We start from the raw sequence: 45,303 nt of genomic DNA on the forward strand, positions 1-45,303 counted from the left end.
TCGACGTCATCGGAGCCGCTCGATGGATTCGCGGTCACGGTCAGCCGCAGATTCCGGACCGTGCCGGCCGGCAGATTGGGTACTTGACCGGGTCGTTCTCGGCGGTCAGCCGTGCGTGGTGGCTCCCGAGGTGGTGAGCACGACGACGCCGACGACGATCAGCACGATCCCGCCGATCGCGGTGAGGTTGAGGTGTTCGCCGTAGACGAGGGCGGCGATGACGGCGACTCCGGCGGTGCCGACGCCGGACCAGACCGCGTACACGACGCCGACGTTGAGGGTGCGCAGCGCGTACGCCATCAGCGTGAACGAGGCGACGTAGCCGACGACGACCGCCGCGATGTTCAGGGGGCGGATCCCACCGGCGGTACCCCGTAACGCGAGCGTCGCGGCGACCTCCGAGACGATCGCCACGGCGACCAGGAGCCAGGCCATCAGCGAACCTCCTCGATCAGGGCGGTCAGGGTCGCGTACACCCGTTCGTGGAGTCCGGGTGGTGGCGGTGCCAGGTCGACCAACTGGGCGAGCCACCAGCCGTCGACCGCCAGCCGCACGACGGTGGCCACGGCGGGATCGATGCCGTCGTCTTCCAGCCGCCGCTGCCATCTCTGGTAGGCCGTCCGGAGCGGGACGAGGGCGGCGGGGTCGACGAGGGCGGCGGCGAACAGCGCGACCGTGGTCCGGTCGGCGGCGCTGTTGGCGGCCGTGGAGGTCGCCTGGTTGACGGTGGCCGCCAGGTACGCGCGGGTGGCCGCCCCGGGTTCGTCGCCGGCGGCGTCGAGGGCGGCGTCGTACTGGCCGACCAACCGGTCGACCAGGCCGGCGATCAGCGCCTGCTTACTGGCGAAGTGGTAGAAGAGGGCACCCTTGCTGACCTGGGCCTGCTTGGCTATCGCTTCGAGGGTGAGCGCCTGCGCGCCGTCGCGCAGCAGCACCAGCGCCGCAGCGTCCAGCAGCTTGTCCCGGGTGTCCGTCACCCGATCACTGTACCGGCTGGCCGGTACAGTAATCCCCACGGGACGACCTTCGGCCGCCTGCGCGGCCGGGCCTGATCACCATGTCCACCTTGTGCCTGCTGGCACTAGCGTGGGGCCATGTCGGAGAGGGTGATCCTGGTCGTGGGTTACGACGGCGCGGAACTGCTCGACATCGCCTGCGTCACCTCCAGCCTGGACATCGCGAACCGAATCGGCGCCGACCCGCCGTACCGGAGCGTGCTCGCCACCCCCGGTGGGCACAGCATCACGTGCGACTCGGGGTTGCGGTTGCATGCCCAGGCGGCCCTGGAGCGGTTCAACGGCCCGCTCGACACGCTGCTGGTCTCCGGTGGTCTGGGGCACGCCCAGGCCGCGGCGGGCCAGGTCCTGGTCGCGCACGTCCGACGGCTGGCCACGCTGGCTCGCCGGGTCGCGTCGGTCTGCACCGGGGCGACCGTGCTGGCCGAGGCCGGCCTGCTGGAGAACCGCCGCGCCACCACGCACTGGATGTACGCCGACCAGCTCGCCCGCAGCTATCCCGCCGTGCAGGTCGATCCGGATCCGATCTACATCCGCGATGGCAAGCTCGCGACGTCCGGCGGCGTCACCAGTGCGCTCGACCTGACCCTCTCCTTCATCGAGGAGGACCACGGGATGGCCCTGGCCCGTGGTGTCGCGCTGGGCACGGTCGCGTACCTGCAACGCCCCGGGGCGCAGGCACAACTGAGCATGTTCCTGACCCGCTGCTCCACGGACGATCTCGTCGTCCGCCGGACCAGCAACCACATCGTGAGCCATCTCGGCGAAGACCTGAGCACCGCGACCCTGGCCCGGCTCGCCGGGGTCAGCGAGCGGCACCTGTCACGGCTGTTCCTGACCTACGTACACGAGACGCCCGCGCAGTACGTGCGGCGGGCCCGGACCGAGGCTGCGGCGTACCTGTTGATGTCGACAGCGTTGCCCGTGGCCGCGGTGGCGCGGCGGTGTGGCTTCGGCACGACCGAGTCACTGCGGCAGGCGTTCCTCGCCCACTATTCCGTTCCACCGTCGCGCTACCGGCTCGAGCATCAGCTGTCCGAGACTCGTTGATCCCAGGATTCCGGCGCCGTTGCGCAAAAATCCAGACGTGAACGATCACGGATCGGGGTCGGGTCGCGGGTGCCGGGCACGATCGGTGCCATGACGGATACGGCATTGCCACGGCGGACGAAGCTTGCCGACCGTTGGCCGACAGCCCTGGCGATCGTGGCCACGGCGGGCGCGGTCGCGGTGATGGTCCTGCTCGATCGCGAGGTGGAGCTGTTCGGCCCGAGCATCGCCGTGATGGCCGGCATCTACCTGATGGCGTATGCGCTCGGCCGTCCGTCGACGGCCTGGCTGGCCTTTGTCGTGCTGAGCGCCGTGGTGTCGGTGCTCCACGTGCTCGACAACCGGCAGGTGCTGGGGATCGACCCGGCGGTCGGCATGACGGTCGTGCTGGTCCTGCTGTGGTTGTGGACGGTGGCGCGGCGTCGCTTCACCGAGGGCCGGACGTTCTCCATCCAGACCGCCGGCATGGTGGGCTTCGGCGCACTCACGCTGCTGTGCGCGACGGTCCAGCCCCGGCTGGGCATCGCGTTGGCCGGTGTCGGGTTTCTCGCGCACGGCGTCTGGGACGCGTACCACTTCAAGGTGAACCAGGTGGTGAACCGGCCGTGGTCGGAGTTCTGTGCGGTCGTCGACCTCGGGGTCGGCGTGGCCCTGCTCGTGGTGGCGGCGACGTAGCCGCGCCGCCCAGGGATCTGGCGGTACGGTGCGGCGCGGGGCGGGACGGCGACTAGATGGCCGTGCTGACCGGTGTCGGCCGGCCCGTGGCGGCTGCGGTCAGGCGCCAGGCGGCTGAGATCAACCCGATGTGCGAGAACGCCTGTGGCAGGTTCCCCAAATGCTCACCCGTGTCCAGGTCGATCTGCTCGGCGAAGAGGCCCAGGTCGTTGGAGCGTTTCGTGAGGCTTTCGAAGAGTGCGGTTGCCCGGTCCCGCTCGCCAGCCAGCGCCAGGCACCCCACCAACCAGAAGGAGCAGATGACGAAGCCGGCCGAGTCGCCGGGCCATCGCCGGACGAGCCCATCGGTGGTCAACTCCTGATCGATCCGGCCGATGGTGGCGCGCATCCGTGGATCGGCCGCGTCGATGAAACCGACGAGGGGGAGGATGAGTACCGACGCGTCGAGCCGGTCGGATCCGAAGGCATCGGTGATGGCACCGACCCGGGGATTCCAGCCCTGCTCCAGGACCGCGGCGCGAATCTCGTCGCGCACCGCCGCCCAGCGCTTCAGGTCCCCCGCACTGCCGAGGACACCGCCGAACCGTACGGCCCGGTCCAAGGCCATCCAACACCCCACCTTGGACGTGACATGGTGCCGCTCCTCGCCCCGCAGCTCCCAGATCCCCGAATCCGGCAGCCGCCAGGTGTCGGCCGCCTGCTCGGTCAGGGACCGCAGCAGCCGTCGTACGTCGTCGGGCATGGGTTCGAGGCGCTCACGCAGCAGCCACGCGGCGTCGAGGACCTGACCGAGAGCGTCCTGTTGCCGCTGGCGCCAGGCGTCGTTGCCGAGCAGCACGGGACCGATGGCGACGTGGCCGGTCAGCACGCCGAGTTCCCGTTCGGACAGGTCGCGTTCGCCCTCGACGCCAAGCACGATCGGGATGGGCTCGATGCCCACGTCGCCGATCGCCTCGGCGATCCAGCGGAACAGCCGCTCCGCCTCCACCGGACAGGCCGCGACCGACAGGACCCGCAGGGTCAGGCTGAAGTCGCGCAGCCACACATAGCGGTAGTCGTAGTTGTCGTGGCCCTCCGGCCGAACCGGCAGCGAGGTGGTCGCGGCGGCGACCACCGCGCCGCTGCGCTGGTACGTCAACCCCTCGAGGATCAACGCACTCCGCCGCACCAGGTCCGGATAGAGGCCTGTGTAGGGGTGCGTCGCCAGCCAGGAGCGCCACCCCTCGACCGTGTCGGCAAGGACCGCCGGCACGTCGACCGGCATCGGCTCGCGCTCGTGATAGGTCGACGAGTGGGACAGGGAGAAGGTCTCCCGCTGGCCCGGACCGACCGTGAACGACGCTGTCGCTTCGGTTTCCCAGTGCTGCACCGGCACGGTCGCGGTCATCCCGAGCGTGCTGCCGGTGGCTCTCGCGATGGAGGTCTCGCCGTGCGGTTCGAGGTAGGCGCGTACCCGGCCGTATTCGAAGCGGGGTGCGTAGGACATCACCATCGGAACGTGCCCGGAGAGTCCTTCCACGAGCCGGAGGAAAAGACCGGGCGGGCTCCGGCCGATGTCGTGTCCGCGGGCCTCCGCATCCAGGGCCAGGGCGTCGGTGACCGCCACGGACCCTTCCTCGGTGCTGAAGACCGTACGCAGCACGAGCGTGTCGTCGAGGTAGCTCCGTTCGACCTGGTATTCACCGGCAGGCCGGATCCACCAGTGTCCGCCGTCGTCGCCGAGCAGGCGGCCGAACACCGACGGCGCGTCGAACCGGGACGGGCACCACCAGTCCACGGAACCGTCGCGGCCGACCAGGGCCCCGGACCGGCCGTCGGCGAGATAACCGTATTCGTCAATCCGACCGGCACACACGGCACGCCACCCCGGGCTGGTCGGTTCTACGCAGCATGGGCGGTCGCTTACCCCGGCCCGATCGACTTAACCGGACGACATGGGGATGACGTCAGGCGTACCGGCCGGGCACGATGCCGACGTCGTAGGCGTGGATGATGGCGCCGGCCCGGTCGCGGACGCCGAGCTTGAGAAAGATGGCCGAGATGTGCCCCTTGACGGTCCGTTCGCTGAGATGGAGCGACTGGGCGATCTCGGTGTTGTTCGCCCCCGAGGCGACGAGGCGGAGCACGTCCAGTTCACGGTCGGTCAACGCGCTGACGGACGGGGCGGGCGTGGCCGCGCGCCGCTGCCGGACCAACCCGAGGACCCGCTGCGCAACCTGAGGATCGAGCCAGGTTCCACCCCGCGCGGTGACCCGGATGGCACCGACGAGATCGACCGCGGGCGCGTCCTTCAGTACGAAGCCGGCCGCGCCCGCCTCGATGACTCCCCACAGCACCTCGTCGTCGTCGAACGTGGTGAGGGCCAGCACGCGCTGCGGCGTGCCCCCGTCGGCGGTGGCCTGGACCAGCCGGCGCGTCGCTTCGATCCCGTCGAGGACCGGCATCCGGATGTCCATGAGGACGACATCCGGGCTCAGCAGCCGGGCGGCGTCGACCCCGGCCTGCCCGTTGGCGGCCTCGGCGACGATGGCGAGGTCGTCATGGGCGGACAGGATCAGTCGCAGTCCCGCGCGGACGAGTTCCTGGTCGTCGACCAGCACGATGCGGATCATCGGCCGACCGCCGCGCTGGTGGGCCGCAGGGGGAGCGACGCCTCGATCAGCCAGCCGTCGCCGTCGGGACCGGCCGACATCGTTCCGCCGAGGGCGGTGACCCGCTGGCGCATGCCGTCGAGGCCGGTGCCGCCACCCCGACCGCGTTGCGGTACGGGCGCCCGGCGTGCGGCGCCGTTGCGTACCGAGACGACGAGGTGTCCGGGGTCCTGGACGACGCGTACGACGATCTCGGCTCCCGGTGCGTGGTGCTCCACGTTGCTGACGGCCTCCTGCACGACCCGGAAGGCGGCAAGCCCGGTGTACGTGTCGACGGCATCGAGATCGCCGATGACCTCGCTGTGCACCGGAAGGCCCGCCGTGGCCACGGACTCCAGCAGGCCGACGATGTCCGGGGCGCCGGGTAGCGGTGGCTGCGCCCCGGTCTCGCCGGGATCCCTCAGCAGTCCGACGATCGCCCGTACGGATTGCAGACTCTCCCGTCCCACCTGCTCGGCGCGGTCGAGCGCCTCGGCCGCCGCCGCGGGATCGCGGTCGAGGACCTGCCGGGCACCGACCAGGTTGAGCAGGACGACGCTGAGACCGTGCCCGACCGCGTCATGGACGTCGTGGGCGATCCGTCGCCGCTCGGCCGCGGCGGCGGCGACGTCGAGCCGGTCGTGTGCCTCGGTCAGCGCCGCGATCAGTTGGCGCTCCCGACGGAGGATGCGGCCGATCAGCCAGCTCAACAGTGCGCCCGTTCCGAAGAAGACGACGCCGGGGTAGTCCTCCCGCCACTGCCCGTACCGGAGGATGTCCGCCGCCGGGCTGACGATCGCGCCGACCAGCGCCGCCGTCTCCGCCGGCCACGACGTTCCCATGGCTGCCAGCCACGCCACCGCGAGCAGTGCCAGGAAGATGGCGCCCGGCGCTCGGTAGGAGAAGCTGACGACCGCCGGGATACCGACGCCCGCGACGGCCATCACCCACGGCCCGACCCGGACCTGGCCCGCCAGCAGCGCCCAGGGGACGAGCGCGAGTACGAGCGTTCCGACCAGACCGAAGGTGATGTCGGTCGTCACGAACACGAGCAGGGCCGCCGCCAGGGCCGCGATCGGGAAGGCCAGGCCGGTGGTGAACGAGCCGCCCCATGCACGTAGCCCGGTCGCTTCCATGATCGGAGAATACCGCCGCTCGCGACCGGGGGACCCGTACCCAGGTACCTGCCGACCCCGGCCTCCGGTACGGCCCCGGACCCGGCCCTGGACCTGGTCTGTTGCGGTCGGCGGTCCGATGTGCGCGGTAGGGCCCGGAACAGACGATGCAGTCACCCCTTTCTCGCGGACATCGGAGCCTCTCGTGTTCAATAAAATCGGTTGTTTCACCGTCCGGTGGCGCCGCCTGGTGCTGGCCCTGACCGTCCTCTTCGTCGTCGCCGCCGGTGCGGCCGGCGCCGGCGTGTTCGGCAAGCTCGGCGGCGGTGGTTTCGAGGATCCGGATGCCGAGTCGACCCGGGCCAGCGCCTTCCTGACCGAGATCGGCGCTCCCAACCCCGAGATGGTCCTGCTGGTCGAGGCGAACGACGGCAACGGCGTCGACGACCAGGTCGTACGCGCGGCCGGCGACGAGCTGACCAGGGCCGTCTCGGGTGTGCCCGCGGTGGACACCGTGACCTCCTACTGGTCGACGGGTGGAGAGCGGGCACTGCGGTCGACCGACGGACGGTCGGCGCTGGTGGTGATCGACCTCGCCGGCACCGAGGAGCAGGTCGACGAGGCGGCCGCCGCCATCGAGGACGGCTACGTCGGCACCCGAGGCCCCGTCACCGTCCGGGCGGGCGGCGGGTACGCGATCGACAACGCCATCGGCGAACAGCTCAGCACCGACCTGGTCAGCGCCGAACTGCTGGCGGTCCCGGCGACGCTGGTCCTGCTGCTCCTCGTGTTCGGCGGACTCGTCGCGGCGGGACTGCCGCTGGTCATCGCGCTGGTCGCGGTCGTCGGCGCACTCCTGGGCCTGCTCGGCATCGCACAGCTCACCGACGTCTCGGTCTACTCGATCAACCTCATGACCGGGCTCGGGTTCGGGCTGGCGATCGACTATTCGCTCTTCATCCTCAGCCGGTTCCGTGAGGAGTTGGCCGCCGGCCGTACGACGGAGGCGGCGGTGGTCCGCGCCGTCGAGACCGCCGGCCGTACCGTCGCGTTCTCGGCTCTCACCGTGGCGGTCTCGCTGTCGGCGCTCCTGGTCTTTCCCCTGTCCTTCCTGCGGTCCTTCGCCTACGCGGGTGTCGCGGTGGTCATCTGTGCCGCAGCGGCCTCGCTGCTGACCCTGCCGGCCCTGCTGGCGACCCTCGGGCCCCGGGTGAACACCTGGTCGATCCGGCTTCCCCGGCGTACCGCTCGTCGGGCCGGGACCGGTTTCTGGCACCGGCTCGCCAACGCCGTGATGCGCCGGCCAGTGCTGGTCGCGACCGGTGTCGTCGTCTTCCTCCTGGCGTTGGGCAGCCCGTTCCTCGGAGTCAACCCGGGACTGCCGTCGTACCAGGCGCTGCCTCCGGGCAACGAGGCGCGGCAGGTCGCCGAGTCGATCAGCGCCGGGTTCGCCGGGAACCGGACCGCGCAGTTCGGTGTCGTCCTGCCCGGCGTCGAGGCCCAGGGCGCGGACGCCGACGCGGTGACGGCCTTCGCCCGCCAGATCGGCGCGGTCGACGGCGTCACCGACGTGGTGGTGCACTCGGCGGCGGCGGGCTCGTGGCTGACCGTCGTGCCGTCCGTGGTGCTGCGGTCCGCCGAGGGCGAGAAGCTCGTCAAGGAGATCCGGGCGCTGGACCCGCCGTTCGAGTTCGGCGTCGAAGGCGACGCGGCGGAACTCGTCGACGCGAAGGCCGCCATCCACAGTCGACTGTTGCTGGCGTTGGCCATCATCGCGGTGACCACCTCGGTACTGCTGTTCCTCGTGTTCGGCAGCATTCTCGTACCCGTCAAGGCGATCGTGCTGAACCTGCTCTCGCTCACGGCCACGTTCGGCGCGATGGTCTGGATCTTCCAGGACGGCCACCTGTCCGGGCTCCTGGGCTTCACGGCCACCGGGCAACTCGACGTGTCGATGCCCATTCTGATGTTCTGCGTCGCCTTCGGCCTGTCGATGGACTACGAGGTGTTCCTGCTGTCCCGCATCAAGGAGGAGTACGACCGCACCGGCGACAACACCCGGTCGATCGCCGCCGGACTGGAGAAGACCGGCGGCCTCATCACCGCCGCCGCCCTGGTGTTGGCGATCTCGTTCGTCGCCTTCGGCACGAGCGGCATGAGCTTTCTCAAACTGATGGGGATCGGCCTCGCGTTGGCGATCATCATGGACGCCACCGTCATCCGGGGGCTGCTCGTCCCGGCCGTGATGCGCCTCGCCGGGAACGCCAACTGGTGGGCACCCGCCCCGCTCCGGCGGCTCCACCAGCGCTGGAACCTCCAGGAGCGCTGAGTGACCCCCGCGTCTCGCCCCGGAAAGCGGCATCTCCCGGGGCGGGACGCGGGCGGCAACCGGGTGTTGCTCAGCTGCCGGGGCGGGGGAACGCCACCGGACTGCGGTGCCCGGTCGTGTCGACGGCCCGTACCCCGAAGAAGACGTTGTCCTTGGACAGGTCGATGGTGGCCGTGGTGACGTCACCGACTCCGATCACGTGGGTCCACTCGGGCGCGGTCGTCTCCCGCCAGACGATCTCGTAGCCGGCCAGGTCTGGTTCGGTACCCCGGGTCCACCGCAGTTCGGTGTCGTTGGTCAGGTTGGTCGTGACGATGATGGCGCCCTTCGGCGTGCCCGGGGCCTGGGCGAGGGACCACAGCGCCGCGCCGTTCACCTTGGCCACCCGGGTGATGTACTCGAAGTCGCAGAACTCCGGCAGGTCGCCGTACTGCTTGCCGTCGACCACCCGGACGTCCTGGTGCTGGTGCGCGAAGTCCTCGTTCGGCTCGGTGAACCGGCCCGCCGGATAGCCCTGCTCCAGGAACGAGATGTGGTCGCTGCCGCGCAGGTAGCGGTCCCGGCGGTAGATCACCCGGACCTCCATCCCGGTGCTGTCGTTGTCCGCGACGTCGCCGACGAACCGGGCCAACTGGCGGCTCGGCGAGTCGTTCTCCCCGCCGACGGACCGCCGCGTGTTCCCCTCCGCCGGTGTCTCGGCCGTCGGCACCCCCTCGGCGAAGAGCCGGACGGTGCGCCGGTCCCGGGTGCCGTCGTCCGCCGTGCTGCTGCCGACGATGTCGTCGCTGAACATTCCCTGCACGTCCGCCCCGGCCGCCTTGTACTGCCGGGCCATGTACCCCGACCCGTACAGGCCCTGTTCCTCGCCGGCCACGGCGGCGAAGACGATGGTCGCCTCGCTGCGCCGGGTCGCCATCACCCGGGCCAGTTCCATCAGCACCGCCACTCCGGACGCGTCGTCGTCCGCGCCGGGCGCGTCGCTGGTCGCGTCCATCACGTCGGTGCACCGGGAGTCGTAGTGTCCGGTCACCACGTAGATCCGGTCCGGCGACGACTCTCCGCGCAACGTCGCCACCACGTTCGTGATCCGGGTCGGCACCGGGATCCGGGACGCCGGCTCCTGGATGTACGACTGGAGTTCCACCGTCATCCGCCCGCCGGACCGTGCGGCGTAGCCCTGCATCTGCTGGTGGATCCAGTCCCGGGCGGCGCCGATCCCGCGCTCCGGGTCGTCCTGGGTCGACAGGGTGTGCCGGGTACCGAACGCGGCGAGCCGCCGCACTATCGCCTCGATCCGGCGCTGGTCGATCTCGCGGAGCAGTTCCCGCAGTTCGCGATCCGGGGACTGCGGCCGGACCGGGCGGCCCGGACCCGAGCCGCCGCTGTGGGCGGGCGCCGCGGCGGCGGAACCGGCGACGGCCACCGGCGCGGCGACCGTGGCGGCTGCGGTGACGGTGGCGGCGGACAGGAACGTACGGCGGCTGGACTTCGTGGGCCCGTCGCCTCGGAGCTCATCGGCTGTCATGTCAGGCATCGTCATCAATACGCACTCTGGATGTCAACGGACAGGATCATTCTCGCCGTCCGGTTTGCGATTCTCGGGCCCGTCCTGCCGGTCCCCGCCGGTTCACGCCCGTCCCACCGGGTAACGGTCGGACCGGGGTTTGCCGGGCCGATGTCCGGGAACGGCGGGGCCATGACGAAACCGCGCGTTGTGATCGTCGGGGCCGGGTTCGCCGGCTACCACGCGGCGAAGAGCCTGTCCCGGATCGCCCGTGGTCAGGCCGAGATCGTGCTACTGAACCCCACCGACTACTTCCTGTACCTCCCGCTCCTGCCCGAGGTGGCGGCCGGGATCCTGGAACCGAGCCGGGTCTCGGTCTCCCTGGCCGGCACGCTGGACGGGGTACGGATCGTCATCGGCGAGGCGAGCCACATCGACCTGAACGCCAAGCGGGTCGACTACACCGGTGCCGAGGGCGAGCCCGGCAATATCGGTTACGACCGACTGATCATCGCGGTGGGCAGCGTCAACAAGCTGTTGCCGATCCCGGGGGTCACCGAGCACGCGCACGGGTTCCGGGGTCTTCCGGAGGCGCTGTACCTGCACGACCACGTGGTCAGCCAGGTCGAGTTGGCCGAGGCGACCGACGACCCGGCCGAGCGGGACGCGCGTACGACGTTCGTGGTCGTCGGGGCCGGCTACACCGGTACGGAGGTGGCGGCGCACGGTCAGTTGTTCACGGACGCGCTCGCCGCCCAGCATCCCCGGCTGGGTGTACGGCCCAGGTGGCTGCTGCTCGATCTCGCCGAGCGGGTGCTGCCCGAGCTGGACCTTCGGATGTCGGAGACGGCCAAGCGGGTGCTCGACGGCCGAGGTGTCGACGTCCGGATGGGCACCACGGTCAAGGAGGCGATGGCCGACGGCGTACGGCTCAGCGACGGCGAGTACATCGCGACCCGGTCATTGATCTGGTGCGTCGGGGTACGCCCCGATCCACTGGTGGCCGACCTCGGCCTGCGCACCGAGCGGGGGCGGCTCGTGGTCGACGAGTTCCTCGGAGTGCCCGGGTTCCCGGACGTCTTCGCCTGTGGGGACGCCGCCGCCGTACCCGACCTGACCCGGCCGGGACAGGTGACCGCGATGACGGCGCAGCACGCCCAGCGGCAGGGGAAACTGGCCGCGCACAACGTCGCCGCGTCGTACGGGCAGGGCCGGCGCCGGCCGTACCGGCACCACGACCTCGGGTTCGTGGTGGATCTCGGCGGCACCGACGCGGCCGCGAACCCGCTGCACGTGCCGCTGGCGGGACTGCCGGCGAAGGCGGTGACCCGGGGCTACCACCTGCTGGCGTTGCCGGCCAACCGGGCCCGGGTCAGCGCCGACTGGCTGCTCGACGCGGCGCTGACCCGGCAGTCCGTACAGCTCGGTCTGGTGCCGGCGAACGCCGTACCGCTGGAGAGCGCGTCGCCGGAGCTGCCGGCCCGACGATAGCGGCGGACGACAGCGGCCCTACCTGGTGCCTTACGGGCCCGGGCGCGGCGGGCGCGGCTGTCCCGGGCCGGCGGCCATCCCGCCGCCGACCTCGTCGATCGCGTCGTCGATCTGGTGGGCGAGCGCCACGTCGAGCGCGGTGACCGCGTCCAGGGCCCGGGTCCGGACGGTGAGTACCGCCGTCTCCGGCGTCTCCCGGCCCACCATCGGGCCCCGGCCGGTGTCCGGGCGCAGCCGGGCCAGCCGGCCCAGCACCCGGTCCAGGTTCTCCGCCGGCAGTTCGATGGTGCGGGTCAGCCGGCGTCGGTCGCCGGACCAGTACGGCAGCGTGGACAGCGCGTCGCGCAGTTCCTCGTCGGTCAGGGCGGCGGTGGCACCGGCCGGATCGACGAGACCTCCGCCGGCCGGTGGCGGCCCGAGCAGGTCACGCAGGTACTCCGGCAGGTCGAGCGACTCGACCAGCCGATGGTCCTGCTCGGCGAGCGCGCTCAGGGTCGCCTGGGCCTGGTAACGGGCCTGCTCCGGGCTGCGGTGGCTGAGCCGGGCGACCTCGTCGAGGAATCCCGCCAGGTCGCGGCGCCGGTCTCCGGAGGCCAGCGACCGTTCGTCGCACAGCTGACCGGGTACGGCGTCCAGCAGACGCTGTCGGTCCGCCTCGTCCAGTGCCCGGGCCAGCGCGGTCACCGTGGCCCCGGCGGCGGCACGGGCCTGTTCGAAGTCCACGCCGGCCCGCCGTCCGACGTCGGAGACGAGATCCCGGTACGCGATGACGGCGACGTCCGTGCCGACGGCGCTGCCGGAATCGTCGGGCAGCGGCATGGGACGTTCGGCCGGTGCGGGTGGCGGGGTGACCGGGCCGCCCCGCTCGGCGTTCGGCTTGCGGCCGCCGGCCGGCGGCGGCCCGTTCCGGCGGCCCCGGTCCAGGCTCTCGAGCTGCTTGTCGGCCCCGAGGGTGGCCCCGACCTCGCTCGGCCGGCGGCCCTGCTCGCGGGCCTGCCGGGCCAACGTACGACGTCGTTGGTTGTCACCCTCCATCTGCTTCCCCATGCCGCCTCCTCGGTGCGCCCGTCATCGTCATGAGTTGGAGCCAGATCAACCGCCTTCCCGTGCCGCGATCCCCGAAACTCGCGGGCGTACCGGCCCAGGTCGACCCGATCGTCGACCGGGCTGGGCCCCGGACCGCCTCGTGGCTCATCTCGGTGGGGTGAGGGGCGCTCACCCCACCGGCGTCCAGGATCAGGTCGACCGGTGAGACTTCCGTGCTACCGGAAGGAACGTCGCCATGAAGAGGATCGTCGAGATCGTCCCCGCCCGACCCGGCTGGTACGCCCGCTGGCGTCTCGACCCGGACACCACCCGCTCGTACCCGGTTTCGGTGTGGGCGCTGCTGGAGGAGATGGACGAAGGCGGCCGAGAGGTCATCGGGGTCGATTCCGTCGGCCAGTGGCCGGGGTCGGAGGAGAACGAGGCGGGCGGGGACTTCGTCCGGTACCTCTTCCAGCCGCCGGACAGCGGGGCTCCGGAGGACGCGGCCCGGCCGGAGGAACTGGGCGCCGAGCCGACGAACCGGCCGGCGCGGCTCGAACCGGCCTGATCCGGGGCGCGGTGGGCGGGGCGGACTCGGGCGCGACGAGGCACCGGACTGCGACGAGGCATCGGACTTCGGGACGCGACGGATCAGAGCAGTTCCAGCGGTCGCGGGCCGCTCGGCGGCGGGAACGCCCAGTCGAGTTCAGCGAGATCGTCGTCGGTCAGGGTCAGTTCGACCGCTGCCCGGTTCTCCAGTACCCGGGACGGGGAACTCGCCTTGGTCACCGTGCAGACCCCCGGCTGAGCCAGCAGCCAGGCGAGCCCCACCTGACCGGGTGTGGCGCCGTGCCGCTCCGCCACGGCGGCCAGGGCCGGGTGGTCGAGCATCCGGCCACGTTCGAGCGGCGAGTACGCCATCACGGGCAGGCCCGCCGCGCGGCACCGGGGGAGCAGATCCCACTCGATTCCCCGCCGGGTCAGGTTGTACGGGATCTGGTCGGTCTCGAACGCCGTACCGCCGGGGATGCCGGTCAGTTCGACCACCTCGGGGACGTCGAAGTTGCTCACTCCCCAGTGCCGGATCAGCCCCTGGGTCATCAGGTTGGTGAACGCCTCGACCGTCTCCGGCAGGGGCGCGGAGCCCCGTTGGTGCAGGAGGTACAGGTCGATCCGGTCGGTGCCGAGCCGGTCCAGGCTTCGCTCGCAGGCGGCGGCGGTGCCGTCCCCGGTCGCGTGCTCCGAGGAGATCTTGCTGATCAGGAAGATCTCCTCGCGTCGGTCGCCGAGCGCCTCGCGGACCAGTTCCTCGGCTCCGCCGTCGGCGTACACCTCTGCGGTGTCGATGACGGTCAGGCCGACGTCCACTCCGGCGCGAAGCGCCGCGATTTCGTCGTCCCGCCGCCGAGGATCCTCCGCCATTCCCCAGGTGCCCTGGCCGAGTGCCGGGATCGCCTCGCCGGACGGCAGCGTGACCGTCGGGACCTGCTGTTTCGCCATGGCTAACCTCTTCCTGAGCGGTCCGTGTTGGGCACCTTCCCCCGGCCATGTCCGACAAACCGCACCCGGGTGCCGGCCTCTCGATGTCGATCTAGGGGTTGCGTATACTTGCCTGACTGCAAGTATCGGCCGGTCAGGGGTGCGGAGGGGGCGGGACGTGGCGTTCTCCGTCAATTGCACGCAGCATGCCGACGTCGTACGGATACATCTGGCTGGTGAGTTGGACATCGTCACGGTGCCCGAGTTCAACGCAGCCCTCGACCGGTTGCTCGACGAGGGCCAACGGCGTTTACTTGTAGACCTGACAGAGCTGACCTTCTGTGACTCGAGCGGACTGGCCGCGTTCGTACGGGGGGACGACCAGGCCGTCTCGCGAGGCGGCTGGCTGCGGCTGACCGGAGCCACGGGTCGGGTCGACCGGGTGCTGCGGATCAGCGGACTGGCCGAGTTGTTCCGGTACGACCGGGAACATGACCAACATGACCCGGCGCCCCTTAGTGACCGCTGATCGGCTACAGTTCCCTCGCCCGTCGACGGTCGACCGAGCCCGAACCAGCTTGCCCTCGCCTGCTGACGCCGGTGGCGGCCATCCCATCCCAACCGACCCGAGGCAGGTCTCCGATGGACGCAGCCGAGTCGAACCCCGTGCGGATCCTGGTCGTCGACGACGATCCGGGCGACGTGCTGATGATCGAGGAAGCGTTGGCCCATTCCGGCGTCCCCAAGGCGATCGACGTCGTCGGCGACGGCCAGGAGGCGATGGAGTTCCTGTACCAGGAGGGTCGGCACGAGACCGCGCCCCGGCCGGACATGATCCTGTTGGACCTCAACATGCCCCGGATGGACGGTCGGCAGGTGTTGACCAAGGTCAAGAGTGACGACAACCTGCGTACGATCCCGATCGTCGTGCTGACCACCTCGAACGCGGACACCGACATCCTCGGCAGCTACAACCTGCGCGCCAACGCGTACGTCACCAAGCCCATCGGTCTCGACGACTTCAACGACGTCATCCGGCGGATCGACGAGTTCTTCGGTCAGATCGTGGTGCTGCCCCGGCAAAGCTGAGCGGCTCCGGACGCCCGGCCGAACAAGACGCCCGCATGCTGAACAATTTTCCCGATTCACCCCTTGGTAGGTCTACCGACTGACGAGGATTTCAGGTGGCAAGAGACAACGGCTGCCTGGGGGCGAAGCATGGAATTCTCCGTCGTGGAAATCGGCTATGACCAGAACCAGGTCGACCGCTGCCTGGAGGATCTGGGCGAGCGACTGAGTCGGTTGGCGGTGCGGACGGACGCCGTCACGAAGAACCATCCCGAACTGGCCCAGCTCCGGGCGGAGATCGACCGGTTGAGCGGTCTGTTGGCCGTCCCGCCACCGCCCGGTGACGCGTCCGACCGGGCCCGGCAGTTGCTGCTGACCGCCGAGCGTGAGGCGGCCGAGATCCTGGCCGGGGCCCGAGCCGACCTGGCGGCGGCGCGGGAGGAGGCCCGGCAGGTACGCGACCAGGTCTACGCCGAGGCGGTACAGGCCCGCCGTGAATTCGAGGCGTCGTTGCAGGCACGCCGGATCCGGGCCGAGCGGGTCGACGAGATCCTCCGGGACGTCGTGATCAGCCGGAGGTCGCGTCCGGACACGCACCGGCAGGACAATGCCGATTCGGTCGACGAGATCGTCCCGGCCCCAGCCTCCTGACGCGTTCGCCGCGTTCGCCGTTTCCGACGTTCAACGTCCGCCGCTGATCATCCGGCGGCGACGGATGACCAACCGGAGCTGATCATCCGGCTCGCCGGTTCCACTTTCGATCACGCGCTACCGGCGGCGTGCACGTGCTTGTTACCGTCGGCGCCCGACGGGATCGAGAGGGCGCGAGCGTTGGGCGGGTCGACGGCGTACCTGGTGACGGTGGTGGGTTGCCTGGTCGTGGTGGCAGGTGTGGTGGTGGCGGTGCTGGCCGTCCGGGCGGCGCGGAAACGGGCTGCTGCCCGAACCGTCGACGACGTGGTCCGGGACCCGTTCCGGAGCGTGGACGACGACGCCGACGCACTCCGGGGTGATCCCCGGAAGCTGCGTCCCGGTGACATCGTGGAGATCCGGCACCTCGTACGGGGTGCGCGGCACGCTGCGGTTCACCGAGGGCGGTTGGGGCTGGGCGGAGCACCTGCTGGACGACGCGCACGGCGCCAAACTCTGGCTCTCGGTCGAGGAGGACCCCGACCTGGAACTGGTGCTCTGGACCGGGATGTCGGACGTGACCGTCGCCCCCGGCCCGGCCCAGATCGACGTCGACGGCCGGCGCTACCGGCGGGACGAGTCCGGCAGCGCGGTGGCCGACCTCTTCGCCGCCGACTACGTCGGTGCCCTGCTCGGCGGTCTGGCCTTCCCGTTCCTGCTGATGCCGGTCCTCGGCCAGCTGCGGGGCGTGCTGGTCGTCGGCGTGGTGAACGCGATCGCCGGGCTCGCGCTGGTCTTCACCATCTTCCGCCGGGAGCTTGGCCGCCGGGTCCGGGTCGGGCTGGCCGCCGGGACCGTCGTGGTCGGCCTCGTGCTCGGGTACGCCTATCTGACGGCGTACGACTTCGAGGTGACCGCGCGTCAGCAACTCTTCCGGGACCCGGTGGTGCACGCCGAGCGCAGCGCGTACCAGGAGATCGTGTTGACCCGTTCGGTGCCGCTCGTCGCCCAGGGCGTCACCGACCTGCGGCTCTACCTCAACGGGGACCTGCAGTTCAGCTCGGTCGACGAGTACCGCTACCACGAGGCGCTGGTGCATCCGGTGCTCCGGGACGGCCGTGGGTCGGTGCTGGTGCTCGGCGGCGGCGACGGGCTGGCCGTACGGGAGCTGCTGCGCTATCCCGACGTCGACACGGTGACCGTGGTCGAACTGGATCCGGCGGTGATCCGGCTGGCCCGGACCGAGCCGCAACTGCGGGCGCTCAACGCCGACGCGTTCGCCGATCCACGGGTCCGGATCGTCAACGCCGACGCGTTCAGTTGGCTACGCGCCGGACCGGGACGGTTCGACGCGGTGGTGGTGGACCTGCCGGACCCGGACGAGACGGCGACCGCGAAGCTGTACTCGGTCGAGTTCTACTCGCTGGTCCGGGCGGTCCTGGCCGACGGGGGCCGGATGGTGGTGCAGGCCGGCTCGCCGTATTTCGCGCCCCGGTCGTACTGGTGCATCGAGGCGTCGTTGCGGTCCGCCGGCTTCGCCACCGTGCCGTACCACGTCGACGTGCCCTCCTTCGGCGACTGGGAATTCCTGCTCGCCGCGTCCGGTCCGGTGCCGCCGACGCTCGGTCTGCCGTCCGACCCCGCGCCGCTGCGCTTCCTCGACGCGGAGACGCTGCGGTCGGCCGCGAACTTCCCGCCGGACCGGCGCCGGGTGGACCTGCTCCCGTCCACCCTGCTCCATCCCCGCGTGCTGGAGTACGCCCGCGCGGAGTGGCGCCGGTACTGAGGGCCAGGACCGGCGGCTCAGACGAGCGCGCCGACCACGGTGGTTGCCCGCCCCTCGTGCTGGGCGTACGCGTCGGGGAACGCGGAGATCTGTACCGCCTGTGCCGCACCGGTCACGCTCATGTCCTGCCAGCCGGGAATGGCGAGCAGCGCCTCGTAGAAGCGCTCGGCCGCGTACGCCGGTCGCATCAGGTCGGCGACGGTGCCCCAGCCGGAGCTGGGTCGCTGCTGGAACAGCCCGACCGAGTCGTGGTCGTACCCGACGCCCTGGTTCGGAAGGTCGAGCGATTCCGGCAGGACGCCGCTGGCCAGGTTGTAGAGGTTGCTCTCCTGCATCGAGGTGGCGATCGCGACCACGAGACCTCGGCGCGGGACGTCCATCTTCAGGCCGACCTGGACGATCGTGTGCGCGTTGTCCATCTGGGCCTGGGTGAGGCCGGCGACCGGACTCGGCCGGACCGGCGACCGCTTGGCCCGGGTGACCTGGGTGCGGGCGACGGTGGGGCGGGCGGTCGGCTGGCTGGGGGTCGGGGTGGCGGTGGCCGACGGCGTCGGAGCGGGCACCCGTTCGGTCGCCCGGGACGCCGGGTCACGCTGGACCTCGGCGGCGCGCTCGGCCAGCAGGCTCGCCGAGGGTGCCGGCTCGGCCGGCGTGGTGGCCGCCCGCGACTCGACGAAGACCGCGACGCCGAGGCAGCAGGCGAGCGCGGCTACCGACCCGAACCGGACCGGGCCGGAGGAGAGCAGTGACCGGAGGCCGGATCGGACCCGCCCTGATTCGGGTACGGGCCGAGCCCGATGACGGCCGACCGGCCGGTCGACCGAACCGGGATCATCCGAACGGTCAGCCTGCGTTCCGGTGTCTGGGTCGCGATCCGCTTGTTCCTTGTGAGGCACCCGCCGAGGTTAGGTAAAGCCGAGTCGAATGGGGCGGGTCGAACGGGTGGCCTGTACCACACTTTTGCCTGGTCAACCGGGCAGTCGTCGTCAGTCGCGGGCGACATTGCCGGGACCCGGCAATGCCGGCATGTCCGTCTTGTCCGGCGGCTGCCGCCTACGGGTGACGCCCCGCCCCGCGCCGCCGGATCCGAGCTGTAGATCATCCGATTGGGTCGTTCGGCTCAGCCCGACTGGCCCGGACGGCCGTGCCCGAACCTGGTCCGAACGGTCCGTCACCCGAGCCGGCCCGTCTCCGCAACCGTGCACCGCACCGGCGGGCTCACCCGTCCGGGGACCCGCATGGCGTCCGCTTCGATACGATGCCCTCGGTGGCCGAAAGCAAGATCGAGCCGGCGGGCGGCGGGTCGGCGGGTCGAAGGCGGCGTCGCCGCGACACGCTGATCCTGATCGCGGCTGCCCTGTTGACCGCGCTGATGGCTGGCCACCGGCTGATTCCCAACGTCAGAGGGCTGGGCAGCCTGCTGGACAGCGGCGTCCCGTTCCTCGGTCTCGGCGTGCCGCTGCTCGCATTGGTCGCCCTGCTGGTCCGGTCCCGGATCGCGCTCGCCGCCGTGCTGGTGCCGGCGCTGGTCTGGACGGTGCTGTTCGGCACGGCGTGGATACCGGGCGGGGACGGTGGCCCGGTGCAGTTGCGGGTGGCCAGCCAGAACCTGCGGGAGCGGAATCCCGACCCGACCGCCACGGTCAGTACCCTGGCCGGCACCGAGGCCGACCTGATCGGCCTACAGGAGTTGTCCGGGAACACGGACGCGTCGGTGGGCAGGACGCTGCGGGAGCGGTATCCGCATCGGGCCGTCGTCACCACGGTCGGGCTCTGGAGCAGGTTTCCGATCCGGGACTTCGTCGGCGTCGACACCGGGCTCGCCTGGACCCGGGCCCTGCGGGCCGTGGTGGCCGCGCCCGGCGGCGACGTCGTCGTCTACGTCGTGCACCTCGGCTCGGCCAGGGCCGGTGACACCGGTACCCGGGACCGGACGGTGGCCGCCCTCGCCGACCGGATCCGTCAGGACCCGGCCGAGCGGCTGATCGTGCTCGGCGACCTCAACACCGCGACCACCGACAGGAAGATCGAGCCGCTGACCGCGCTGCTCAACGACGCCCAGGCGGACGCCGGCCGGGGGCCGGGCTTCACCTGGCCGGCGGCGTTGCCACTGACCCGTCCCGACCACGTGCTCTACCGGGGTCTGACGGCGGCGTACGCCAAGGTCGTCCGGACACCGGCCAGCGACCACCGCGCGGTGACCGCAGGCTTCCGGTAGTTGGGTGTGCCGCTGGCCCCGACGAAGGAGGCTGGCGCCGGCCGTGATCAGCGTCGGCGCGGTTCCGCCGGACTGACGGTGAGGGTGTGCCGGCCACTGCCGTTGGCGAACGGCCAGAGCCGGTCGGCGTAGCGGGCCAGATCGGTCAGCTGGTCCCGGTTCAGGCCGACCGACGCGATGCTGGCGCGTACGTCGGCCCGGTACAGACCGTCGGAGTCCCGGGCGAGCCGGGCCTGGGCGCGGACCTGCACGGTGTGTGCCTCGTCCGTGATGCCCGTGGCCGCCTCGACCGCCGCGTGGTGCAGGCAGGAGGCGAACGCGGCGGCGAGGAGCTGTTCCGGGGCGAGCCCGGTGCAGTGCGGCGCCAGCGGCGAGGCCAGGGTGGTCGACAGTTCCCCGTCGTCCGTATGCAGGTGACCTCCTTCAGCGGTAGCGGTGGCCTCGTGCACCCAGGAATCCGAATCCGGCATTGCGTACCCCCCGTGTGGCTCTGCGGCGGGCTACCCGGCGGGCCCGCCGTGAAACCCGGAACGACCGCCCGGAGCCGATCGGCTCGCCGGAAACCGTGCCGGAGCGGCGCCCGACCGGGTAGGTTGCGCCGATCCGGTCCACTAAACGTCTTCAAACCGCCCAAACTGCCCCTCGTTCCGGCCGCTGCTTCCGGGGACGTCAAGCCGACGTCAAGAACGCGATGCGGGACGTAGTCGAAACGTCAGAACCCACCGAATACACCCATTAGCCGGGCTTTCATGGTTCTGGCGGCCGAAGACGGTCGTCTGGACGCGCGTGCTGGAGAGGACGTTCGGTGATCGACGTCGTGTTCGTGCTGCTGACGCTGGGGCTCTTCGCGGCCCTCGCCCTGGTCGCTCGGGCGGTGGAACGGCTGTGAACCCAGTCAACCTGATCGGCCTGGTCGTCGCGGCCGGGCTGGCCGTCTTCCTGCTGTTCGCACTCCTGTTCCCGGAGCGTTTCTAGATGAGTACGACGACCGCGGGCATCATCCTCATCGCCACCCTCGTGGTGGCCCTGGTGGCGGTGTACAAGCCCTTCGGCAACTACATGTACCGGGTGGTCTCCGGCGACCGGCACTCCCGGGTCGAGCGCGTCATCTTCCGCCTGATCGGCGTCGACGCCAGGGCCGAGCAGTCCTGGGGCACCTACGCGCGCAGCGTACTGGCGTTCTCACTGCTGTCCCTGCTCTTCCTGTACGCGTTCCTGCGACTGCAGGACAAGCTGTGGCTATCCCTCGGATTCGACCCGGTGACCGACCACATCGCCTGGAACACCGCGGTCAGTTTCGTGACCAACACGAACTGGCAGGCGTACTCGGGTGAGTCGACGATGGGCCACCTGGTGCAGATGGCCGGGCTGGCCGTCCAGAACTTCGTCTCCGCGTCGGTCGGCATCGCGGTCGCGGTGGCCCTGATCCGGGGCTTCGCCCGGAGCCGTTCCGAGCAACTGGGCAACTTCTGGGTCGACCTGGTCCGGATCACGCTGCGGATCCTGCTGCCCATCGCGGTGCTCGGCGCGATCGTGCTGATGATCGGTGGGGTGGTGCAGAACCTGTCGGGCGGCACCGACGTCGGCACGGTGGCCGGTGGCGCCCAGACGATCACCGGCGGCCCGGTCGCCTCGCAGGAGGTGATCAAGGAACTCGGCACCAACGGCGGCGGCTTCTACAACGCCAACAGCGCGCATCCGTTCGAGAACCCGACCACCTGGACCAACTGGATCGAGATGTTCCTGATCCTGCTGATCCCGTTCAGCCTGCCCCGGGTCTTCGGCCGGATGGTCGGACAGAACCGCCAGGGGTACGCGATCGTCGCGGTGATGGCGATCCTCGCGATCGCCAGCGTGACGCTGACCAACGTCTTCGAGTTGACCGGCGGCGGCACCGTGCCGCAGGCGATCGGCGCGGCGATGGAGGGCAAGGAGGCCCGGTTCGGGGTCTCCGACTCGTCGACCTTCGCCGCCGTCACCACGCTCACCTCGACCGGTGCGGTGAACTCGTTCCACGACTCGTTCACCCCGCTCGGCGGCATGATGCCGCTGGTCAACATGATGTTGGGCGAGGTGGCGCCCGGCGGCGTCGGCGCCGGCCTGTACGGGCTGCTGATCCTCGCCGTGATCACGGTCTTCGTCGCCGGCCTGATGGTCGGACGGACCCCGGAGTACCTGGGCAAGAAGATCGGCGCACGGGAGATCAAGTTCGCTTCGCTGTACTTCCTGATCACCCCGATGCTGGTGCTGATCGGCACGGCGGCGGCGTTCGCCACCGGCAACAACGGCACGGCGCTGAACGTGGGGCCACACGGCCTCTCCGAGGTGCTGTACGCCTTCACGTCGGCGAGCAACAACAACGGATCGGCGTTCGCCGGAATCACGGTGAACACGCCGTGGTGGGACACGGCGCTCGGCCTGTGCATGCTGCTCGGCCGGTTCCTACCGATCATCTTCGTGCTCGGCCTGGCGGGCTCGCTCGGCCGGCAGAAACCCGTACCGGCCTCCGACGGCACGCTGCCGACGCACCGGCCGCTGTTCGTCGGGATGCTCGTCGGCGTGACGGTGGTCCTGGTGGCGCTGACCTTCCTGCCCGCGCTGGCGCTCGGCCCGCTGGCCGAAGGGTTGTGAGCGCGGTGAGAGTCCTGAACGACATGGTGAGGAAAGGGAAAATGACTGTCAGCCCGGTGGTGCCCGCCCCCTCTGGTGGGCTGCCGTCCTCCGGCTCCGCCAGTGGCGGCCGGGTCGGTGGTGGGCTGTTGGATCCCCGGCAACTGTTCCGTTCGCTGCCGGACGCGGCCCGCAAGTTGAACCCGGTGACGCTGTGGCGCAACCCGGTGATGCTGATCGTGGAGATCGGTGCGGTCTTCACCACGGTGCTGGCCGTCGCCGACCCGTCCGGCTTCGCCTGGGCGATCACCGTCTGGCTGTGGCTCACGGTGATCTTCGCCAACCTGGCGGAGGCGGTCGCCGAGGGCCGGGGCAAGGCGCAGGCGGCGACGCTGCGGCAGGCCAAACGGGACACGGTCGCGACCCGGCTGACCGGCTGGTCGCCCGGCGCCGCACCGAACGCCTACCGGGACGAGGCGGTCGCCGCCACCGAGCTGCGGCACGGCGACGTCGTGGTGGTCGAGGCCGGGCAGATCATCCCCGGCGACGGTGACGTCGTCGAGGGGATCGCCAGCGTGGACGAGTCGGCGATCACCGGCGAGTCCGCCCCGGTGATCCGGGAGTCCGGCGGCGACCGCAGCGCGGTGACCGGCGGCACGAGGGTGCTCTCCGACCGGATCGTCGTGCGGATCACCCAGCAGCCGGGGCAGAGCTTCATCGACCGGATGATCGCCCTGGTGGAGGGCGCCAACCGGCAGAAGACCCCGAACGAGATCGCCCTGAACATCCTGCTCGCGGCGCTGACCATCATCTTCCTGATGGCGGTCGTCACGCTCCAGCCGCTGGCGATCTTCTCCAAGGCGTTCCAGGCGGCGGCGCCGGACACCGCCGCGATCAACGCCGACGGCGTCACCGGGATCGTGCTCGTCTCGCTGCTGGTCTGCCTGATCCCGACCACGATCGGGGCGCTGCTCTCCGCGATCGGCATCGCCGGAATGGACCGGCTGGTGCAGCGCAACGTGCTCGCGATGAGCGGCCGGGCGGTCGAGGCCGCCGGAGACGTCAACACCCTGCTGCTGGACAAGACCGGCACGATCACCCTCGGCAACCGGCAGGCGGCGGAGTTCGTCCCGGTGGACGGGGTGACCGCCGACGAGGTCGCCGACGCGGCCCAGCTCTCCAGTCTGGCCGACGAGACCCCGGAGGGGCGCTCGGTGGTGGTGCTGGCGAAGAACGCGTACGGGCTGCGGGAGCGTGAGCCGGGCCTGATGCCGCACGCCACCTTCGTGCCGTTCACCGCGCAGACCCGGATGAGCGGGATCGACCTGACTCCCGAGGCCACGGTCGACGGGGGAGCGAACGGCCCGACCCGACGGGTCCGCAAGGGCGCCGCCTCGGCGGTGATGAAGTGGGTCCGGGACAACGGTGGGCACCCGACCGAGCAGGTCGGGGACATCGTCGACGGGATCAGCGGCGGTGGCGGCACCCCGCTGGTGGTGGCCGAGCACGTCGACGGCTCGCCGGCCCGGACGCTCGGCGTGATCCACCTCAAGGACGTGGTCAAGTCCGGCATGCGGGAGCGGTTCGACGAGATGCGCCGGATGGGCATCCGGACCGTGATGATCACCGGTGACAACCCGCGTACCGCGAAGGCGATCGCCGACGAGGCCGGGGTGGACGACTTCCTGGCCGAGGCCACCCCGGAGGACAAGCTCGCGCTGATCAAGCGGGAGCAGGAGGGCGGCCGGCTGGTCGCGATGACCGGTGACGGCACGAACGACGCGCCGGCACTGGCCCAGGCGGACGTCGGGGTGGCGATGAACACCGGCACCACCGCGGCGAAAGAGGCCGGCAACATGGTCGACCTCGACTCCGATCCGACCAAGCTGATCGAGATCGTCGAGATCGGCAAGCAGTTGCTGATCACCCGTGGTGCGCTGACGACCTTCTCGATCGCCAACGACATCGCCAAGTACTTCGCGATCATCCCGGCCATGTTCGCCGGGATCTACCCCAGCCTGGACGCCCTCAACATCATGCGGCTGTCCAGTCCGGAGTCCGCGATCCTCTCGGCGGTGGTGTTCAACGCGATCATCATCGTGGTGCTGATCCCGCTCGCCCTGCGCGGCGTCCGGTACCGGCCCAGCAGCGCCAGCAAGCTGCTGACCCGCAACCTGTGGGTCTACGGCCTCGGCGGCATCGTCGCCCCGTTCATCGGCATCAAAATCATCGATCTCATCATCTCGCTCATCTCAGGGATCTCGTGATGCGCCTACCTACCTGGCTCGCCCAACACCTGGCCGCGCTGCGGGCCGTACTGGTCTTCACCGTGCTGCTCGGGCTGGCCTACCCACTGGTTCTGGTCGGAGTCGGGCAGATACCCGGCCTGGCCGACCGGGCCGAGGGCTCGCTGGTCCGCGACGCCGGCGGGACCGTCGTCGGCAGCCGGCTGATCGGCCAGCTCTTCACCGACGCCGACGGCAACCCCATCCCGCGCTACTTCCAGTCCCGCCCGTCGGCGGCCGGCGACGGCTACGACCCGACCTCCACCTCGGCCAGCAACCTCGGGCCGGAGAGCGTCGAGGACACCCTGCCGGTGCCCGGCGCGGTCGATGAGGAGGGCAACCCCGACGAGGGTACGCAGAGCCTGCTGACCCAGGTCTGCACCCGCAGCAGGGACGTCGGCGCCCTCGACGGCGTCGACGGGCGGCGGCCGTTCTGCACCCCGGACGGGCTCGGCGCGGTGCTCCGGGTCTTCCACCGTGACGGCCTGACCGGGCCGGTGACCCGGGCGGTCAGCGTCAACCAGGCGTGCCCGGCCACCCCGTTCATCGCCAGCTTCGGCGGTGTGCCGGTGGAGTGCGCCAAGCCGGGCGAGGACTACTCGGGCGGACTGGTCACCCCGATCCGGGGCGACGCGCCGAGCGAGCCCGCCGTGCCGGCCGACGCGGTCACCGCCAGCGGCAGCGGGCTCGACCCGAACATCAGCCCGGCGTACGCCGAACTTCAGGTGGCCCGGGTCGCCCGGGAGCGGGGCACGTCCCCGGCCGACGTGAAGCGGCTGGTCGAGGAGCACACCAAGGGGCGTGACCTGGGCTTCCTCGGCGAGCCCCGGGTCAACGTGCTGGAACTCAACCTCGCCCTGGACCGGGCGCTGCCGGCGAGCGGCTGAGGGCGGACGGGCGGCCCCGGGAGATGAGGCAGGATCAACAGGTGACACGCGGTCAACTGCGCATCTATCTCGGGGCCGCCCCCGGCGTCGGCAAGACGTACGCGATGTTGGAGGAGGCGCACCGGCGGGCGGCGCGGGGTACGGACGTGGTCGTGGGTCTGGTCGAGACCCACGGCCGCCGGCATACCGCGGCCATGCTCGGCGACCTGCCCGTGGTGCCGCGCCGGACGATGCACTACCGGGACACCGACTTCACCGAGATGGACACCGACGCGGTACTCGCGCGCCGGCCCGAGGTGGCGGTGGTGGACGAGCTGGCCCACACCAACGTCCCGGGATCACGCAACGCCAAGCGCTGGCAGGACATCCAGGAACTGCTGGACGCCGGTATCGACGTGCTGTCGACGGTGAACGTGCAGCACCTGGAGTCGCTCAACGACGTCGTCGAACAGATCACCGGGGTCGCCCAGCGGGAGACCGTGCCGGACGGCGTGGTACGCGCCGCCGAGCAGGTCGAACTCGTCGACATGACGCCGGAAGCGCTGCGCCGGAGGATGGCGCACGGCAACATCTACCATCCGGACAAGGTCGATGCCGCCCTCGCCAACTACTTCCGGATCGGCAACCTCACCGCACTACGCGAACTCGCCCTGCTCTGGCTCGCCGACAAGGTCGAGGACCAACTCGACCGCTACCGGGCCGACCAGGGCATCGCCACGGTGTGGGAGACCCGGGAACGGGTGGTGGTCGGGCTCACCGGCGGACCGGAGGGCGACACCCTGATCCGCCGGGCCGCCCGCGTCGCCGCCCGGAGCAAGGGCGCCGAACTGATGGCCATCCACGTCGCCCGCAGCGACGGGCTCGTCGGCGCCGACCCGGCGGCGCTGACCCGGCAGCGGGTGCTGGTGGAGCGGCTGGGCGGCACCTACCACCAGGCGGTCGGCGCCGACATCCCGGCGGCGCTGCTCGACTTCGCCCGTGGCGTCAACGCCACCCAGATCGTGCTCGGGGCCAGCCGTCGGGGCCGGTTCGCCCGGATCCTGTCCCGGGGGGTCGGCGCCACCACCGCCGCGCTCTCCGGTCCGATCGACGTGCACCTGGTGACGCACGAACAGGCCGGGCTCGGCCGTCGGCTCGGAACCGCCCCCGCGGCACTCTCGCCGCGGCGCCGGCTGATCGGTCTCGGCCTGACCGTGGTCGGCATTCCGCTGCTGACGTACGTGCTCTGGCTGCTCGCCGACGAACTGTCGCTCACCAGCGACCTGCTGCTCTTCCTCGGTGCGGTGGTCGGGGTGGCGCTGGTCGGCGGCTGGTGGCCGGCGCTGCTCGCCGCCGTACTCAGCTCGCTGCTGATCAACTTCTTCTTCACCCCGCCACTGCGGCAGTTCACCATCGCCGAGACCGAGAACCTGCTGGCGCTGGTGGTGTTCCTGCTGGTCGCCGCTGCGGTCAGCGGAGTGGTGGACCTGGCGGCCCGGCGTACCCGGGAGGCGGCCCGGGCGAGCGCGGAGGCGCAACTGCTCGCCGCGGTCGCCGGCAGTGTGCTGCGCGGGGCCCGGCCGTTGACGGCGCTGCTGGAACGCCTGCTGGAGACGTTCGGGCTGACCACGGTCAGCCTGCTTGAGCGGCTGCCGGGCACGCCGGACCGGCCCGACCAGCAGCGCGATCCGCGCGCCTGGCGGGTCGCCGCCAACGTCGGTGCCGAACCGTGTGCCACCCCGGCCGCCGGGGACGCGGAGGTACGCCTCGACGACGACCTCACCCTCGTGCTGCGCGGACGGGTGCTGCCGGCGGCCGACCGGCGGATCGTGGAGGCGTTCGCCGCCCAGGCCGCCGTCGCACTGCGGCAGGAGCGGCTGGCCGAGGAGGCCGCCGCCGCCAAGCCGATCGCCGAGGCGGACCGGCTGCGTACCGCGCTGCTGGCCGCGGTCAGCCACGACCTGCGTACCCCGCTCGCCTCCGCCAAGGCGGCGGTGACCAGCCTGCGCAGCGGGGACGTCGAGTTCGACGAGGCGGACCAGGCGGAGTTGCTGGCCACCGCCGAGGAGTCCCTGGACCGGCTCGGCCGGCTGGTGGCCAACCTGCTGGACATGAGCCGCCTCCAGGCCGGCGCGCTGGGCCTGCGGCCGGCGTCGCTCGGGCTGGAGGACGTGGTGCCGTCGGCCCTCGACGAGTTGGGCGAGGCGGCCGAACGGGTCCGGGTCAGCCTGCCCGCGCACCTGCCGGCGGTCCGGTCGGATCCGGGCCTGCTGGAGCGGGTGCTGGTGAACCTCGTCGCCAACGCGCTGCGGTTCAGTCCACCGGAACAGCCCCCCGCGATCAGCGCCAGCGAGCACGGCGGATTCGTCGAGCTGCGGGTGACCGACCGGGGCCCCGGGCTGCCCCGCGACCAGTGGGAGCGGGCGTTTCTGCCGTTCCAGCGGCAGGGCGACCGGGACAATCATGCCGGGGTCGGTCTCGGCCTGGCGTTGTCCCGAGGATTGGCCGAGGCGATGGGCGGCAGCCTGGAACCGGAGGAGACCCCGGGCGGCGGACTGACCATGGTGCTGCGGCTCCCCGTGGCGGACGAGAGGGGTGCCGGGTGACCCGGGTGCTGGTGGTGGACGACGAGCCGCAGATCCTCCGTGCGCTGCGGATCAACCTGCGGGCCCGCCGGTACGACGTGGAGGTCGCCGGGGACGGCGCCGCCGCGCTGCGGTTGGCGGCCAGCCACCGGCCCGACATCGTGGTGCTCGACCTCGGCCTGCCGGACATGGACGGTGTACAGGTGATCCGGGGGCTGCGCGGCTGGACCAACGTGCCGATCATCGTGCTCTCCGGGCGGGCCGGCAGTCAGGACAAGGTCGCCGCGCTGGACGCGGGCGCCGACGACTACGTGACCAAGCCGTTCGGGGTGGACGAGTTGCTGGCCCGGGTCCGGGCGGTGACCCGCCGGGCGGCCGGGGCCGGCGAGGAGGTGCCGGCGGTCGGGATCGGTCGACACACCGTGGACCTGGCCGCGCACTCGGTCCGGACCGGCGACGGCGACGAGGTCCGGCTCACCCCGACCGAATGGCACCTGCTGGAGATCCTGGTACGCAATCCGGGTCGCCTGGTCAGCCAGCGCCAACTGTTGCAGGAGGTGTGGGGTCCGCAGTACCAGTCGGAGACGAACTACCTGCGCCAGTACCTGGCGCAACTGCGCCGGAAGCTGGAGGACGACCCGGCCCGGCCCCGTCACCTGCTGACCGAGCCCGGGATGGGTTACCGCTTCCAGCCGTGACCAGGAGGGCCGAGCATGGCTGCGTCATCGCCCTTCGTTGAGCTGAACCAGGCCCAACTCGTACGTGAGGATCACCGCCTGTACCCGGTCGCGCAGGTCGAGCTTGGCGAAGATCCGTCCGATGTGCGTCCGTACGGTGCCGGGGGCCAACTGGAGGTCCTGGGCGATCTCGGTGTTGGACCGGCCGCGGCCGATCAGCGTGAGTACCTCGCGTTCGCGCGCGGTGAGCGGGCTGAGCCGGTCGTCCGGCTGCACGGGGGCCGGCGTGGTGCGCACGAAGTGGGCGACCAGCCGTCGGGTGACGCTCGGTGCGGTGACGCAGTCACCGGCGGCGACGGTGCGGACGGCGCTGAGCAGGTCGTCGGCGAGCGCGTCCTTGAGCAGGAAGCCGTTCGCCCCGCTGTGCAGCGCGGCGTACACGTACTCGTCGAGGTCGAATGTGGTCAGGACGAGTATCGCGATCTGCGGTGCGGTCGCCACGATCCGCCGGGTCGCCTCGATGCCGTCCATGCCCGGCATGCGAATGTCCATCAGCACCACGTCGGGTCGGGTGCGGTCGACCACCCGTACCGCCGTCGCGCCGTCGCCGGCCTCGCCGACCACGCAGATGTCGTCGGTCTCGTCGAAGATGACCCGGAACGCGGTGCGCAGCAACGCCTGGTCGTCCACCAGGACGACCCGGATGCGCCGGTTCTCGGCGAGATCGTCGGTCATGGTGTCCCGGGCGGGACAGGCAGCCGGGTGCGGACCAGGAAGCCGCCGTCCGGGTTGGGGCCGACCGTGATCGTGCCGCCGAGCAGGCCGACCCGCTCGGCGATGCCCCGCAGACCGTTGCCGTGCCCGGAGTCCGGGGTGGCCGACGGACCCACGCCGGTGTCGCTGACCTCCAGGTCGACGTAGGTCGGATCGGTGGCCAGGTGGACCCGCGCGTGGGCACCGGCGCCGCCGTGCTTGAGCGTGTTGGTGAGCGTCTCCTGCACGATCCGGTACACCGACGCGTCCACCCCGGCCGGCAGGTCGACGGGTACGCCGTCGTGCGTGTACCGCACCGGTACGCCGGCGGCACGTACCCGCTCGATGAGGGTGGGCAGGGCGGCGACGCCGATCGGCGACCCGAGGCGGTCCTGCGCGTCCGGGTCCGGGTCGAACGCGCCGACGAGCCGGCGCATCTCGGCCAGCGAGTCCCGGCCGACGGTGATCACCTCGCGTACCGCCTGGGTCGTGCGCTCGGGGTGGCGGTGCTGGGCGGCGAGCGCGGCCTGCGCCTGGGCCACGATCACCGACAGGCTGTGCGCGATGACGTCGTGCAGGTCCCGGCCGATCCTGGCTCGCTCGGCCGCCGCCGCGAGCGCCACCCGGTGCCGCTGCTCCCGTTCCAGGTCGACGGCGCGCTCTTCGAGCGTCCGCACGTGGGCATGGCGGATGCGGGCTGCCTCGCCGAGCGCGTACGCGAGAGCCAGCGCCAGCAGGACGACCAGCGCCAACTCGACGATCCGTTGCTGGACGAACGCCACCATCGCGTCGTCGCCGCTCGCCGACTTGGTGGCCGGCATCCCATCGATGCCGTTCGCCGACTCGGGAGGTGTCGCCTCGATCCTCGGGCGCTGGGGTTGGACGAGCGGGCGAACGGTGTCGTCGACGACCAGTGCGTTGCCCAGGCTCACCGCCACCTCGGCGCCCGCCAGGGCGGCCAGTGCCGCCATCGACCGCCAGCGTGACCGGCTCTGGCTGGCCACGGTGTAGAGGACGACTGGCACGGCCAGGTCGATCAGTGTCGGGAACGGGATTGTCCCGTTGTTCGCGGCGGCGACGATCTGGTGCGCGGCGGCGCCGACGCCGGCAAGGACGAGCGCGGGCACGGGCCAGCGGTGCTGGACCAGCAGGCCCAGGACGATCAACCCGGTGAACGTCCACCACGCCGCGAACGTCCAGGACTCCAGCGCCCTCGGCTGCCCCGGCTTCGCCATGATCGGGCTGGACAGCGCCACCATCGCCGCCGCCAGCGCGGCGGCGAGCAGGTAGCCGCGCCACGGGGCGAGGCGGCGGTACAGGTCGGTGGCCGATGGCACGTGTCCAGGGTAGGCAGCGCATCGACCGGTTACATCAGACCCCGCTCGTACCTTGGCTACGCGCCGGCTCGTACCGGCCGGCGGGCGGTGCCGGCCCCGCCTCCGGTGAAGGCCGCCCGACGCACCTCAGTTCTCCTCACCGGTGGCGCCGAATACCTGCTTGGCGATGGTCATGCTGGACATCGCCTTGGGCCAGCCGGCGTAGAAGGTTAGGTGAGTGATCGCCTCGATCAGTTCGGTCTCGGTGGCGCCGTTCTCCCTGGCCCGGGCCAGGTGAATGGTGAGCTGTTCGGTGCTGCCGCTGGTCAGCAGACTGGCCACCGTGATGAGGCTGCGGTCGCGCGGCGACAGCTCCGGGCGCTGCCAGACCTGTCCGAACAACACGTCGTCGGTCAGACCGACCAGCGCCGGGGCGAAGTCGCCGAACATCTTCTGCGCCCTCGAAGGCTCGTTGCCCCCACTCATGCAAGTCTCCTTCGCGTATCAGCGGAGTGAATGTGAGGCGCCGTGGCGGAGGTGCGTCGAACAGAAGCGCCACTCGATGTAACGAGCGCCGTACCAGACGCGGTGACGGTCGGCGTACGGGTCTATGGGGGAGCCGCTGCCCCGTGCTCAGTTTGCTTTCACGCTGAACTCGTTGCCGTCGGGGTCGGCCAGCACGACGGTGCCGTCCCCGCAGGTCTCCAGCACGGTGGCCCCGAGGGAGACCAGTCGATCGACCTCCGCCCGCTGGTCGCCACCGACCGGGGCAAGGTCGAAGCGCTGCCGGTTCCGCGCCTCTTTCGGAGCCACGGGCGGACCTCCCCACGCGACCTTGGTGCCGCCGTGCGGCGACTGGACCGCCGTCTCCTGGTCCTGATCCCACACCAGTGGCCAGCCCAGCGCCTCGCTCCAGAAGAGCCCGACCTCCCGGGTCCCGTCGCAGCTGAGCTCCCCGAGAAAGCCGCACCCGGCGAGGAAGGCGTTTCCCGGCTCGATCACGCAGAATTCGTTGCCCTCGGGGTCGGCCAGGACTATGTGCCCCTCCTCGGGACGCTGCCCGACGTCGAGGTGGCCGGCGCCGAGTCCCAGTGCTGTCGCCACCGTTCGTTGCTGATCGGCGTCGCTGGCGCTGGTCAGGTGCAAGTGCACGCGGTTCGGCGCCACCCGCTCCGCGTCGCTGGGGACGAACCGGAGGCCGAGCTGGGTGTCCGTGCCAGGCAGGAACACACCATCGCCGTCCGCCACGATCTCCCGGCCGAGCATGCCGGCCCAGAACTGCGCCAGGCGAGCCGGGGCATGCGCGTCGAAGGTCACCGTCAGCAGTCGCGAGGACATCACCGAACAGTAAACACGGGCCAGCGGGACGACAAGGCCGAGCCGGGGTGGACGTATCGCGAGCTGCGGGCAGGGCACGTTGACAGTCGCGCGTCGAATCTCCATTGACGGTCGCGCGTCGAATCTCCGCTGACGGACGTTGCAAGGCTACGCGTGTCGGCGTGCCCGTACCTGGTGAGTGCCGGGGCCGCCGGTGCGCTGATTCAGGCTGCGTGGTGCTGGCCGTTGACCGGAGGGCTGATGGTGCAGTGGCTGGCCGCATTCAGGCGGGTGGATACGCTTTCTGGAAGCTCGAATGCGAGGCCGGCGAGGTTGGCGCCCAGTTGATCGGCGGAGCGAGGGCCGAGAACCACCGATGTGATCTCGGACCGGTCGCGGAGCCAGGCGAGCGCGACGGTTGGCGTTGTCGTTCCCAGTTCGGCGGCGACGGCGGCGACTTCGTCGGCGATGTCGAAGTGCCGTTCGGCGAGAAGACCGGTCACGAATGCGCGTGCCATCGGGCTGGGCATGGCCGCCCACTGGGCGAGCCGGGATCCGGCGGCCGGCGCGGTGCCGCGCTGGTATCGCCCGGCGAGCAGACCGCTGCCGAGCGGGCTGTAGGCGAGGATGCCGAGTCCGTGCCGCTGGCAGGTGGGGACGATCTCGGCCTCGATGGCGCGGGCGATCAGGGAATAGTTGGCTTGCAGGCTGACGAAGGGTGTTCCGCCGATGTGTTGCGCCGCCCACTGGGCGCTGACGATGCCTGCGGCGGTGAAGTTGGAGCAGCCGATGTAACGGACCTTGCCGGAGCGTACGAAGTCATCGAGCGCTGCCATGGTTTCGTCGATCGGGGTGTCCGGGTCGGGCACGTGGCACTGGTACAGGTCGATGTAGTCGGTGCCCAGCCGGCGCAGGCTTGCCTCCAGGGCGCGAGTCAGGTGAGCACGGGACAGGCCCCGGTGGTTGGGTCCGGCGCCTTGCGGTGCCGCCCCCTTGGTGGCCAGGACGACGTCGGCTCGGCGGCGGGCGATGGCTCGGCCGACGACCTCTTCGCTGGTGCCACCTCGGTAGGTGTCTGCCGTGTCGATGAGGTTGTGACCGGCGTCGAGGAACGCGTCGACGATGCGGCGGGCCTCGGTTTCCGGGGTCGGGGTCTGCGGGTCGGTGCCGAAGTTCATCGTGCCCAGGCATACCCGGGAGATGTGGAGGCCGGAGCGGCCCAGTGTCGTGTACTGCATGCATCCTCGTAGAATCGGAACTGTGATTCCGCTTGAAGATACGGAACCTGGATTCCGTTTGTCAACGGTGCTCGACCCGGTGAGGCCGGCATGATCCGCTCCGATGCGGCACGCAACCGCGCGAAGGTGCTCGCGGCTGCCGAGGACGTGCTCGGCGAGCAGGGGTTGGCCGCCCGCATGGACGAGATCGCACGCCGAGCCGGAGTCGGCGTCGGCACCGTGTACCGGCACTTCGCCACCAAGGAAGCCCTCTACGCGGCCATCGTCTCGACCCGGGTCGACCTGCTGCTGGAGGAGGCCGCCCGATTGCGCGCGGCCGCAGAGCCACAGACCGGGTTCTTCACGTTCTTCGCGCAGATCGTCGCGGACGCAGCACGCAAGAAGGCTCTGACGGACGCGTTGCAAGGCGCGGGGATCGATGTCAAAGCAGAGCAGGCGGACCAGCGAACACAGATGCGCGAAGCGTTGGCGGACCTACTGCGCCGCGCTCAACGCGTAGGCGCCGTACGCCCCGACGTCGGCATGCCCGAGATACTCGCCTTGCTGCGGGGCGCCAGCATGGCGGCGGAAACCGGTGAATACTCCGGCCCGGTCATCGACCGGACCCTTGCCGTTCTGTTCGACGGCTTGCGCCCACTTCCGGTGCGCTAGGTCCGTACCGGCCGGTACCGCGCCCTGTAGCGCGAGGGCGTCGGCCCCAACCTGGCGTGGCAGATCCGGTGGGGCCAGGCTGGCTCGCCTGACCCCACCGGTCGATCTGGCTCTGTCAGCCCAGGTACTTCTCCCACGGACCGGTGATGGCCAGGGTGAGGCCGGGGTCCTGCATGTTGACGAAGAGCACCTTGCCGTCGGCGGTGAAGGTCGGCCCGCAGAACTCGGAGTCGTTGAGCTGGTTGCGGGCGATCGCGTACGTCGGGCCGCCCGGGATCGCGCTGAGTACGTGGGAGGCGCCCGAGCCGTCCTCGGCGAGCACGAGGCTTCCCCACGGCGTGACGGTCACATTGTCCGGGCCGTCGAAGGTGAGGTCGTTGTACTTGACCGGCGTCCCCTCCTCCGACGCGGTCTGGTGCGGGAAGTACGTCACCAGCTGGATGGTCTGGGCCCGGTAGTCGTAGAACCAGACCATGCCGTCGTGCGGAGCCGCGTCCGCCGGGAGATCACCGTCGTCCCACGCGTAGGAGTTGACCACGTACACGCCCTCGTCGGTAGCCCACACGCCCTCGAACTTGCGTCCGCGGGTGACCTGGCCATCGGTGAACTGCTCGCGCACGGCCGTGGTCCGCGCGTCGCGCTCAGGCACCTCGATCCACCGCACGGGGAAGGGGCGGCCCAGCTGGGCGGAGGTCAGGTAGGCAACGTCCGGCAGCACCGACCCGTCGTCCATGATGATCTGCATCGCGGCGAGAACACCGGCGGTCGGAGCGAGGCGGGTGAGCACGCCGGGACCGAGCTTGACGCCGCGGGGTGCGGTCCAGCGGTAGAAGAGGCCGTTGGGCCCGTCGGCGTCCTCGGAGAGGTAGATCCTGGTGCGGTCCTTGTCGACTGCCAGGGCCTCGTGGGCGTACCGGCCCAGGCACTTGATCGGCCTCGGGTCCGCGCTGCCGTCGGCCCAGACCTCGAAGACGTAGCCGTGATCCTTCTGGAAGACGCCGGACCGGCCGTCCTCCTCCCAGTCGTCCCCGGCCCGGTCCTCGGTCTCCTCGCAGGTCAACCACGTTCCCCACGGGGTGGGCCCGCCCGCACAGTTGGCGACAGTGCCGGAAAGGGCGACGAACTCACCGAGGTTGCGGCCCGCGCGGTCAGTCCTGATCACGGTGCAGCCGCCGGCGTCGACGGCGCCGGGATCGTAGACAGTGCCCTTGACGTGCGGTACGCCGAACTCGGCGCCCGGGTCGATCTCGTGGTTCTGGATCAAGGTGTAGCGGTCGCGGCCGGCGTCGTAGACGGCCATGCCGTCGTGGTCGGCCGGGGTCAGTCCTTGGCCACGGTCGAGTCGGGTGACGCCGGCCCGGGTAACCACGGTGTAGCTGAAGCCCTCAGGCAGGGCCAGGATGCCGTCCGGGTCGTCCACGAGCGGCGGGAAGGGGATGTGGCCGCCCCCGACCGGCGGGCGGGACCGGCTCGGGTGGGCCTGGGCCAGGGACGGGAAGCCCCCGGCGACGGCAAGGCCTACACCGGCGCCGCCGGCGGCGAGGAAGGTACGACGAGAGGAAGGCACGTCGAGCAGCTCCTGTTCAAGACGAGTGTTACGACTTGACAACCAACTCCTGCGGGCCGACACCGACGCGTCATTCATGCAATGGATTGGCAACATCGGAGTAAAGAATCAGGGCTACTCACGCAACACGTAGGCGACGGCCGCTGGCCCAAGCAGGCCGAACCGGTCCGGGAGCGATCAGCGCGTCAGGGGGATCCGACGGGCGCGCACCGTGCGGTGGCTGATGCGCCACCCGCTGTCGCCGCGGACGATCGTGTCCTCGTACGTCACGCTGCCGATGGTGCCGTCCGCGTGGATGCCGATGCCTTTCGACAGTGCGTGCACGCAGTCGTCGGCTGTCCCGGTGAGCACGATGTTGGTGACGTGGTGGGCGACGGGGTTCCCCTCACCCAGGGTAAGTGCGGCGTCCCTCAGCATTGCGAGTCCGATGAGCACGCCGCCGCCCAGGTTCGTGACGTCGTAGACCGCGTCGGCGGTGAACAGTTCGTGCATCCGGTCGAACTCGCCACTGTCGGTCAGGTGACCATGCCGGTTGATCAGGTCCGTGATGGCCGTACGGTCCTCGGCGGCCAGTGTCATGGCGTCCTCCACCAACTCTAACCGGGGAATTCCCCGGTTAGAGTGTTAGATTAAGCGGGGAATTCCCCACTTGGCAAATGTTGGAGCGGTGGATGGCGTTGAACGCGGACAACCCAGCGAATCCCGGCCGTGGGCGCAGGGCGGACGCCGCACGCAACGCTGAGCTGCTGCTCGCTGCGGCGCGGGATCTACTCGACGAGTCCGGGTCCGAGGTCGCCCTCGACGAGGTGGCGCGGCGAGCCGGCGTCGGCAACGCAACCCTCTACCGGCACTTCCCGACCCGGGGCGACCTGCTCGTCGCCGTCTACGCCGACGAGGTGGCGGCGCTGTGCCGGCAGGGCGCCGAACTGCTCGACGACCCGTCGCCGGTCGACGCACTCTTCACCTGGCTGGACGCATTCGTCGTGCATGTCGCGACGAAACGCGCGCTCGCCCGTGCCGCCGCCGAAGGTCCCGACGCCCGCCGGACCCGGTTGTTCGACCAGTGGCATGAGTCGATGCGCGCCACCGCGACCAAACTGCTCCGCCGGGCCCAGGACGCCGGTGTCGTACGGCCCGAACACACCGTGACCGATCTGCTGGCCATGGGCAGCGGCGCCGCTCTCGCCGCCACCGACGTGGCCCACGCCCAGCGGCTCGTTCGGCTGCTGCGCAGCGGTGTCGAGGTGGACAGGGACACTCGGATTCAATGTCCGTGCAGCAGCGAGTCACCGGCATCCTTCTTGGACTAGTAGTGCTTTGTCATAATCTGAGTGGGTAGCGGGGTTTCGTTGTCGAGAACCGTGTTTTGCAGGTGGGGCAGGCGCCGGCCAGGCGGACGAGCTGGTGTTGCAGGTTGCGGAGTACGGCGTAGAGGGTCAGGCCGGCCGGCCAGCGAGGAGCGGACCCGGAAAGCGATCGACGACCTGCCTGGGCCTGCTGCTCAGGATCCGGGATCGCGCTCGTGACGGCGCCGTACCCGAGGGCCAGACTCGTCCGGATGGAATTCATAGAGTTGGGCTCTGTCACTGCCCCGTCCGGTGTCCCGGTTATTGCGACGCTCGGGCACCTCGACTACATCTGGCCGAGCATCGGCGAGCGGCTCTCCGACCGTGCGGCGGCAGTCGCTGCCACCGGTGGTGGTCATATCCACGAATGGCTGTTCGAGGCGGTCGCCGTACCTGTCAATGCCGACCGTTCTCTTCCCGTGCGGGCGGCTACCCGGCCGTCCCCGTTCGATGGCGAGGCTGCCATCACGATGCTGGACGTTGGTCTGGGTAGCGGCGGTGAAGGCGCCGCCCGGCTGCTCGGTGATCTGCCGGCCGACCGGTGCGGAATGCTCTTGGGTGATGCGGTTGCGCTGGATTCGTGGGTCGGAATGTCGGTGGAGCCGCATACCGACCCACGAGAGCTTCCTCCGATCCGGCCCGAACCATCCGCTGCGTGTCGGGGCAGTCGAGGTTGCTGGCTGTCTGACGCTCGGCATCGCTGGGACGAGGGTGACCACTCCATGCGGCACCGGGGCGAGCGGGCGTTCGGTCGCGTCTACCCGGTGACGATCGTCTGCGACGACTCGACCGGAACCTTCCTACGGTGGGACATCGACTCCGCCAAGGTCCAACCGCTGGTGGCCGAATGACGGCCCCGAGTGGCGTAGTCGCTCCGACGGCAGCTCGCTGGCAAGCCAGTCCAGGGTTGCGACTGGCGCGACAGTCAGCAGCCGGCCGGTCGGCTGCTGTACCGGATCTGCTCATCAGAAAGAGTCGGCGGTTTCCGATAGCCTCCCTGGGCGGTCAACACCGAGGCATCCAGCACCGCAACGACGTAGCCTCCCTGGTTTGCGCGTATGGCGGTCGGGACACGAGCCCAGGCCTAAGCGGCATCCAGGCCGAGTCGAGGGCCGAGGTGGCCTGTCAGCGTTGACCGCGCCGACGCCCCGGCCGTCGCTGTAACCCCTGTGGGGCGACGTCTCGGCGGTTGTCGGTGGCCTTCTTCCCGGCGGCGCAGCGGTCCGGTTGGAAGGCCACCGGGCGGACTGTCGCCCATGCGCGCCCGGAGCATCATCGATCCGAATAGAGGTGGTGGATTGAATACCGAGCTGTCGGAACTCATCGCGGAGCTGCGTACCGATCTGGAGGCGGACCAGCCCGCGACGCTGGTCTGGGCCCAGATCGACGAGGGCGCTCCGGCCGACAAGATCCCCGCCGATCTGCCGCAGCAGGTCCGGGAACTGCTGGAGACCGCCGACGGTATCCTGGCCGGCGCGTTCGACCTGCGTGGAGTAGAGCAGCTGGACAGGATCCAGTACTACATCGAGTACATGCCCGAGTTCACCGGCGTCGCCGACGAACCCGCCGAATGGCTCGTCTTCGGCACGCTGCACGAGGAGCCGCTGCTCATCCGGCGCGACACCGGCGCGGTCTGGTACCTCCCGGCGGAGACCACCGACGAGTGGTTCATGCGTGAGCTGTTCTTCGAAGTCGCGCCGGACCTTGACTCGTTCCTCGCCTACTACGTTTTCGGCGCCGGGTACGGCGAGATCGGCTTCGACAAGGACGAGTGGTGGGGCTTTCTCGGCGAGCAGGATCTGACCACTCCTGGCAGATGAAACACGGCCGCCGTGTTTCGGAAGTGGATCGTGACGGTGTGCCCGCGGCCTCAGCGCGAGGTGGCCCCGATGATGGCGTCGAGCATCGTCCGGGCGGTGTGCAACTCGGTGATGGACCTGCTGATCCGGTCGCGTTCGCGGTGCAGGTCGTTGAGGAGGTCAGGGCAGGCTGCGGCTAGGCCGTCGCCGGTGTCGACCGTACACGGCAGCACGTCGGCGATGGTGGTGGTGCCGAGCCCAGCGGCGAGCAGGGTGCGGATGCGGCGCACCCGTTCCACATCGGCATCGCCGTACTCGCGGTATCCGCTCGGCCACCGGACTGGCCGCAGCAGACCTTGCTCCTCGTAGTAGCGCAACAGCCGCTGGCTGACGCCGGTCCGCTGAGCCAGCTCCCCGATGCGCATGACCGCCTCCGCTTGACTCTCACATCGATGTGAAGGTTTAGCTTAGCTGCACCGGGGACCACCTAACCGCACGGGCCCCAATGAGCACGGGAGAACCTCATGAACCCCCGTACGGACCATCTGGTGACGGTGATAGGGCTGAACTCGCGAGGCGCGGCACTAGCCCGGGCCCTCGCAGCGGTGGGCGTCACCGTCACGGTCTGGGACGAGCCCGGCCCCCTGTCCGAGGCGCCGACCGTCGAGGGAGCGTCACGGGCCGATTCGTTGCAGGCAGCGTTCACATCCGCGTCGCTAACACTGTTGTGCGTTGACGATTACAACAGCGTCCAGCACATCCTCGCCCAAGCCGAGCCGCACGTCGCCTCCGCCGACGTGGTCAACCTGACGTCGGGAACGAGCGCTCAGGCCGAGCAGGTAGCCGCTTGGATAGACGCTCGGGGCGGTCACTACCTCGACGGCGCATTGATGGCCCACCCCGAACATGTCGGCAAGCCAGACACTGTACTGGTCTACAGCGGCTCACCCGAGGTGTTCAAACGCCACGAGGCCTCACTCACCCACCTGGGCGGCGCCGCCTACCTGGGCGCGGCCCCTGGCACCGCGGCCCTGTACGACGTGGCGATGCTCAATTTCGCCTGGGCCACCCTGATCGGCTTCCTCCAGACAACCGCCCTGCTCGACACCGCCCGTGTCCCGGCCACCACAGTGACACCACTGCTGGCCCGCTGGCTGTCCACCACCGTCACGGACGTGATCACCGACTACGCCCGACAGGTCGAGGATCGCCACTACCCGGGCGACCAGGAATGGCTCGAGCTGGATGCTCCGCTCATGGACCACCTCATCGAAGCCAGCCGGGCCCGCGGCCTTGACACCGCACTGCCCGAACTCATCAAGTCACTAACCACCCGGGGCATCGACGCCGGCCACGGCAAAGACAGCTTCGCCAGCCTCGTCGAGATCATACGCGGCTGACCGCCCACACCGGCCCGACCGCCCTCGATCCTTAGGCGGGGGCCAGCGCGGTATCCCGGCCACGATCCCGATCAAGGCCGACCAGGCTGCCAACCGGCGCAAGAAGGGGTCGAAGGGCGGCCGTCCGCCGACCTTCGACCCCGAAATCTACAAGCGGCGGCACGCTGTGGAGTGCGGCATCAACCGCCTGAAACGCCACCGCGCGGTGATCACCAGGTACGACAAGTTCGCGGTGCGCTACCTGGCCACCCTGCACATCGTCGCCATCAACGAGTGGCTCCGACCGGCATATGAAACACACCCTAGGTGCGGACCGGAACTACCGGCCGGGCTCCTGAATACACCGGGGCGGTCGCTGGGGTCGCCGTGACCATGGGCTTCATTCCCTTGCACCACTATGCCGCGTCTTTCCACTCGCCTTGGCACAGTCGTGTTCAAGGTCGACGAGTTGGGCACGGACCTGCTCGGCTCCGGCGTGACCGAGCTGGTCGAAAATGCTCAAGGCACCCCGCCAGGCGTGGCCGGCGGCATCGTGGTCTCTGGCCGCTCGATGCGTGGTACCGAGGTGGACGAGGACTTCGGCTTCGTGGTGGCGGTCGCCGGTCTCTCGTAGCAGCTCGAGGGCGGTGTCGTAGCAGGAGGCAGCCAGCTCGTAGCGCCCGAGATGGTGGTACGCGTAGCCGAGGCTGTCCAAGGTGGCGGCCTGGCCGTAGCGATCCTCAAGTTCTCGCAGCAGAGTGAGGGCCTCCTCGCAATAGGTGATAGCGAGCTGATACTCGCCGAGCAGCGCGTGGTACCAGCCGACGGCGTTGAGGCTGTCTGCCTGGCCAGCACGATGGCCTGTGGTCCGAAACAGCTTCAGGGCGCGCTCGGAGTTGTCGAGCGCCTCCGGCATGAGCCCCTTTCCCTCCGACACCCAACTGAGGCCTCGATGAATGTGAGCCTGGCCGGCACAGTCGCCAAGCTCCACGTACAGCCTGAGGGCGCTGCTGAGGTGAGCATGGGCCTCGTCATACTGGCCCAGCCGGGTGTAGGCGCGGCCGAGGTAACGGTGCGCAAAGGCTTGTCTGGCCCCGTCGACCAGAGATCGCGCGGCCTCCAGGGCTGCGCACTGAGTCGTCACCAGATCATGCCAGTGGCCCTGACGATCGAAGAACGTCACGAGCGCCCAGGCCAGCTCGCAGGCATGGACGTCAAGCCCGGTCTCGACGGCCTGACGGATGGCCGCGATTATCGCGGGCTGTTCAGCCGTAAACCAGGCAAGTGCCTGAGCAGAGCCGGCGGGAACCTCGGGTGTGACGCCTGGCTGCCGTCGGCCGAGAGTGATCGCGTCCCGGTGTGGATCCAGCAGTCTGTCCGCCAGGTGGGCGGTGTGCAGGTAGTGGTCGAGCAGCCGCAGAACTGCCGAATCCCGTTCGACGGGGGCATCGAGGGCCTGGGCTTGTTCGGTTGCGTAGGTCCGGAGCAGGTCGTGGAGCGTGTACCTGCCCGGGGAGTGCTCGGCGGCCATGTGCGCGCGGGTCAACTCAGCCAACAACGACCGCGTCTGTTGGACCGGGATGCCGGCGAGGCTGGCTGCGGCGGGTAGGTTGATGTCCGGACCACGGTGCTGCCCTAGCTGTCGGAAGAGCCGGGCGGAGTCGGAGCTGAGCGTGCGGTAGGACCATGAGAACACCGCACGCACATCGGTGACGAGTTCACCGCCGCCGAAGGCATCCAGGCTCCCGCGCGCGTCGCGTAACTCTGCGGCCAACGCGTCGAGGCTGAACCCGGCATGGGCAGCCGCGCGGGCGGCCACGATAGCCAGGGCGAGGGGCAGTCGCGCACACAGGGCGGTAATCTCGTCCACCGCTTCCGGTTCGGCCGCCACCCGATCAACGCCGAGACGCCAGGCCAACAACTGCCTGGACTCGTCCGCAGTGAGAAGGTCCAGGGTGAGCAGGTGGGCCCCTTCGCCTGCGACCAGGCCGGACAGTTGGTTACGGCTGGTCACCAGAGCCAGACAACCTGGCGCACCGGGCAATAGCGGGCGCACGTGGTCGGCGTCGCGGGCGTTGTCGAGCAGGATCAGCACTCGTCGGCGGCTGAGAAGGCTGCGGTACAGGCCGACCTGCCCGTCCAGGTTGGCCGGGACACGCTCCGGCGGCACCGCGAAGGCGTCCAAGAATCCCCGTACAGCCTCGGCCGGGCTCACCGGTGACCCAACAGTGTCAAACCCGCGGAGGTTCACATACAGGTGCCCGTCGGGGAATCGGTCGATCACACGGTACGCCCAGTGCACCGCAAGTGCGGTCTTGCCGACTCCGGCGGTGCCCGAGACGGCGGAGATGACGACCGACGTCGGTTGTTGCTCCGCGGTGTCCAGGATCCGGTCGAGTTGGAGAATCTCGATGTCGCGTCCGGTGAAACCGCGCACATCGGCGGGTAACTGTGCCGGGACGGTTGGTTCGTGCGGTCTGGTCGGGGCCGCCACCTGATACGTGTCACCCCGCAGGATCGCCTGATGCAATTCCTGCAACGCGGGTCCGGGGCCAACGCCTAACGCGTCAACCAGCCGCTGCCGGATCGCGGTGTAGCAGTCGAGCGCTTCGGCGGTACGGCCGGCGGCGTACAGAGCGCGCATCAGCGTTTCGGTCAACGGCTCGACCAGCGGATACTCGCTCAGCTCCCGATGCACCTGGTCGGTGACCGCATGGTAGTTGCCTAGGCGCAGCTCTACCCGGGCCCACGCGACCACCGCATCGAGTCGTTGCTGACGGCAACCCTCCCGCACCCGCTGCACCCATGCACCGGACAAACCCGCCAACGGCGTGCCCCGGCACAACGCGAGCGCATCGCGCAGCAGCGCTCCGCGCCGGGCATCGTCCTGCTCCGGCTGGCGGGCCTGCTCGGTCAGGTGGCGGAAACGATGCAGGTCAACCTGGCCCGGATCGACGTCCAGCAGGTATCCGCCAGCACGTCGTTTCAGCCGTACCGGGATGCCGTTCGCCCCGCCGCTCTCGGCCAGCGCCCGCCGGATCCGCACGATGTGCGCGTACAAGGTGTTGCGTGCCTCAGCGGGAGGTGCGTCGTTCCATACCCGGTCCACGAGCGTGTCCACCGGTACCGGCCGGCCGGCGTCCACGGCCAGCGCCGCGAACACGGTCCGTCTCTTCGGCGGGCCCAGATCCACCACCTGCCCGCACACCAGCAACTCCACCGGGCCGAACAGCCGCAACTCCGGCACGTAACCCCCAGGATGATCAATCAATCGGATGTTAGGACATCATCCTTGGGACTCGATGATCGATGTCCGAACCGGCCGCGACGCCGACACTGCCTGGCGTCGCCGTGGCGTCCGCTACTCGAACAGGACCCGGTGCTCACGACTCCAGCGGATCCGCTGTACGACCTCGTCCAAGCCACCACTGGCCTGCCATGTGACCTGTGGTTCTCGCCCCTCGGTGGCGAGCTGCCGTGCCCGGTCCAGGACCAGTTGCTGCTGGCTGATGACCTGGTCGACCAGGCCGACGGTCGAGGTCAGCCCGTACGCCTCGGCGAAACGCTCGAGCCGCCGCCGTCGGTTCGGTGGCGCCGGATAACGCAACCACCGCAGGCATTCGCGGTCGTCCCGGAACGGCGCGACATACTCCAAGGCGTAGGCGACGTCATGGATCGCCGGGGCGGGCCAGGCGTAGTCCCAGTCGAGGATGCCCACCGGCTGGGTGCCTTGCCACACCAGGTTCCACGGTCCGAAGTCGCCGTGGCAGACCACTTCCCCAGGACCGGGAGGCTCGGCGCGATTCGCCCAGGTCATACCGACGGAAGGGCGGAAGCCGGCGACCGCCTCGTGGTAATCGCGCAGCAGACGAGCCATGGCCGTCAGACCGGCATCGTCGACAACACGGGACCAACTGGCGGGACCGGACTCGCCATCGATGTAGCTGAGGACTTCGCGTCCCTCTGGATCGATCCCCAGCAGGCGAGGTGAGTACGGGAAGCCGACCGCTTCGAGGTGCCGCAGTAGTTCGTGGATGGTCGCCGACCACGGCTGCATCGGCCGGCGGACCGTGTCACCCACGCGGAGCACCCTGCGGTGCGGGTCGTCCTGGAGCACCTCCTGGTCTGCCATTGTGGGGACGCTACCGCCAGCCTCGACTCGCCCCACGCCAATTCTCGCGGTCGGACAGACGGTCTGCCCGTACCGAGCGATCAGTCTGTCCAGTCCAACTGGTGTTCCGGCACGCCGACCGTCCTGCCGTACGCGACGACCTCGGCTCGTCGGGCCAGATCGCCTCGGCGGTACCGGAAGACCCGGTTGGCGAAGACGACCACGTGGTCGTTGCCGAGCGTGAAGTCGGCGTACCAACCGCCGTCCGCACGCAGGCACCGGGAGAGCGACTGGGCGAGTGCGTCGGCCACATCATCGGCCGCCTCGGAATCGAGGACGGTCCAGACATCGGGTTGGTCAGCCGACACCGATGCCGAGACGTCCCGCCGGACGACCCGGGTCAATCTCAGGTCGATAGGCAGCTCAGCGCCCACTCGCAGGCTTTCGGCCAGCAACGTTCCTCTCAAGATTGCCCCAGCTTCCCGGTCGGGTCCGACAGCACCCACGGTTCATGATCGAGTTGGTGGGGTGGAATGTTGGCGGGGGGCCGGTCGTTACATTACGCGTACGACCGAGTACCACGGCCTGTGAGCTGGGCTGACGGGTGGCGGGCCGGGAATGATCCAGGGCCCCCGGTCGTTACATATTGTGTTCGGCGGAGTACCCCCCAGTGCTCGCCGGGCGTGTGGTCCCCGGGGTTTCCTTTTCCTGGTGCGGGCCGAAGCATTCCATTGGCATCCCACGTCCCCCTGTGGGGTGTTCATCCCCGAGTGGAAGGTAACCATC

The 45,303-nt window shown here is 70.2% G+C and carries 42 protein-coding genes and 2 pseudogenes (1 of these 44 running past the window's edge); 23 read left to right on the plus strand and 21 right to left on the minus strand.

Translation table 11 applies throughout. The features are described from left to right. Positions 1-137: the 3' portion of an NAD(P)-binding domain-containing protein gene (locus tag ACFP2T_RS12170; RefSeq protein ID WP_377420812.1), read on the plus strand. 115 nt of this gene lie to the left of the window's left edge; only the last 137 of its 252 coding nucleotides appear in the window; the start codon falls outside the window, past its left edge; the stop codon is at positions 135-137. On the opposite strand, the gene ACFP2T_RS12175 is transcribed toward ACFP2T_RS12170, so the two are convergent. Both ACFP2T_RS12175 and ACFP2T_RS12180 read right to left on the minus strand, forming a co-directional pair. Next, positions 106-435: a DMT family transporter gene (locus tag ACFP2T_RS12175; RefSeq protein WP_377420814.1), complete on the minus strand. Its 330-nt coding sequence runs from the start codon at positions 433-435 to the stop codon at positions 106-108. The genes ACFP2T_RS12170 and ACFP2T_RS12175 overlap by 32 nt on opposite strands. After that, positions 435-977: a TetR/AcrR family transcriptional regulator gene (locus ACFP2T_RS12180; RefSeq protein ID WP_377420816.1), complete on the minus strand. Its 543-nt coding sequence runs from the start codon at positions 975-977 to the stop codon at positions 435-437. Before ACFP2T_RS12180 ends, ACFP2T_RS12175 begins: the two co-directional genes overlap by 1 nt. 117 nt (positions 978-1,094) lie before the next feature. On the opposite strand from ACFP2T_RS12180, the gene ACFP2T_RS12185 reads away from it, so the two are divergent. Next, the gene (locus ACFP2T_RS12185; RefSeq protein ID WP_377420818.1) at positions 1,095-2,066 is read left to right on the plus strand and encodes a GlxA family transcriptional regulator; all 972 of its coding nucleotides are present in this window, start codon (positions 1,095-1,097) and stop codon (positions 2,064-2,066) included. 90 nt (positions 2,067-2,156) lie between these two features. Continuing rightward, complete coding sequence (locus ACFP2T_RS12190) at positions 2,157-2,741, plus strand: hypothetical protein (RefSeq protein WP_377420820.1); 585 nt, start codon at positions 2,157-2,159, stop codon at positions 2,739-2,741. A 52-nt stretch (positions 2,742-2,793) separates the two neighbouring features. Here the strand turns inward: ACFP2T_RS12190 and ACFP2T_RS12195 are convergent, their stop codons facing one another. The 3 genes from ACFP2T_RS12195 to ACFP2T_RS12205 all read right to left on the minus strand — a co-directional run bounded on the left by ACFP2T_RS12195 (position 2,794) and on the right by ACFP2T_RS12205 (position 6,507). Then, positions 2,794-4,596 (minus strand): glycoside hydrolase family 15 protein, encoded by a 1,803-nt coding sequence (locus ACFP2T_RS12195; protein ID WP_377420822.1) that lies wholly within the window; start codon positions 4,594-4,596, stop codon positions 2,794-2,796. Positions 4,597-4,687: 91 nt separating this feature from the next. Continuing rightward, positions 4,688-5,353 carry a response regulator gene (locus tag ACFP2T_RS12200; RefSeq protein ID WP_377420824.1) on the minus strand — a complete coding sequence of 222 codons (666 nt, stop codon included), beginning with the start codon at positions 5,351-5,353 and terminating at the stop codon, positions 4,688-4,690. Beyond that, positions 5,350-6,507: a sensor histidine kinase gene (locus ACFP2T_RS12205; protein ID WP_377420826.1), complete on the minus strand. Its 1,158-nt coding sequence runs from the start codon at positions 6,505-6,507 to the stop codon at positions 5,350-5,352. Before ACFP2T_RS12205 ends, ACFP2T_RS12200 begins: the two co-directional genes overlap by 4 nt. A gap of 184 nt (positions 6,508-6,691) precedes the next feature. On the opposite strand from ACFP2T_RS12205, the gene ACFP2T_RS12210 reads away from it, so the two are divergent. After that, positions 6,692-8,815, plus strand: a complete 2,124-nt coding sequence (locus ACFP2T_RS12210) for an MMPL family transporter (protein WP_377420828.1) — start codon at positions 6,692-6,694, stop codon at positions 8,813-8,815. Positions 8,816-8,885: 70 nt separating this feature from the next. Here the strand turns inward: ACFP2T_RS12210 and ACFP2T_RS12215 are convergent, their stop codons facing one another. Further along, a complete protein-coding gene (locus ACFP2T_RS12215) occupies positions 8,886-10,340 on the minus strand; it encodes a M20/M25/M40 family metallo-hydrolase (RefSeq protein ID WP_377420830.1) in 1,455 nt (484 codons plus the stop codon). Between the two features lie 171 nt (positions 10,341-10,511). Here ACFP2T_RS12215 and ACFP2T_RS12220 point away from each other — a divergent pair, with 171 nt between their 5' ends. Then, a complete protein-coding gene (locus tag ACFP2T_RS12220) occupies positions 10,512-11,810 on the plus strand; it encodes an NAD(P)/FAD-dependent oxidoreductase (RefSeq protein ID WP_377420832.1) in 1,299 nt (432 codons plus the stop codon). A gap of 30 nt (positions 11,811-11,840) precedes the next feature. Here the strand turns inward: ACFP2T_RS12220 and ACFP2T_RS12225 are convergent, their stop codons facing one another. Continuing rightward, positions 11,841-12,857 (minus strand): DUF2267 domain-containing protein, encoded by a 1,017-nt coding sequence (locus ACFP2T_RS12225; protein WP_377420834.1) that lies wholly within the window; start codon positions 12,855-12,857, stop codon positions 11,841-11,843. 235 nt (positions 12,858-13,092) lie between these two features. On the opposite strand from ACFP2T_RS12225, the gene ACFP2T_RS12230 reads away from it, so the two are divergent. Then, complete coding sequence (locus ACFP2T_RS12230) at positions 13,093-13,404, plus strand: hypothetical protein (protein WP_377420836.1); 312 nt, start codon at positions 13,093-13,095, stop codon at positions 13,402-13,404. Between the two features lie 83 nt (positions 13,405-13,487). On the opposite strand, the gene ACFP2T_RS12235 is transcribed toward ACFP2T_RS12230, so the two are convergent. Beyond that, positions 13,488-14,336 (minus strand): aldo/keto reductase, encoded by an 849-nt coding sequence (locus ACFP2T_RS12235; protein ID WP_377420838.1) that lies wholly within the window; start codon positions 14,334-14,336, stop codon positions 13,488-13,490. Between the two features lie 157 nt (positions 14,337-14,493). On the opposite strand from ACFP2T_RS12235, the gene ACFP2T_RS12240 reads away from it, so the two are divergent. From ACFP2T_RS12240 to ACFP2T_RS12255, 4 genes and pseudogenes are all read left to right on the plus strand, one after another. After that, positions 14,494-14,844 carry an STAS domain-containing protein gene (locus tag ACFP2T_RS12240; RefSeq protein WP_377420840.1) on the plus strand — a complete coding sequence of 117 codons (351 nt, stop codon included), beginning with the start codon at positions 14,494-14,496 and terminating at the stop codon, positions 14,842-14,844. Between the two features lie 113 nt (positions 14,845-14,957). After that, positions 14,958-15,404: a response regulator gene (locus tag ACFP2T_RS12245; protein WP_377420842.1), complete on the plus strand. Its 447-nt coding sequence runs from the start codon at positions 14,958-14,960 to the stop codon at positions 15,402-15,404. Positions 15,405-15,533: 129 nt separating this feature from the next. Beyond that, on the plus strand, positions 15,534-16,034 hold the full coding sequence (locus ACFP2T_RS12250; RefSeq protein ID WP_377420843.1) for an ATPase: 501 nt from the start codon (positions 15,534-15,536) through the stop codon (positions 16,032-16,034). Between the two features lie 457 nt (positions 16,035-16,491). Next, a pseudogene (locus tag ACFP2T_RS12255) lies at positions 16,492-17,799 on the plus strand (polyamine aminopropyltransferase); the annotation flags it as partial. A gap of 17 nt (positions 17,800-17,816) precedes the next feature. On the opposite strand, the gene ACFP2T_RS12260 reads toward ACFP2T_RS12255, so the two are convergent. Continuing rightward, a complete protein-coding gene (locus ACFP2T_RS12260; protein ID WP_377420845.1) occupies positions 17,817-18,695 on the minus strand; it encodes a hypothetical protein in 879 nt (292 codons plus the stop codon). A gap of 371 nt (positions 18,696-19,066) precedes the next feature. Here ACFP2T_RS12260 and ACFP2T_RS12265 point away from each other — a divergent pair, with 371 nt between their 5' ends. Further along, positions 19,067-20,017, plus strand: coding sequence for an endonuclease/exonuclease/phosphatase family protein (locus ACFP2T_RS12265; protein ID WP_377420847.1), 951 nt, complete (start codon positions 19,067-19,069; stop codon positions 20,015-20,017). A gap of 47 nt (positions 20,018-20,064) precedes the next feature. Here the strand turns inward: ACFP2T_RS12265 and ACFP2T_RS12270 are convergent, their stop codons facing one another. After that, on the minus strand, positions 20,065-20,487 hold the full coding sequence (locus ACFP2T_RS12270) for an OsmC family protein (RefSeq protein WP_377420849.1): 423 nt from the start codon (positions 20,485-20,487) through the stop codon (positions 20,065-20,067). A 415-nt stretch (positions 20,488-20,902) separates the two neighbouring features. Between ACFP2T_RS12270 and kdpF the strand changes: the two genes are divergently transcribed. The 6 genes from kdpF to ACFP2T_RS12300 are packed head-to-tail and all read left to right on the plus strand — an operon-like array spanning position 20,903 to position 29,061. After that, entirely contained in the window at positions 20,903-20,992 is a 90-nt protein-coding gene (gene kdpF, locus ACFP2T_RS12275) for a K(+)-transporting ATPase subunit F (RefSeq protein ID WP_192769532.1), read from the plus strand. Then, the gene (gene kdpA / locus ACFP2T_RS12280; protein ID WP_377420851.1) at positions 20,993-22,648 is read left to right on the plus strand and encodes a potassium-transporting ATPase subunit KdpA; all 1,656 of its coding nucleotides are present in this window, start codon (positions 20,993-20,995) and stop codon (positions 22,646-22,648) included. 41 nt (positions 22,649-22,689) lie between these two features. Next, positions 22,690-24,894, plus strand: coding sequence for a potassium-transporting ATPase subunit KdpB (kdpB, locus tag ACFP2T_RS12285; RefSeq protein ID WP_377420853.1), 2,205 nt, complete (start codon positions 22,690-22,692; stop codon positions 24,892-24,894). Next, on the plus strand, positions 24,894-25,799 hold the full coding sequence (locus ACFP2T_RS12290; RefSeq protein ID WP_377420855.1) for a potassium-transporting ATPase subunit C: 906 nt from the start codon (positions 24,894-24,896) through the stop codon (positions 25,797-25,799). Before kdpB ends, ACFP2T_RS12290 begins: the two co-directional genes overlap by 1 nt. A 41-nt stretch (positions 25,800-25,840) precedes the next feature. After that, the gene (locus ACFP2T_RS12295; protein WP_377420857.1) at positions 25,841-28,384 is read left to right on the plus strand and encodes a sensor histidine kinase; all 2,544 of its coding nucleotides are present in this window, start codon (positions 25,841-25,843) and stop codon (positions 28,382-28,384) included. Next, the gene (locus ACFP2T_RS12300; RefSeq protein ID WP_377420859.1) at positions 28,381-29,061 is read left to right on the plus strand and encodes a response regulator; all 681 of its coding nucleotides are present in this window, start codon (positions 28,381-28,383) and stop codon (positions 29,059-29,061) included. The genes ACFP2T_RS12295 and ACFP2T_RS12300 overlap by 4 nt, the downstream gene beginning before the upstream one ends. A gap of 24 nt (positions 29,062-29,085) precedes the next feature. Here ACFP2T_RS12300 and ACFP2T_RS12305 read toward each other — a convergent pair whose 3' ends face one another. The 5 genes from ACFP2T_RS12305 to ACFP2T_RS12325 form a co-directional block, all read right to left on the minus strand. Further along, on the minus strand, positions 29,086-29,775 hold the full coding sequence (locus ACFP2T_RS12305) for a response regulator (RefSeq protein ID WP_377420861.1): 690 nt from the start codon (positions 29,773-29,775) through the stop codon (positions 29,086-29,088). Next, on the minus strand, positions 29,772-31,130 hold the full coding sequence (locus ACFP2T_RS12310) for a sensor histidine kinase (RefSeq protein ID WP_377420863.1): 1,359 nt from the start codon (positions 31,128-31,130) through the stop codon (positions 29,772-29,774). The genes ACFP2T_RS12305 and ACFP2T_RS12310 overlap by 4 nt, the downstream gene beginning before the upstream one ends. Positions 31,131-31,256: 126 nt before the next feature. After that, entirely contained in the window at positions 31,257-31,595 is a 339-nt protein-coding gene (locus ACFP2T_RS12315) for a carboxymuconolactone decarboxylase family protein (RefSeq protein WP_377420865.1), read from the minus strand. 147 nt (positions 31,596-31,742) lie between these two features. Beyond that, positions 31,743-32,447, minus strand: a complete 705-nt coding sequence (locus ACFP2T_RS12320; protein ID WP_377420867.1) for a VOC family protein — start codon at positions 32,445-32,447, stop codon at positions 31,743-31,745. A gap of 203 nt (positions 32,448-32,650) precedes the next feature. Then, positions 32,651-33,664: an aldo/keto reductase gene (locus ACFP2T_RS12325; protein WP_377420870.1), complete on the minus strand. Its 1,014-nt coding sequence runs from the start codon at positions 33,662-33,664 to the stop codon at positions 32,651-32,653. Positions 33,665-33,754: 90 nt separating this feature from the next. Here ACFP2T_RS12325 and ACFP2T_RS12330 point away from each other — a divergent pair, with 90 nt between their 5' ends. Further along, a complete protein-coding gene (locus tag ACFP2T_RS12330; RefSeq protein ID WP_377420872.1) occupies positions 33,755-34,315 on the plus strand; it encodes a TetR/AcrR family transcriptional regulator in 561 nt (186 codons plus the stop codon). A gap of 115 nt (positions 34,316-34,430) precedes the next feature. On the opposite strand, the gene ACFP2T_RS12335 is transcribed toward ACFP2T_RS12330, so the two are convergent. Both ACFP2T_RS12335 and ACFP2T_RS12340 read right to left on the minus strand, forming a co-directional pair. Beyond that, positions 34,431-35,882, minus strand: coding sequence for an alkaline phosphatase PhoX (locus tag ACFP2T_RS12335; protein ID WP_377420874.1), 1,452 nt, complete (start codon positions 35,880-35,882; stop codon positions 34,431-34,433). A 177-nt stretch (positions 35,883-36,059) separates the two neighbouring features. Beyond that, on the minus strand, positions 36,060-36,461 hold the full coding sequence (locus ACFP2T_RS12340) for a nuclear transport factor 2 family protein (protein ID WP_377420876.1): 402 nt from the start codon (positions 36,459-36,461) through the stop codon (positions 36,060-36,062). A gap of 92 nt (positions 36,462-36,553) precedes the next feature. Between ACFP2T_RS12340 and ACFP2T_RS12345 the strand changes: the two genes are divergently transcribed. From ACFP2T_RS12345 to ACFP2T_RS12355, 3 genes are all read left to right on the plus strand, one after another. Then, a complete protein-coding gene (locus ACFP2T_RS12345; protein ID WP_377420878.1) occupies positions 36,554-37,192 on the plus strand; it encodes a TetR/AcrR family transcriptional regulator in 639 nt (212 codons plus the stop codon). Positions 37,193-37,440: 248 nt separating this feature from the next. Beyond that, complete coding sequence (locus ACFP2T_RS12350; protein WP_377420880.1) at positions 37,441-38,079, plus strand: hypothetical protein; 639 nt, start codon at positions 37,441-37,443, stop codon at positions 38,077-38,079. A gap of 447 nt (positions 38,080-38,526) precedes the next feature. Continuing rightward, positions 38,527-39,048 carry a hypothetical protein gene (locus ACFP2T_RS12355; protein ID WP_377420882.1) on the plus strand — a complete coding sequence of 174 codons (522 nt, stop codon included), beginning with the start codon at positions 38,527-38,529 and terminating at the stop codon, positions 39,046-39,048. 50 nt (positions 39,049-39,098) lie between these two features. Here the strand turns inward: ACFP2T_RS12355 and ACFP2T_RS12360 are convergent, their stop codons facing one another. Further along, the gene (locus ACFP2T_RS12360; protein ID WP_377420884.1) at positions 39,099-39,452 is read right to left on the minus strand and encodes a MerR family transcriptional regulator; all 354 of its coding nucleotides are present in this window, start codon (positions 39,450-39,452) and stop codon (positions 39,099-39,101) included. A gap of 99 nt (positions 39,453-39,551) precedes the next feature. Between ACFP2T_RS12360 and ACFP2T_RS12365 the strand changes: the two genes are divergently transcribed. Beyond that, on the plus strand, positions 39,552-40,427 hold the full coding sequence (locus tag ACFP2T_RS12365) for an NAD(P)-dependent oxidoreductase (RefSeq protein WP_377420885.1): 876 nt from the start codon (positions 39,552-39,554) through the stop codon (positions 40,425-40,427). Between the two features lie 43 nt (positions 40,428-40,470). Next, positions 40,471-40,707 (plus strand): annotated as a pseudogene (locus ACFP2T_RS12370) (IS5 family transposase); the annotation flags it as partial. 99 nt (positions 40,708-40,806) lie between these two features. Here ACFP2T_RS12370 and ACFP2T_RS12375 read toward each other — a convergent pair. The 3 genes from ACFP2T_RS12375 to ACFP2T_RS12385 all read right to left on the minus strand — a co-directional run bounded on the left by ACFP2T_RS12375 (position 40,807) and on the right by ACFP2T_RS12385 (position 44,921). Next, positions 40,807-43,653 carry an AfsR/SARP family transcriptional regulator gene (locus tag ACFP2T_RS12375; RefSeq protein ID WP_377420887.1) on the minus strand — a complete coding sequence of 949 codons (2,847 nt, stop codon included), beginning with the start codon at positions 43,651-43,653 and terminating at the stop codon, positions 40,807-40,809. Positions 43,654-43,767: 114 nt separating this feature from the next. Beyond that, a complete protein-coding gene (locus ACFP2T_RS12380; RefSeq protein ID WP_377420889.1) occupies positions 43,768-44,538 on the minus strand; it encodes an aminoglycoside phosphotransferase family protein in 771 nt (256 codons plus the stop codon). Between the two features lie 80 nt (positions 44,539-44,618). Continuing rightward, positions 44,619-44,921 (minus strand): hypothetical protein, encoded by a 303-nt coding sequence (locus ACFP2T_RS12385; RefSeq protein ID WP_377420891.1) that lies wholly within the window; start codon positions 44,919-44,921, stop codon positions 44,619-44,621. Positions 44,922-45,303 lie beyond the last annotated feature (382 nt).

It is taken from the genome of Plantactinospora solaniradicis (genome assembly GCF_042658085.1).
In the GTDB taxonomy this organism is placed as follows: Bacteria; Actinomycetota; Actinomycetes; order Mycobacteriales; family Micromonosporaceae; genus Plantactinospora; species Plantactinospora solaniradicis.

Coding starts and splice junctions, on each gene's coding strand:
- ACFP2T_RS12175 (WP_377420814.1), bottom strand. CDS start 435: ATGGCCTGGCTCCTGGTCGCCGTGGCGATCGTCTCGGAGGTCGCCGCG.
- ACFP2T_RS12185 (WP_377420818.1), top strand. CDS start 1,095: ATGTCGGAGAGGGTGATCCTGGTCGTGGGTTACGACGGCGCGGAACTG.
- ACFP2T_RS12190 (WP_377420820.1), top strand. CDS start 2,157: ATGACGGATACGGCATTGCCACGGCGGACGAAGCTTGCCGACCGTTGG.
- ACFP2T_RS12200 (WP_377420824.1), bottom strand. CDS start 5,353: ATGATCCGCATCGTGCTGGTCGACGACCAGGAACTCGTCCGCGCGGGA.
- ACFP2T_RS12205 (WP_377420826.1), bottom strand. CDS start 6,507: ATGGAAGCGACCGGGCTACGTGCATGGGGCGGCTCGTTCACCACCGGC.
- ACFP2T_RS12215 (WP_377420830.1), bottom strand. CDS start 10,340: ATGACAGCCGATGAGCTCCGAGGCGACGGGCCCACGAAGTCCAGCCGC.
- ACFP2T_RS12220 (WP_377420832.1), top strand. CDS start 10,512: ATGACGAAACCGCGCGTTGTGATCGTCGGGGCCGGGTTCGCCGGCTAC.
- ACFP2T_RS12225 (WP_377420834.1), bottom strand. CDS start 12,857: ATGGGGAAGCAGATGGAGGGTGACAACCAACGACGTCGTACGTTGGCC.
- ACFP2T_RS12230 (WP_377420836.1), top strand. CDS start 13,093: ATGAAGAGGATCGTCGAGATCGTCCCCGCCCGACCCGGCTGGTACGCC.
- ACFP2T_RS12235 (WP_377420838.1), bottom strand. CDS start 14,336: ATGGCGAAACAGCAGGTCCCGACGGTCACGCTGCCGTCCGGCGAGGCG.
- ACFP2T_RS12245 (WP_377420842.1), top strand. CDS start 14,958: ATGGACGCAGCCGAGTCGAACCCCGTGCGGATCCTGGTCGTCGACGAC.
- ACFP2T_RS12250 (WP_377420843.1), top strand. CDS start 15,534: ATGGAATTCTCCGTCGTGGAAATCGGCTATGACCAGAACCAGGTCGAC.
- ACFP2T_RS12270 (WP_377420849.1), bottom strand. CDS start 20,487: ATGCCGGATTCGGATTCCTGGGTGCACGAGGCCACCGCTACCGCTGAA.
- kdpA (WP_377420851.1), top strand. CDS start 20,993: ATGAGTACGACGACCGCGGGCATCATCCTCATCGCCACCCTCGTGGTG.
- kdpB (WP_377420853.1), top strand. CDS start 22,690: ATGACTGTCAGCCCGGTGGTGCCCGCCCCCTCTGGTGGGCTGCCGTCC.
- ACFP2T_RS12290 (WP_377420855.1), top strand. CDS start 24,894: ATGCGCCTACCTACCTGGCTCGCCCAACACCTGGCCGCGCTGCGGGCC.
- ACFP2T_RS12305 (WP_377420861.1), bottom strand. CDS start 29,775: ATGACCGACGATCTCGCCGAGAACCGGCGCATCCGGGTCGTCCTGGTG.
- ACFP2T_RS12315 (WP_377420865.1), bottom strand. CDS start 31,595: ATGAGTGGGGGCAACGAGCCTTCGAGGGCGCAGAAGATGTTCGGCGAC.
- ACFP2T_RS12320 (WP_377420867.1), bottom strand. CDS start 32,447: ATGTCCTCGCGACTGCTGACGGTGACCTTCGACGCGCATGCCCCGGCT.
- ACFP2T_RS12325 (WP_377420870.1), bottom strand. CDS start 33,664: ATGCAGTACACGACACTGGGCCGCTCCGGCCTCCACATCTCCCGGGTA.
- ACFP2T_RS12330 (WP_377420872.1), top strand. CDS start 33,755: ATGATCCGCTCCGATGCGGCACGCAACCGCGCGAAGGTGCTCGCGGCT.
- ACFP2T_RS12340 (WP_377420876.1), bottom strand. CDS start 36,461: ATGACACTGGCCGCCGAGGACCGTACGGCCATCACGGACCTGATCAAC.
- ACFP2T_RS12345 (WP_377420878.1), top strand. CDS start 36,554: ATGGCGTTGAACGCGGACAACCCAGCGAATCCCGGCCGTGGGCGCAGG.
- ACFP2T_RS12350 (WP_377420880.1), top strand. CDS start 37,441: ATGGAATTCATAGAGTTGGGCTCTGTCACTGCCCCGTCCGGTGTCCCG.
- ACFP2T_RS12360 (WP_377420884.1), bottom strand. CDS start 39,452: ATGCGCATCGGGGAGCTGGCTCAGCGGACCGGCGTCAGCCAGCGGCTG.
- ACFP2T_RS12365 (WP_377420885.1), top strand. CDS start 39,552: ATGAACCCCCGTACGGACCATCTGGTGACGGTGATAGGGCTGAACTCG.
- ACFP2T_RS12380 (WP_377420889.1), bottom strand. CDS start 44,538: ATGGCAGACCAGGAGGTGCTCCAGGACGACCCGCACCGCAGGGTGCTC.